At 32.4% G+C, this 57,671-nt stretch carries 55 protein-coding genes (2 of these 55 cut by a window edge); 39 read left to right on the forward strand and 16 right to left on the reverse strand.

Features of this window, described 5'->3' with window-relative positions:
• The 8 genes from LQ617_RS06545 to LQ617_RS06580 form a co-directional block, all read left to right on the forward strand.
• On the forward strand, positions 1-1,929 hold the 3' portion of the coding sequence (locus LQ617_RS06545; RefSeq protein WP_037589278.1) for a cation:proton antiporter. It extends 114 nt beyond the left edge of the window; 1,929 of the gene's 2,043 nt are visible here — the last part of the coding sequence; the start codon falls outside the window, past its left edge; its stop codon occupies positions 1,927-1,929.
• Positions 1,930-1,999: 70 nt separating this feature from the next.
• Positions 2,000-2,851 carry an SA0632 family lipoprotein gene (locus LQ617_RS06550; protein WP_239740029.1) on the forward strand — a complete coding sequence of 284 codons (852 nt, stop codon included), beginning with the start codon at positions 2,000-2,002 and terminating at the stop codon, positions 2,849-2,851.
• A gap of 68 nt (positions 2,852-2,919) precedes the next feature.
• Positions 2,920-3,213, forward strand: a complete 294-nt coding sequence (locus LQ617_RS06555) for a hypothetical protein (RefSeq protein WP_037589276.1) — start codon at positions 2,920-2,922, stop codon at positions 3,211-3,213.
• An 86-nt stretch (positions 3,214-3,299) separates the two neighbouring features.
• The gene (locus tag LQ617_RS06560; protein WP_239740030.1) at positions 3,300-4,871 is read left to right on the forward strand and encodes a GldG family protein; all 1,572 of its coding nucleotides are present in this window, start codon (positions 3,300-3,302) and stop codon (positions 4,869-4,871) included.
• Between the two features lie 669 nt (positions 4,872-5,540).
• On the forward strand, positions 5,541-7,061 hold the full coding sequence (gene exaC, locus LQ617_RS06565; RefSeq protein ID WP_037589274.1) for an acetaldehyde dehydrogenase ExaC: 1,521 nt from the start codon (positions 5,541-5,543) through the stop codon (positions 7,059-7,061).
• The gene (locus tag LQ617_RS06570; RefSeq protein ID WP_025904728.1) at positions 7,062-7,394 is read left to right on the forward strand and encodes a DUF779 domain-containing protein; all 333 of its coding nucleotides are present in this window, start codon (positions 7,062-7,064) and stop codon (positions 7,392-7,394) included.
• 68 nt (positions 7,395-7,462) lie between these two features.
• Complete coding sequence (locus tag LQ617_RS06575) at positions 7,463-8,002, forward strand: GNAT family N-acetyltransferase (RefSeq protein ID WP_037589273.1); 540 nt, start codon at positions 7,463-7,465, stop codon at positions 8,000-8,002.
• Positions 8,003-8,014: 12 nt separating this feature from the next.
• Positions 8,015-8,485, forward strand: a complete 471-nt coding sequence (locus LQ617_RS06580) for a 2-thiouracil desulfurase family protein (protein ID WP_126476690.1) — start codon at positions 8,015-8,017, stop codon at positions 8,483-8,485.
• On the opposite strand, the gene LQ617_RS06585 is transcribed toward LQ617_RS06580, so the two are convergent.
• Positions 8,460-9,029, reverse strand: a complete 570-nt coding sequence (locus LQ617_RS06585) for an LOG family protein (protein WP_037589271.1) — start codon at positions 9,027-9,029, stop codon at positions 8,460-8,462. The two genes, LQ617_RS06580 and LQ617_RS06585, sit on opposite strands and share 26 nt — an antisense overlap.
• Positions 9,030-9,103: 74 nt before the next feature.
• Between LQ617_RS06585 and LQ617_RS06590 the strand changes: the two genes are divergently transcribed.
• Positions 9,104-9,355, forward strand: coding sequence for a hypothetical protein (locus LQ617_RS06590; RefSeq protein ID WP_078099953.1), 252 nt, complete (start codon positions 9,104-9,106; stop codon positions 9,353-9,355).
• Between the two features lie 18 nt (positions 9,356-9,373).
• Here the strand turns inward: LQ617_RS06590 and LQ617_RS06595 are convergent, their stop codons facing one another.
• From LQ617_RS06595 to LQ617_RS06605, 3 genes are all read right to left on the reverse strand, one after another.
• On the reverse strand, positions 9,374-9,829 hold the full coding sequence (locus LQ617_RS06595; protein ID WP_239740100.1) for a YaiI/YqxD family protein: 456 nt from the start codon (positions 9,827-9,829) through the stop codon (positions 9,374-9,376).
• On the reverse strand, positions 9,829-10,665 hold the full coding sequence (locus LQ617_RS06600; protein WP_232173603.1) for a hypothetical protein: 837 nt from the start codon (positions 10,663-10,665) through the stop codon (positions 9,829-9,831). The genes LQ617_RS06595 and LQ617_RS06600 overlap by 1 nt, the downstream gene beginning before the upstream one ends.
• Before the next feature lie 84 nt (positions 10,666-10,749).
• On the reverse strand, positions 10,750-11,595 hold the full coding sequence (locus LQ617_RS06605; RefSeq protein WP_025904735.1) for an undecaprenyl-diphosphate phosphatase: 846 nt from the start codon (positions 11,593-11,595) through the stop codon (positions 10,750-10,752).
• Between the two features lie 160 nt (positions 11,596-11,755).
• Between LQ617_RS06605 and LQ617_RS06610 the strand changes: the two genes are divergently transcribed.
• Complete coding sequence (locus LQ617_RS06610; protein ID WP_239740031.1) at positions 11,756-13,369, forward strand: ABC transporter ATP-binding protein/permease; 1,614 nt, start codon at positions 11,756-11,758, stop codon at positions 13,367-13,369.
• Positions 13,366-15,033: a thiol reductant ABC exporter subunit CydC gene (gene cydC, locus LQ617_RS06615; RefSeq protein WP_191836363.1), complete on the forward strand. Its 1,668-nt coding sequence runs from the start codon at positions 13,366-13,368 to the stop codon at positions 15,031-15,033. Before LQ617_RS06610 ends, cydC begins: the two co-directional genes overlap by 4 nt.
• Positions 15,034-15,127: 94 nt before the next feature.
• Here cydC and LQ617_RS06620 read toward each other — a convergent pair whose 3' ends face one another.
• Positions 15,128-15,574 (reverse strand): MarR family winged helix-turn-helix transcriptional regulator, encoded by a 447-nt coding sequence (locus LQ617_RS06620; protein ID WP_025904738.1) that lies wholly within the window; start codon positions 15,572-15,574, stop codon positions 15,128-15,130.
• 201 nt (positions 15,575-15,775) lie between these two features.
• Between LQ617_RS06620 and LQ617_RS06625 the strand changes: the two genes are divergently transcribed.
• A complete protein-coding gene (locus tag LQ617_RS06625; RefSeq protein WP_239740032.1) occupies positions 15,776-16,705 on the forward strand; it encodes a CobW family GTP-binding protein in 930 nt (309 codons plus the stop codon).
• A gap of 11 nt (positions 16,706-16,716) precedes the next feature.
• Positions 16,717-17,625, forward strand: coding sequence for an aldo/keto reductase (locus LQ617_RS06630; RefSeq protein WP_025904740.1), 909 nt, complete (start codon positions 16,717-16,719; stop codon positions 17,623-17,625).
• Positions 17,626-17,695: 70 nt separating this feature from the next.
• Here LQ617_RS06630 and LQ617_RS06635 read toward each other — a convergent pair whose 3' ends face one another.
• The gene (locus tag LQ617_RS06635; protein WP_126476685.1) at positions 17,696-18,889 is read right to left on the reverse strand and encodes a M20 metallopeptidase family protein; all 1,194 of its coding nucleotides are present in this window, start codon (positions 18,887-18,889) and stop codon (positions 17,696-17,698) included.
• A gap of 173 nt (positions 18,890-19,062) precedes the next feature.
• Here LQ617_RS06635 and LQ617_RS06640 point away from each other — a divergent pair, with 173 nt between their 5' ends.
• The 9 genes from LQ617_RS06640 (at position 19,063) to LQ617_RS06680 (ending at position 28,153) form a co-directional block, all read left to right on the forward strand.
• A complete protein-coding gene (locus LQ617_RS06640; protein WP_126476684.1) occupies positions 19,063-19,824 on the forward strand; it encodes a DeoR/GlpR family DNA-binding transcription regulator in 762 nt (253 codons plus the stop codon).
• Positions 19,821-20,732: a 1-phosphofructokinase gene (gene pfkB / locus LQ617_RS06645; protein WP_239740033.1), complete on the forward strand. Its 912-nt coding sequence runs from the start codon at positions 19,821-19,823 to the stop codon at positions 20,730-20,732. Before LQ617_RS06640 ends, pfkB begins: the two co-directional genes overlap by 4 nt.
• Positions 20,733-20,750: 18 nt before the next feature.
• Positions 20,751-22,682 (forward strand): PTS fructose transporter subunit IIABC, encoded by a 1,932-nt coding sequence (locus LQ617_RS06650; RefSeq protein WP_037589266.1) that lies wholly within the window; start codon positions 20,751-20,753, stop codon positions 22,680-22,682.
• A gap of 203 nt (positions 22,683-22,885) precedes the next feature.
• Positions 22,886-23,674, forward strand: a complete 789-nt coding sequence (locus LQ617_RS06655; RefSeq protein ID WP_239740034.1) for an alpha/beta fold hydrolase — start codon at positions 22,886-22,888, stop codon at positions 23,672-23,674.
• A gap of 234 nt (positions 23,675-23,908) precedes the next feature.
• Complete coding sequence (locus tag LQ617_RS06660) at positions 23,909-25,255, forward strand: hemolysin family protein (RefSeq protein ID WP_025904746.1); 1,347 nt, start codon at positions 23,909-23,911, stop codon at positions 25,253-25,255.
• Between the two features lie 3 nt (positions 25,256-25,258).
• Positions 25,259-25,576 (forward strand): DUF3817 domain-containing protein, encoded by a 318-nt coding sequence (locus tag LQ617_RS06665; protein WP_025904747.1) that lies wholly within the window; start codon positions 25,259-25,261, stop codon positions 25,574-25,576.
• A gap of 205 nt (positions 25,577-25,781) precedes the next feature.
• Positions 25,782-26,504 (forward strand): pseudouridine synthase, encoded by a 723-nt coding sequence (locus tag LQ617_RS06670; RefSeq protein WP_107572598.1) that lies wholly within the window; start codon positions 25,782-25,784, stop codon positions 26,502-26,504.
• A 13-nt stretch (positions 26,505-26,517) separates the two neighbouring features.
• Positions 26,518-27,345: an aldo/keto reductase gene (locus tag LQ617_RS06675; protein WP_126476680.1), complete on the forward strand. Its 828-nt coding sequence runs from the start codon at positions 26,518-26,520 to the stop codon at positions 27,343-27,345.
• Between the two features lie 76 nt (positions 27,346-27,421).
• A complete protein-coding gene (locus tag LQ617_RS06680; RefSeq protein WP_239740035.1) occupies positions 27,422-28,153 on the forward strand; it encodes a YwiC-like family protein in 732 nt (243 codons plus the stop codon).
• Between the two features lie 55 nt (positions 28,154-28,208).
• Here the strand turns inward: LQ617_RS06680 and LQ617_RS06685 are convergent, their stop codons facing one another.
• Positions 28,209-28,457 carry a GlsB/YeaQ/YmgE family stress response membrane protein gene (locus LQ617_RS06685; RefSeq protein WP_025904751.1) on the reverse strand — a complete coding sequence of 83 codons (249 nt, stop codon included), beginning with the start codon at positions 28,455-28,457 and terminating at the stop codon, positions 28,209-28,211.
• A gap of 51 nt (positions 28,458-28,508) precedes the next feature.
• Positions 28,509-29,150, reverse strand: coding sequence for a hypothetical protein (locus tag LQ617_RS06690; protein WP_037589261.1), 642 nt, complete (start codon positions 29,148-29,150; stop codon positions 28,509-28,511).
• A 185-nt stretch (positions 29,151-29,335) separates the two neighbouring features.
• On the opposite strand from LQ617_RS06690, the gene LQ617_RS06695 reads away from it, so the two are divergent.
• Positions 29,336-29,674 carry a PadR family transcriptional regulator gene (locus LQ617_RS06695; RefSeq protein ID WP_025904753.1) on the forward strand — a complete coding sequence of 113 codons (339 nt, stop codon included), beginning with the start codon at positions 29,336-29,338 and terminating at the stop codon, positions 29,672-29,674.
• Entirely contained in the window at positions 29,667-30,335 is a 669-nt protein-coding gene (locus tag LQ617_RS06700; protein ID WP_239740036.1) for a DUF1129 family protein, read from the forward strand. The genes LQ617_RS06695 and LQ617_RS06700 overlap by 8 nt, the downstream gene beginning before the upstream one ends.
• Before the next feature lie 96 nt (positions 30,336-30,431).
• On the opposite strand, the gene queE is transcribed toward LQ617_RS06700, so the two are convergent.
• Genes queE through queC form a run of 3 tightly spaced genes read right to left on the reverse strand, consistent with a single transcriptional unit; the run spans position 30,432 to position 32,234 of the window.
• Positions 30,432-31,142, reverse strand: coding sequence for a 7-carboxy-7-deazaguanine synthase QueE (queE, locus tag LQ617_RS06705; RefSeq protein ID WP_037589260.1), 711 nt, complete (start codon positions 31,140-31,142; stop codon positions 30,432-30,434).
• Positions 31,135-31,566 carry a 6-carboxytetrahydropterin synthase QueD gene (gene queD, locus LQ617_RS06710; RefSeq protein WP_048539957.1) on the reverse strand — a complete coding sequence of 144 codons (432 nt, stop codon included), beginning with the start codon at positions 31,564-31,566 and terminating at the stop codon, positions 31,135-31,137. Before queD ends, queE begins: the two co-directional genes overlap by 8 nt.
• Complete coding sequence (queC, locus tag LQ617_RS06715; protein WP_126476678.1) at positions 31,566-32,234, reverse strand: 7-cyano-7-deazaguanine synthase QueC; 669 nt, start codon at positions 32,232-32,234, stop codon at positions 31,566-31,568. Before queC ends, queD begins: the two co-directional genes overlap by 1 nt.
• A 203-nt stretch (positions 32,235-32,437) precedes the next feature.
• Between queC and LQ617_RS06720 the strand changes: the two genes are divergently transcribed.
• The 6 genes from LQ617_RS06720 to ltaS all read left to right on the forward strand — a co-directional run bounded on the left by LQ617_RS06720 (position 32,438) and on the right by ltaS (position 38,918).
• Complete coding sequence (locus tag LQ617_RS06720) at positions 32,438-33,040, forward strand: anthranilate synthase component II (RefSeq protein ID WP_204173358.1); 603 nt, start codon at positions 32,438-32,440, stop codon at positions 33,038-33,040.
• Positions 33,018-34,766 carry a bifunctional chorismate-binding protein/class IV aminotransferase gene (locus tag LQ617_RS06725; RefSeq protein ID WP_239740037.1) on the forward strand — a complete coding sequence of 583 codons (1,749 nt, stop codon included), beginning with the start codon at positions 33,018-33,020 and terminating at the stop codon, positions 34,764-34,766. The genes LQ617_RS06720 and LQ617_RS06725 overlap by 23 nt, the downstream gene beginning before the upstream one ends.
• A 61-nt stretch (positions 34,767-34,827) precedes the next feature.
• Positions 34,828-35,040, forward strand: a complete 213-nt coding sequence (locus LQ617_RS06730; RefSeq protein WP_025904760.1) for a hypothetical protein — start codon at positions 34,828-34,830, stop codon at positions 35,038-35,040.
• Positions 35,041-35,080: 40 nt separating this feature from the next.
• Complete coding sequence (locus tag LQ617_RS06735; RefSeq protein WP_239740038.1) at positions 35,081-35,782, forward strand: carboxyltransferase domain-containing protein; 702 nt, start codon at positions 35,081-35,083, stop codon at positions 35,780-35,782.
• Positions 35,773-36,777, forward strand: a complete 1,005-nt coding sequence (locus LQ617_RS06740) for a 5-oxoprolinase subunit C family protein (RefSeq protein WP_239740039.1) — start codon at positions 35,773-35,775, stop codon at positions 36,775-36,777. The genes LQ617_RS06735 and LQ617_RS06740 overlap by 10 nt, the downstream gene beginning before the upstream one ends.
• Before the next feature lie 200 nt (positions 36,778-36,977).
• Positions 36,978-38,918 (forward strand): lipoteichoic acid synthase, encoded by a 1,941-nt coding sequence (gene ltaS, locus LQ617_RS06745; protein ID WP_204252673.1) that lies wholly within the window; start codon positions 36,978-36,980, stop codon positions 38,916-38,918.
• A 1,385-nt stretch (positions 38,919-40,303) separates the two neighbouring features.
• Here ltaS and LQ617_RS06750 read toward each other — a convergent pair.
• On the reverse strand, positions 40,304-41,119 hold the full coding sequence (locus tag LQ617_RS06750; protein ID WP_037588700.1) for a ZIP family metal transporter: 816 nt from the start codon (positions 41,117-41,119) through the stop codon (positions 40,304-40,306).
• An 85-nt stretch (positions 41,120-41,204) separates the two neighbouring features.
• On the opposite strand from LQ617_RS06750, the gene LQ617_RS06755 reads away from it, so the two are divergent.
• The 6 genes from LQ617_RS06755 (at position 41,205) to LQ617_RS06780 (ending at position 49,255) form a co-directional block, all read left to right on the forward strand.
• The gene (locus tag LQ617_RS06755; protein WP_239740040.1) at positions 41,205-43,076 is read left to right on the forward strand and encodes an ABC-F family ATP-binding cassette domain-containing protein; all 1,872 of its coding nucleotides are present in this window, start codon (positions 41,205-41,207) and stop codon (positions 43,074-43,076) included.
• Between the two features lie 22 nt (positions 43,077-43,098).
• Positions 43,099-44,877, forward strand: a complete 1,779-nt coding sequence (gene recQ / locus LQ617_RS06760; protein WP_025905404.1) for a DNA helicase RecQ — start codon at positions 43,099-43,101, stop codon at positions 44,875-44,877.
• Between the two features lie 88 nt (positions 44,878-44,965).
• Complete coding sequence (locus tag LQ617_RS06765) at positions 44,966-45,925, forward strand: ABC transporter ATP-binding protein (protein ID WP_037588704.1); 960 nt, start codon at positions 44,966-44,968, stop codon at positions 45,923-45,925.
• Positions 45,925-47,439: an ABC transporter permease/substrate-binding protein gene (locus LQ617_RS06770; protein ID WP_037588706.1), complete on the forward strand. Its 1,515-nt coding sequence runs from the start codon at positions 45,925-45,927 to the stop codon at positions 47,437-47,439. Before LQ617_RS06765 ends, LQ617_RS06770 begins: the two co-directional genes overlap by 1 nt.
• Positions 47,440-47,541: 102 nt before the next feature.
• Positions 47,542-48,609, forward strand: coding sequence for a histidinol-phosphate transaminase (hisC, locus tag LQ617_RS06775; RefSeq protein WP_239740041.1), 1,068 nt, complete (start codon positions 47,542-47,544; stop codon positions 48,607-48,609).
• Between the two features lie 64 nt (positions 48,610-48,673).
• Positions 48,674-49,255, forward strand: coding sequence for a 5' nucleotidase, NT5C type (locus LQ617_RS06780; RefSeq protein ID WP_239740042.1), 582 nt, complete (start codon positions 48,674-48,676; stop codon positions 49,253-49,255).
• 39 nt (positions 49,256-49,294) lie between these two features.
• On the opposite strand, the gene LQ617_RS06785 is transcribed toward LQ617_RS06780, so the two are convergent.
• The 4 genes from LQ617_RS06785 to LQ617_RS06800 form a co-directional block, all read right to left on the reverse strand.
• Positions 49,295-50,797, reverse strand: coding sequence for a peptide MFS transporter (locus LQ617_RS06785; RefSeq protein WP_239740043.1), 1,503 nt, complete (start codon positions 50,795-50,797; stop codon positions 49,295-49,297).
• 505 nt (positions 50,798-51,302) lie between these two features.
• The gene (locus LQ617_RS06790; protein WP_037588711.1) at positions 51,303-52,817 is read right to left on the reverse strand and encodes a peptide MFS transporter; all 1,515 of its coding nucleotides are present in this window, start codon (positions 52,815-52,817) and stop codon (positions 51,303-51,305) included.
• Positions 52,818-53,113: 296 nt separating this feature from the next.
• Positions 53,114-53,614, reverse strand: a complete 501-nt coding sequence (gene queF / locus LQ617_RS06795; RefSeq protein WP_037588713.1) for a preQ(1) synthase — start codon at positions 53,612-53,614, stop codon at positions 53,114-53,116.
• Positions 53,614-54,498 (reverse strand): DMT family transporter, encoded by an 885-nt coding sequence (locus tag LQ617_RS06800; protein ID WP_037588714.1) that lies wholly within the window; start codon positions 54,496-54,498, stop codon positions 53,614-53,616. Before LQ617_RS06800 ends, queF begins: the two co-directional genes overlap by 1 nt.
• A 375-nt stretch (positions 54,499-54,873) precedes the next feature.
• On the opposite strand from LQ617_RS06800, the gene nrdI reads away from it, so the two are divergent.
• The 3 genes in view from nrdI to nrdF are tightly spaced (at most 28 nt apart) and all read left to right on the forward strand, a layout consistent with a single transcriptional unit that may run on beyond the window.
• A complete protein-coding gene (gene nrdI, locus LQ617_RS06805) occupies positions 54,874-55,272 on the forward strand; it encodes a class Ib ribonucleoside-diphosphate reductase assembly flavoprotein NrdI (RefSeq protein WP_037588716.1) in 399 nt (132 codons plus the stop codon).
• Positions 55,235-57,340: a class 1b ribonucleoside-diphosphate reductase subunit alpha gene (gene nrdE, locus LQ617_RS06810; protein WP_107576950.1), complete on the forward strand. Its 2,106-nt coding sequence runs from the start codon at positions 55,235-55,237 to the stop codon at positions 57,338-57,340. The genes nrdI and nrdE overlap by 38 nt, the downstream gene beginning before the upstream one ends.
• Positions 57,341-57,368: 28 nt before the next feature.
• Positions 57,369-57,671, forward strand: partial view of a class 1b ribonucleoside-diphosphate reductase subunit beta gene (nrdF, locus tag LQ617_RS06815; RefSeq protein ID WP_025905415.1) — the 5' portion only. The gene runs 669 nt beyond the window's last position; only the first 303 of its 972 coding nucleotides appear in the window; its start codon is at positions 57,369-57,371; the stop codon falls past the right edge of the window.

Genomic DNA, 57,671 nt, shown 5'->3' on the forward strand with positions numbered 1-57,671 from the left:
GTTATATTCTTATCTCCAATTCCAGTTGAATTAAACTTTGAGTCAGAAGTATTTATGGTAGGAATTATCGCACCATTGCTATTTTTAGAAGGTATTTCGGTATCACGTTTCCATTTAGCGAGATATTTGAAACCTGTTATGTCAATGGCATTAGTGCTTGTATTCTCAACAGTTATTGGTCTCGGCTTCTTATTACATATTATCTGGCCAGAATTACCATTAGCTGCATGTTTTGCAATTGGTGCAATCGTGTCACCTACAGATGCGGTAGCCGTTCAAGCTATTGCGAAAGGTAAATTATTGCCTAAAGGGTCTATGACTATATTAGAAGGTGAATCTTTACTAAATGATGCTGCGGGTATCTTGTCATTTAAGATTGCTTTAGCCGCATTAGTAGGTGGTTCATTCTCATTAACTGGTGCAGTTGGCCAGTTCTTCATAACTGCAATCGGAGGCGCAATTGTTGGTCTTATCATTGGTTATGGTGTTGTACAGTTACGTGTTTATTTAACTCGAAATGGGATTAATAACGGTAATATGTTGACGTTCATCCAGGTTATTACGCCGTTTCTAGTTTATATTATTGCTGAAACATTCCATTCATCAGGTATTATTGCTGCAGTTGTTGCAGGTTTAATTCACGGTGTTGAAAAAGACAGAATTGCTCAAGCAACGACGAAAGAGCAAGTAACATATAATCATACATGGGATTTACTGAGTTATTTATTAAACGGTTTTGTATTTATTTTATTAGGTTTCTTAATACCTGAGGTCATGATTAATATATTAGAAGAACCACAACATGAAATTATGCATGTTATTGGTATTACACTATTTGTAGCTGCATTAGTGTATCTATTTAGATACATTTGGGTGCTTATTTCATATCCATATTTCTATTTACCAGAAAGTCGATTTTCTAAAATGTTAAATACGGGTAAAGATATTGCGCCAGAGTCAGAAATAGATAAACCAAATCGCTTTAAATATGCGTTTATTATGACGATTTGTGGTGTTCACGGTACCATTTCATTAGCAATCGCATTGATGTTGCCATTTAAATTGTCAGAACACACTGATTTTATTTATCGCGATCATCTATTGTTTATCGCAACTGGTGTTATTTTAATCAGTCTTGTGCTCGCGCAATTAATATTGCCGCTCGTTACACCAAAAGCTAAACCGAAAGATCAAAGTTTATTAACATTTAACGAAGCGAAAATTTTATTAATTGAAAGTGCATTAGAAAATCTACAAGAATTTTACAGTAAAGAAACAAGCTATATTTACGGTAAAATCACACGTAGTTATCATATGCAATTATCATTCTTAAGAGAAAATGAAGAAAAAGACGAAGATATTAAAGAGTTAGAACGTATGCAACGCATTGCGATTGATACAGAATTCAATACGTTGGATAAACTTATTAAAGAAAATAAAATATCTCAAAGTACATTTGATAACTACAGACAAATTACTGAACGTTCATCAACATTTAAAAATGCTTCATTATATACAAAAGTGAAATTAATGTTGAAATTATTTGTTAGACGTAGAAAAATTAAAACATTCATCAATGCTACAAGTTCACTTTCAATTGAAAGTAACATTAAAGAAATGAGATTTATCAGTAAAGAAGTGCATTTCAATGTTGTTAAAAGATTAACCGAAGAAATGAATGACAACAATGAATTTGAAATTAGTATTGTATGTGATTCTTACTTAAACAAAGTTGAAAGATTAACGCCTGATTACTTTAAAGGTAATCACACTGCTGTATATACAGAAATGGAAATTTACGCATTAAGAATTCAAAGAGAAATGATTAATCAGTTAACAGAAGAAGGTAAAGTCAGTCGTTCAATGGCAATCAAACTAAGAGAATCTGTTAATTATGATGAAATGATTGTTCTCGGTAACAGCATATAGTTTGTTTTCAATAGATAGCTTACATGTTGTGTGGTAAAATGTTTAAGACTATATATAGGAGGCGACACCTATGAAGAAGGCACTTTTACTTATGGTGAGCTCATCAATTATTCTAGCAGCGTGTGGCAATGATGATGAACAGAAAAATCTAGAACAAGAAATTAAATCTTTAGAGAAATCGACTAAAGATTATCAAAAAGATAAAAAGTCTTTAGAAAAAGAAAATGAAAAGTTAAAAGAAAGTATTAAAGATAAAGAAGAACAATTAAAAAAACTTGAAGATGAAGTGAAAAGTAATCAATCAGATACAGAAGAATCTAAAAGTAGCAAAGAAGATTCTTCAGACAAAAAAGAAACTTCAAGTGCTGAAAGTAAAGAGGACTCAGCAAAAAAGCCATTTCCTAATACAATTCGAACGTCAACAAATGGAGATGTTGAACTCATTCATGATCTTAAAGATAAACATTTTCAATTTGAAGATAGTGGCATGAAAGTCAATATTGATCATTTGCAAATTTTCCAAGTGCATAACATGCCTGAAGGACAGGTCTTACTGTTTAACGGTGCGAAAAATGGTTATGTCGTGATGTATGAAGTATTAACTGAAAATACTTCTAATCATAAGCTATACTATGATAATACGGCATCTATTCAAGATGGCAGTCATAAACAACGATCTGATTATGCATCATTTATACCAGATTCTCATAATGAAAAGTACATGAAAAAGTCTAAAGAAAATACAGATGAATATCAGCCTGGTGAAAAGACAAAAAGTTTAAAATCTATTCCAATTTCTCATGAAACTTATGATGCGCTTAAAAATAAACGTGCTACTTTTAATATACACGGTGGTGTAAGTAAATCAGCTACATTTGATGATGCAACTGATAAAGTAAAATCATTTAAATTAGATTTATAAGTCGCGTTTAGATTGAATTGTATTAGGGAATAAACAACAAAGGATTATTTGAAAAGAGGGATGTCATCGTGCACGAAAAAGAATTTGTTCTGATTGAAGGCGGAAAAATGACATTATTAGAATTAGGTCATGAAATCGAAACAATCACAGGTCGAACATTACAATCAACAACAGGTGAGGTTAGAAGTTGGCCATCAGAAGCAGTAAATTTTAATCGCAAATCTAATATTAATCAAGTCACATATCGTTTTAATGATGTTAACGATTTGATTGATGCAACGATTGAAGTTCCTAGAGGCTTTAAAAATTATGATACTGATCCTGTAACAATTAAACTGCTAACATATATTAGAAAAGCATAGAACACATAACGGAGCGGGATGATGAAATCTTTTAAGTTTAAAAGATTTCTCACTCGCTCCATATTTTATACATAAGGAGAAATATAATGAAGTCTAAACTGTCGATATTGAGTTTAATAACACTGATTGTCTTTGTTATTGCGGGTTGTTCAAATGACGCAACTGAGAAAGAAGGCAAAGATGGAAAAATTATATTATCACCTAAAAGTGATGACATTAAAGGGAAAGTCTTGTTTGATAGTGCACATGGTCAAACAGCGGGCAGTGCAGATTGGGTCATCAATGGTGGCTTTTCTGATTTTGCTGATGCATTAACTAAAGAAAACTATGAAGTAACAGATTTAGGGTATAACCAATTATTAGATTATGACAAGATGAAAAAATATGAAGTCGTTGTTATTCCAGAGGCTAATAATCCACTTAAAGCGAGTGAACAAGATGCTATAGAGCAATATGTGAAGTCTGGTGGAAGTATCTTAATGATTAGTGATCATTATAATGCCGATAGAAACTTTAATCGATATGATTCTTCAGAAGTGATGAACGGTTATAGAAGAGGTGCGTTTGATAATCCTACAAAAGGCATGAACGCTGAGGAAAGCTCGTCAGATAAGATGAAAAATGTTCAAAGTAGAGATTTTTTAAATGAAGTGTTTGGCTTAAGATTTAGATACAATGCATTAGGTAACATTAAAGTAGATGATTTAGCGGATGAAAAAGATAGCTTTGGAATTACTAAAGGTGTCAAAGCGGTATCAATGCATGCCGGTTCAACAATCGCCATTACAGATCCTAATAAAGCAAAAGGTGTCGCTTTTGTTCCTAAATTATCAAAAGATGATGCATGGAATCATGCTGTAGACCAAGGTATATACAATGGTGGTGGCCGCAATGAAGGTCCATATATTGCTGTGAGTAAAGTATCTAAAGGTAAAGGTGCATTTATAGGTGATTCTTCAATGGTAGAAGATAAGTCACCAAAGTATAAACGTGAAGACAACGGTGAAACTAAAAAGACTTATGATGGATTTAAAGAAGAAGATAACCAAAAAATGATTATGCAAATTGTAGAATGGTTAAATAAAAAAGATGACCAACAAGATTTATCATCTATGAATGTTCAACTTGATGAAAAAACGCAGTTGTTAAATTTTGAACAACCGGAGAACAGTAGAGAAAATGAAAAAGAACCTTGGGGAACACCTAAACAAGGATATAAATGGTATGATTCATCAACTTATGCATCTGGAAGTTATGGTGCCAATTCAGAAAGTAAGAATAATAAAGATAATCAATCAACTACACCTCGTTCAAAAGAACAAAATAATGATCAAACATCTAAGAGTGACCAAGGTACATTTGAAATGCCATCATCCGTTCAGAAACAAGAGAAATTTCAAATAACAGTCCATGTCGATGAATCGAAATTAGTAAATCATAAATTCCAGTTGTCGATCAAAAATAAAGACGGACAAGAAGTAGGTATGTTCGACGGACAAGCACCAGGTGTTTCAAGTTCAGTATCACCAAAAATTAAAAACGGTGTAACCGATTGGTATTTTAAATCCAAAATAGCAAACGAAGCGGATAACGAAGTAGAAGTTGAAGTCTTATCAGGCGGCAACGTGATAGCTAAAACGACATTGAACGTACAATAACGGGTGTCGTTAGGGACAGAATTCCGAGAAATATCCGTAAGAGGTGTCGTTAGGGACATAATTCTGAGAAATGTCCGTAAGAGTCGTTGTTAGGGACAGAATTCCGAGAAATGTCCGTAAAGGGGGGCTCTAATTACAACAATTCAGAGTAATGATAGTTACAGCATTCTAATTACCACAATTCGAAATAATGGAAGTTACAGCGTTCTAATTACCAGAATTCAGAATAATGGAAGTTACAGCGTTCTAATTACCAGAATTCAGAATAATGGAAGTTACAGCATTCTAATTACCAGAATTCGGAATAATGGAAGTTACAGCAGTCTAACTACCAGAATTCGAAATAATGGAAGTTAGCACGTTCTAACTACCAGAATTCGAAATAATGGAAGTTACAGCATTCTAACTACTAGAATTCGAAATAATGGAAGTTACAGCAGTCTAATTACCAGAATTCAGAATTCTGACATTTAGCGCTATCTCAATAAAATTCATATAACGACATTTAAGCGTCTGGGCATAAGTTTATGCTCCAGACGCTTTTTATATATAGATATTTGTAACTTTTTATTTAAATTTTTATTAATAATGTAAAATGCATTTTATTTGATGTAAGCGTTTTCCTAGATTAAAATTAAAGTGTAATTAATTTAAGGGAGGCGTTTTAATATGGCTTTTGAATATCCAACTGCAGCAAATGCAAAATACAAAGTTAAAGACAAGTATCAGAACTTTATCGGTGGTAAATGGGTGGATCCTAAAAATGGAGAATTCTTTGATAATGGATCACCAGTTACTGGTGAAGTATATGCAAAAATTCCTCGTTCTACAAAAGAAGACATAGATGAAGCAGTTAAAGCAGCACATAAAGCACAAGTTGAGTGGGCGAAAAAATCGCCAGCTGAACATTCGCAATTACTCTTAGATATAGCCGATCGTATTGAAGAAAATTTAGAAGAATTAGCAGTTATTGAAACATTTGATAATGGTAAACCTATTAGAGAATGTTTAGCAGCTGATTTACCATTAGTTGTGGATCATTTTAGATACTTTGCTGGTGTGGTCAGAGCAGAAGAAGGGGCAATCTCTCAAATTGACGACAATACAGTAGCGTATCACTTTAAGGAACCTATTGGGGTAGTTGGACAAATTATTCCATGGAACTTCCCGTTATTAATGGCTACTTGGAAGTTAGCGCCAGCAATCGTTACAGGTAATGCTGTTGTACTTAAACCAGCAGAACAAACACCTGTATCTATTTTACATCTTATTGAAATGATTCAAGACTTATTACCAGAAGGCTTGATTAATGTTGTAAATGGTTTTGGTGCAGAAGCAGGACAAGCTTTAGCAACACATGAAAATATTAATAAAGTTGCATTTACAGGTGAAACAACTACTGGTCGTATCATCATGCAAAATGCGAGTCAAAACTTAATTCCAGTAACGCTTGAATTAGGTGGTAAATCACCAAATATCTTCTTCAAAGATATTATGGATGAAGATGATGACTTCTTAGATAAAGCTGTTGAAGGATTAGTAATGTTCGCACTTAACCAAGGTGAAGTATGTACATGTCCATCAAGAGCATTGGTACATGAAGATATTTATGATAAATTCATCGAAAAATGTATCGAACGTGTAAAACAAATTAAGACAGGTAATCCTCTAGATCCAGAAACAATGCTTGGTGCACAAACTTCACAAGAACAAGCTGAAAAAATTAAGAGCTATTTAGACATTGGTAAACAAGAAGGTGCAGAAGTATTAGTTGGTGGTAATGTAAGAGAAGAAGCTGGAGAATTAGAAAATGGTTTCTATATTGAACCAACGATATTTAAAGGCACACAAAATATGAGAATATTCCAAGAAGAAATCTTTGGACCAGTATTATCATTAGCAACATTTAAAGATGATGAAGAAGCATTAGAAATGGCGAATGATACTTTATATGGTTTAGGTGCAGGTATTTGGACTAGAAACCAAAATAAAGCATATCGCTTTGGTAGAGGTATCCAAGCAGGTCGTGTATGGGTGAATAACTACCATACTTATCCAGCTCACGCTGCTTTCGGTGGTTACAAAATGAGTGGTATTGGCCGTGAGAACCATAAGATGATGTTAGAACATTATCAACAAACTAAAAACTTACTCGTGAGTTATGACGAGAAGCCTGCAGGACTGTTCTAAATGACTGAACAAGTCACTGCTACTGAAAAAGCCAAATCACTCATTAGAGAATTAAAGAAAACACATGGTGAAAACCTTATTTTTCATCAATCAGGTGGATGTTGTGATGGTAGCTCTCCAATGTTATTTGTTGAAGGAACATTAATTATTGGAGATGTAGATGTGAAATTAGGTGAAATTGAAGGTGTCCCATTCTATATGAATAATAAGCAATATGAATATTGGAAACATACGAATTTAGAAGTCGATGTTGTCGATGGAAGAGGCGGTATGTTTAGTATAGAAGGCCCAACTGGGAAGAGGTTTCACATTAGGAGTTCAGTAAGATCATAATTTTTTGAAGGATGTGCTAAAATATTAGTACATCCTTTTTTGAATATGATAAAGGTTGGGTGAATGAAATGAAACATTACATTGAAACAAAACGTTTAATACTTAGAAATTGGAAAGATGAGGATGTTGCATTATTTCAAAGTATGAATGCAAGTCCTGAAGTGAGAAGATACTTTCCAGATATATTGAGCTATCGTGCGACTGAAAATACGATTAACCAAATGAAATCAGTCATCGATCAACATGAAATTGGTTTATTTGCTGTGGAATTAAAAGAAACTAAAAGCTTTATCGGTATGGTAGGTTTGAATTATATTCCAGAAGGTAGCGAATTAAGTTTCCCAGAATTACCTTTTTATGAAATAGGTTGGCGAATGGATAAGGATGTATGGGGTAATGGGTTAGCAACAGAAGCGGCGGAAGCGGTATTAACATATGCTAAATCAAAAGGTATTGATGAAGTGTATAGTTTTACGTCGGAAATTAATAAACCTTCCAGAAGAGTTATGGAAAAATTAGAAATGAACCATATTAGGAATTTCTTGCATCCAAAAGTCATACATGATGATGATTTAGCAGCACATGTTTTATATCATAAAGTATTGTAAGGAGTAGATGATATGATCGTTATTAGTGCATGTTTAGTTGGAGAAAAAGTAAGGTATGATGGCAACCATAAGTTGGATTTATTCTATAAGAATTTAATAGATGAGAAGAAAGCGATTAGTATTTGTCCTGAAATATTAGGTGGCTTACAAGTTCCAAGAGAACCAGCAGAAATCATCGGAGGAGATGGTTATGATGTGTGGAATGACCAAGCAAAGGTCATGACTGTTACAGGTCGTGATGTCACAATACAATTTAAAGAAGGCGCTAAACGTGCACTCTCTATTATTAAAGATTTGAATGCCGATACAGTTATTCTGAAAAGTGACAGTCCTTCATGTGGTAGTACTGTTATATACGATGGTACATTTACGGGAAATAAAAAAGAAGGTGTCGGTGTTACGACAGCCCTCTTTACATTAAATGATATTAACGTCTATGATGAAAAAACATTTTTAACTATTTTTGATAATCACGAAGTTTAACGGGTTGTGCCATTTTCATAGCACTAAATAAATCATCGATATTTTCTTTAATAATCGCTAAATTTTTATAATCTGAACTGATAAATTCAGTTGATATTAAATGATCAATCATTAAACTTAATGGATTGAAAAATTGTTTAGTATTTAATGCACCAATTGGTTTGTGATGTAGTCCTATTTGAGACCATGTATAAATTTCAAAGAATTCCTCTAAAGAACCAGCACCACCAGGCAACATAATGAATGCATCAGCCATATCAGACATCATTTGTTTTCTTTCATGCATTGTTTCGACAACATGATATTCTGTTAAATTTTCATGAGCGATTTCACGTTCTCCTAAAAATCTTGGCATTACGCCAATAGCAATACCATCATGGTCAATGACACCATTGGCTACTGCTCCCATCATGCCAGTTGATCCGGCACCATATACTAATTCATATTTATTTTCGGCTAAATATTTACCTAACGCATAAGCTTGTTCTGTATAAATTGGGTCATTTCCCTTACTTGCACCACAGAAAACAGCAATTTTCTTCATATATATTACTCCTCTCACATATGTAGTATAATAACTTAAAAGATACTTCTATTATTTAAGAAGGGGGTATAACTGTGAATATATTTTTAATGGTCGTGCTTATTGTGCTTATTTCATCAGTAGCGGGTCTTATAAAAAACCATCAAAGTAAAACGGTTAGAATAGAAAAAATTAAATCCCAACGTGTTAAAGATGAATTAGAACTTGAAAAATTAAAGCATGAGAACTACTTATTAGAAACAGATAAGATGCGTTTAGAATTAGAACAAATGAAAGAAACAGATAAAGTTAATTTAGAAAAAGCTAAAAAACAAATGATAGAATAATAACATTCTGGACGATTATCATTGTCCAGAATGTTTTTTTATTAATTTTGATAGAAATTCTGAAAAAACTTTATGGTCTTCTTGTGTGAGTTTTTTAGGACCTTTCGTTCTACCACCTTGTTGACGTACTTGAGCAGAAATATGTCTTTGCGTTAACAGTTGTTCAATATTTTGAGATGTATACTCGTAACCTTTATGGTGGATAACGTGAAGGGCTTTATTTAATAGAAGACTCGCTAGTCCGTAATCTTGCGTTACAACGATATCATCTAGTTGCGTCAATTTGACAATTCTAAAGTCTGCACTATCAGCACCATGATCAACATATATTGTTGAAACATAATCGGGATATTCTGTTAGTGAAAAATGGTTAACACTTCTAATAATAAGAACAGAGATGCCTGTATGTTGAGTTAAGCGAATGATATCATCCGTAACTGGACAAGCATCTCCATCTATAATAATTCTGTTAATCATTTATTGCGACGAAATCTTTTTTTAGATTTTTTATGTTCAGATGTATGTTCATCATATGGAAATTGACTGATATGTTGAGACATAGACGATTTATGTTGATTAAATAGAAGATGACTAGATTTTTCTTCTTTCTCATTTCTAACTCTTTCATTGACTAATTCTTGAATGTTTGGTTTTGCTTGTTTAGAGCTTACGTCGTTGATTGATTTTGCATTACTGCTTTGTGTAGTTGCTGTGTTCATTTGATGTCCCTCATATTTCTTTATTTCTTTAATGCGTTCTTCTTTGTTTTGTTGCTCTAATTTTTGTTCTTCTTGTTCACGTGCTTCGATATTACTTTGTAACTTTTTATCTAACTTAGATACATCTTTTTCGTTTTCTTTTTGAAGTTTTTTACCTTTTTTAGCTTGTTGTTCTTCAAGCTTTTGGTAGTGTGTGAGTTCTTTAATACGCGCTTTTTTATTTTCTTTTTGTGCTTTTTCTTCTTCTTTATTACGAGCATCGATATTTTTTTGAAGTTTTTTATCTAAATGATCAATTTCTTTTTGTTGTTGTTTTGCTTCTTTTTGTTCTTCTTTAAAAGGTTGTTTCATTTGTTTGTTGTACTCATATAAGCGTTTCTTTTGAACGACATATGATTTTACAGGTTGTGTTTTTTCTGCAACTTTATCTTTCGTTTCGATTGTTTTATCTTTTACTTTATGTGAAAAATCAACAGTCGTCTCAGTTACATGTTTAACATCTGGATGTTCTTTTATTTTTTTGCGTTCTCTAATTAATGGTACTAATACAAGTGGTAATGTGTTAACAATTAATTTAACTTTATCATTCATGAGTCATTCCTCCGTAGTTATTTCTTATAATATATCTTACTCCAATACCCTATATCATAATCTTCAAACGATTGGTACGATGTGTTAGCCGATATTCTGACCAATTCCAAAACCGAAATATGCAATAGCGATAATAATAACTAAAATAATACGATAAATCGCAAAAGGTATTAATTTTACTCTATTAATCAGTTTTAAGAATAATTTGATTGAAATCAGTCCAAATATAAATGATGCGATAAACCCTACAATATAGAAAGGTATTTGATCTAATGTTATAAATTGTAGATTTCCGAGTAATGCTTTTGCACTTGCTGCAAACATAATAGGTACGGCCATAATAAATGTAAAGTCAGAAGCTGCCTTGTGATCTAACTTTAAGAAGACACCTGTTGAAATAGTTGAACCTGAACGGCTAAATCCTGGCCATAATGCAATTGCTTGAGATAGGCCAATTACAAATGCTTTTGGATAGTTCATATCATCTACTTTGTGTGGATTTGTGACGCGTTTAGAATACATATCCGCACCAATCATATATATAGCTCCAAGTAATAAACCGATTAATACAGTTGGGACACTAAATAAATGTTCTTCAATAAAGTCATCAAATAATAGTCCGAGAATACCAGCTGGTACAAGCCCGACAATAATATGTGACAATTTTAATTTTCTTTTTTGCTGTTCATTTTGTTTAATATGTAACATTTCAAAATATCGATTTCTAAATATCCATGCTGCTGCAAGGATCGAACCTAATTGGATCACAACTTTAAATGTGAATGCTGATTCGCTTCCAAGAAAGGCTTTAGATTTTAACCACATATCATCTACTAAAATTTGATGACCTGTAGATGAAACAGGTGCGAATTCTGTTAAACCTTCAACAATACCTAATATAATGGCTTTTATTAATTCTAATATAAACATAGCTTTGCTCCTCTGTTTTTATGAAAGTCTGTGGTTATCTAGAGACAATCACCGTATCATCATTGTACCAAATATTACATTGTAATATGCTAATATTTAATAATACATTTTAGTTTATTTTTTTCGTAAAGGCGTTATAATGGAACAAGGTGGTGAGATTGTGAAAGATTTAACAAAGTATAGTATGCATTATATAACGTTGCAAATATTTATGTTTCTCGCTTCGTTTTTATTAAGTTTAACAGTCGTATTTCAAAATATATATTTAGGAAAAATTATTAACCAAATGCTCGTCGTAAAATCAAATGGACAACAACTTTATTTATGGCTAGCAATCTTGCTCATTGTATTGCTTTTAAGAGCATGCTTTAACTACCTTAATCAATTATCAGGACAAAAACTTTCTTATAAAGTTAAAAGAGATGTTAGACATCAATTGATAAATAATGAAACAGATAGAACTAAAATAACAATGATTACTGAAGTGGTTGAGGGTATACATCCTTTTTATGAATCATATTTGCCACAAGTCTTCAAATCAACCATTATCCCAGTATCGATTATCGTTACATTACTCTTTATTCATTGGCCAGCTGCGTTAATTATGATGATTACAGCGCCGTTTATTCCACTGTTCTATATTGTATTTGGGCTGAGAACTCGTGATAAAGCGAAAGACCAAATGCAATCGTTAGATCAATTTGCAGCAGAATTTATAGATTTAACAAAAGGTCTCGTATCGTTAAAACTTTTCAATCGAACACATGAAACGACTGAAAAAATCTATAAATCAAGTACGTCATTTAGAGATTTAACGATGGAAATTTTGAAAAGTGCCTTCTTATCAGGCTTAATGTTGGAATTTATCTCGATGCTTGGAATAGGTATAGTTGCGCTAGAAGTAGGGTTAAGATTAATCGTATTTCACGATGTATCTTTTGTAGTTGCCATTATTACTTTATTATTAGCACCAGAATTTTATAATGCGATTAAAGACCTAGGACAAGCTTTCCATACGGGTAAACAAAGTGAAGGTTATATAGAATTGATTGAAGATATGAATAATGAAGAATCTATACAAGCTTCAAACATTCAAATTGATTCAAATATGAATGATGAAGATATCATTCAATTTGATCATGTGTCATTCACTTACCCAGAGCGTAAAGATTTTGCATTTGATCAAATCAATATAAGTATAAAAGAAAATCATCATACAGCAATTATTGGACCGAGTGGTGCAGGTAAATCGACATTAATCAAACTTATGTTAAATGAATTGAATCCCAATGAAGGTAAGATTATTTATAAAAAACCACTCAAAATGGGGTATCTATCCCAAAGACCTTATATTTTCAGCGCATCTTTGTATGAAAATGTCACAATGTTCCAAAATTATGATGAAAATCGTGTTAGTGAAGTGTTAACTGAAGTGGGTTTACTTGAAAAAGTAAAACAATTATCTAAAGGTATGCATACGATGATTGGTGATGGTTATGAAATGTTGTCTGGTGGAGAAATGAGAAGAATAGAACTAGCCAGATTACTATTACTTGATCCAGATGTGGTTATTTTTGATGAACCGACAACTGGATTAGATATTGAAACCGAACAACTTATCGTGCAAACTGTTAACCAATTTGCGCATCAAAAGACTATTCTCACAATCGCACATCGAAAAGAAGTGTTGAGATATGCCACTGATTATATAGAAATTCATAATGGAACAGTTCAATCATATGACGCATCTCAAAAAGGTGGTGCTACGTCATGAAAAAATTAAAAATTAAATTTGATAAAGACTTCTATCTTTCTATTGTAATAGGCGTATTTGGCATGCTAACTGCACTTGGAATGTTTGCTTTAAGTGGATATATGATATCTAAAAGTGCGCTTGGAACACCTTTATATGCATTAATGATTTTAATTGTATCTATTAAGTTATTCGGTTTTGTTCGTGCAATAACTAGATATTTCGAAAGATTATATTCGCATCGTTCTACATTTACAATGTTGAGAGATATACGTGTTAACTTGTTTAATCAACTCATTCCAATCGTTCCAAACGTATTTAGAAGATACCGTTCGAGCGATTTATTAACGCAAATGGTAAACCACGTTGAACGATTACAAAATATTTTACTCAGAGTTTATTATCCACCAATTGTTATTATTATAACGACAGTTATAACAATACTCGTGATGATTAATTTCAATATATATGCAGGTGTGATTATAGGACTTTCAATGTTGATGTCAGTCATCATCATCCCTTATTTATCAGCTAAAAGAGCTGAAAGTTTGGCTGAATCTGTTCAACAAAGTGAAGAAACATATGTTGCTGAATACTTTGATTTTGAAAAAGGACGTTCAGAATTAAAAAGATTCCAACAATATCGTGCATTTAAAGAGAAAGTGTTAAATAAACAATATCAATATGAAGATAAAAAATATAAAGAACAGAAATTTTTAAGTTCTTATGACTTTATGCTGAATTTATCATCGATGGTGAGTATTTGGTGTATGACGATCTTATGTATTTGGCAAATTCAAGAAGGTGTATTAAACGCTGTATTCTTTGCGAGTATATTAATGATTACAATTACGTTATTTGAACAAGCTATCCCGATGACTAATGTTGCTTTTTACAAAGCGGATACAGAGCGAAGTCTTAAAAATATTGAAGAAGTCATCAATCAATCATTTGAATTACCTCAAGAACGTTCAGTTCAAAATCATGCATTGTATAAAGCAGAGAATGTAATGTTTAAATATGATTTTCAAGAAAGAGAAACGTTATCTCAAATTAACTTTGAAATAAATAAAGGAGATCATGTAGCTATTATAGGTCCTTCAGGTTCAGGTAAGACAACGATGCTTAATATATTAATGGGATTATATAGTGTGAACGATGGTACTTTATCCTATAAAAATGAACAGTTGTCTCATGTGATTCAAGAAGATTATGTGAATGAAATCAATACAATGTTGCAACATAATCATTATTTCGAAGGCACAGTAAGAGAGAATTTATTAATTGAAGTAGAAGATGAGCTGATGACAAACGTTCTTGCTGCCGTAAATTTAAATCATTTAAACTTAGATCAGCAGCTAACTAAAAACGCTGAGAATATTTCAGGTGGGGAACGTCAACGTTTATCATTAGCAAGATTATTGTTAAGAAAAGCACAAATATGGTTGCTTGATGAACCAACAGCTTCATTAGATGAAGAAAACGAAGAAAATGTTATGAATCTCTTATTAAATAAAGATGATACAATTGTGATTGTGACGCATAACTTGAAATATTTACAAAGCTTCGATCATATAATCGTCATGAATGAAGGACATATCATAGAGCAAGGTAGTTATTCTCAACTCATTAAAGAACAAGGTTATTTATATAAAGTCATTCAATATAATGAACAATTAGAATAAATACTAGAAAAAAATAAGCATATCACTTTAAACTGAGCATTCAGTTGCGTGATATGCTTATTTATTTTGAGCAAGATGATAGATGCTTGCTGTATTATTTTTCTTGATTGATTTTATCTACATTATTGATCAATTTTTGTAATAAGTTGTTTAATTGATTAGTTTCTTCATCATTTAACTCTGATACATCTTGAATTAAATGTGAAGCTTGGTGTAAATGTGGTTTCATTTGTTCACTTTTTTCTGTTAGATGAACAAACACTTCTCTTTGATCTAATTCAGAACGTACACGTTTGATTAAATCTAAATTTTCCATTCTTTTTAATAAAGGGGATACAGTACCTGTATCTAGGGCTAAGTCTGTTACAAGCTTTTTGACATTGACCGGTGCGGTTTCCCATAAAATCGTTAATACTAAATATTGTGGATATGTAATATTGTACGTCTTGAAAATTTTGTTTGAATAATAGCGGTTAACTTGTCGTTGCGCATTATACAAATTAAAACACAATTGGTTTTGGATATCTAATTTATCCGGCATAATCTTTCCCCCAAACTACAAATGCAATGGTTCATTATTTTTTTGAAATCTCCTAATTCATTATATAATGAATAATTTTATTTTGTAAATATTTTAGTGGTGTGTAATTTATAAATATTTAAAGTATAAGTTATAGGATAAACTTTAAGTCTTTGTAGTTTCTGAACTTATATCATATAATTACAGAAAGGTGGTTTGAATATGAGTCAAAGTATGAAGAATAAAAATAAAATGGCAGTAACAATTTTGACAGGTTTTTTAGGTAGTGGTAAAACAACATTACTTCAAAGACTCATCATGAAAGCAAAGGAATCTGGTCAAAAGGTCGCAATCATTATGAATGAATTTGGTTCTTTTGATGTTGATAGCAATTTGTTAGGTGATGATGTCTCTACTCAAAGTTTATTAAATGGTTGTATATGCTGCTCATTGAAAGATGATATTGAAGTTGTATTACATAATTTATATCATAAAGACCAGCCTGATCTTGTATTAATTGAAGCAACTGGTATTGCGCATCCTGTAGAAGTAGTGGATGCATGTCAAAACCCTTCATTAGTGGATAAAGTTGAAATGCCAACAATTATTGGTGTAATGGACGGGAAAAGATATTTAGAAAGATCGAGATATACCGTTCAGACGAAGCAATTAATGGAAGAACAAATGTTATATTCACATTTGATTATTATTAATAAGTCTGATGAATTATCTACTGAAGAAAAAGCGTCATTAGAAACGTCATTACAAACGATTAAGCATCAACCAATCCTACACTTTACGCAGTTTTCAAATATTGATGGTGTTGAAATACCTGTAAATGAGGCTTTGTCACTTCAAGCTAAACATAGTCATCATCACGGTATTCAATCCATAAATTATACATTTAGTGGTCCGATAGAAATGGAATTATTAATGAATTTCTTAAGACAATTACCTGATTCGATTCTTAGAATTAAAGGATTTGTTAAATTTAGAGAAGAACCAGAACAAACTTATTTATTTCAATATGCATTTGGGGTACCTCAATATGAACCAGAAATAATGAATATGCCTTTAACAATTGTCATAATAGGTGAATCTATAGATAAGGCAAGTATTCGTAACAAGTTAGATATGTTGAATTTTTCTTAGGAGATGATGGGATGGAAAGAATTCGTATAAATAAACATGTTAGTTATTCTAGAATTGTACATGGTTTTTGGAGATTGAATGAATGGGGTTATAACAATCAACAATTAAATGATTTCATACATGAAATAGTTGATAGAGGCATTACAACAATGGATCATGCGGATATATATGGTAATTATACATGTGAATCATTATTTGGTGATGCATTAGCTTTAACACCTAATTTAAGAGAGAAAATTGAAATCGTCACAAAATGCGGTATTATTTTACCGAATGATCAAATCGCTAAAAATACTGGTCATCGATATGATCAAAGTTATGATCATATTATTGAATCAGTTGATAAATCGCTATTAAATCTTAAGACGGATTACATCGATACGCTACTGATTCATCGACCATCTCCATTAATGGATCCAGATGAAGTAACGCGTGCAGTGATGCATTTAGTTGAACAAGGAAAAATAAAAGCGTTCGGTGTTTCAAACTTTAAATGTAATCAATATGAATTATTAAATGAAAGTTTGAAGAAAGAAATGTCTCATATCTCAGTTAATCAAGTTGAAGTATCACCATATCAACTTGAAAATATTGAAGATTGTACATTAAATAGAATGTTGCAACATGATGTTAAAGTAATGGCATGGAGTCCATTAGCTGGTGGTAAGTTATTTGATCAAAATGATGAAAAAGCAAGACGCATTATGGCAGTTATACAACCGTTAGCAGAAAAATATAACGTATCAGTGAGCACAGTGATTTACAGTTGGTTACTCAGATTGCCATCAAAAGTAATGCCAATTGTAGGTTCAAGTAAGATAGAAAGAGTTGACGAAGCTGTAAATGCTACGAAATTACAATTAACAGATCAAGAGTGGTTCGATATTTATGTCGCATCACGTGGTGAAGATATATTATAGTATGATAATGATATAAAAATGAGGCTAGAACCAATATACAGGTTCCAGCCTCATTTTTTTAGATTAATATTTATTTTTCTAGTCTGTTTAATGTAATTTCTCCTAAAGATTTTGCTGCAACTTGCAAGCAATCTTCATTCACATCAAATTTAGGGTGATGATTCATATATGGTTCTGTTACGCCTTCAGGTTTACTGCCTACAATGTAGAATGAACCAGGAATTTTTTGTAGATAGTATGCGAAGTCTTCTGAACCTGTAACTTGAGGTATTTCAACTAATTGTTGGAAATAGTCGCCTTTACTATTTGATAATATTTCTGCTACTTTATCAGTTTGTTCTGGGTGGTTATAAAGTACAGGATAACCAAATTGATAATCTAAGTCATATTCAATATCGAAGCCCACTGCAACACTATCTGCAATTTTTTTGATTTCTTGATACATTGTTTCTTCTAATTCAGGGTTTAAATATCTAGCAGTACCTTTGATTGTAACGCTATCTTGAATAACGTTGTATCCACCTGGTGCTTCGAATGCGCCAATCGTAACGACACCCATATCTAATGGATCGATACGTCTTGATACAATCGTTTGAATAGCATTTACAAAGTTTGTCCCAGCAACTAATGCGTCATGTGTTTTGTGTGGACTTGCTGCATGTCCGCCTAAACCATTAATCGTCAACTTGAATGTTGAACTTCCTGAGAATGAAGGTCCTTTATTGTAACCAATAAATTCTGGTCCAGCTACTGGAACGATGTGGATACCATAAACTTCATCTAAGTCATCAAGTGCACCAGATTCTACAAGTGCTTTAGCACCACCAGGAGGTTTCTCCTCAGCATGTTGATGAATGATTTTAACTGTGCCAGGTAATTCTTCTTTAATTTCAATAAGTGCATCTGCAAGCCCCATTAAATAAGCAGTATGAGCATCATGACCACAAGCATGCATAACACCTTCATTTTGTGATTTGAAAGGAACATCTGTTTCTTCTGTTATAGGTAAAGCATCAAAGTCAGCTCTTAAACCAATCGTTCTACCTTCTTGACCACCTTTAATTTCTACAATAATAGCATGTTCTTTTTCTAAAGGTTGTGTTACTTTAACATCTTTGCCTTCGTAAAATGATTTAATATATTCAGCAGTTTGCGTTTCTTCAAATGATAGTTCTGGGTGTTGATGCAAATGCCTTCTAATATCAATCATGGCACTTTCTTTCTTTTCAATTAGGTTAAAAAGCTTTTCTTTTAAATTATTCATGATTTACCTCCTAAAATTATACTAGAAAAGTATAACAGTAATCTTTTACTGTATAAAATGATTGCACTTATAAAACAACTAAAAAAATTTGGTTGATTTTGGTTGATTGTGAACGAAAGTGATTGACAATGAAATGAAAACGTTTTATTATGTAGAGGAATAGGGGAGATTGTATGTTAACGACTGAAAGACATCAATTAATATTAGAAGAGATTAATCTACGGGAAACAGTATCTCTACAAGAACTTATTAATTTGACGAATTCAAGTACATCAACAATTAGGAGAGATTTATCTCAACTTGAAGAAAGAGGTATGCTCAAAAGAGTTCATGGTGGTGCAACTCAAATAACAAAGCGCCATGAAGAGCGTAATATGACAGATAAAGAATCGCGACATCAAGATGAAAAACGAGAGATTGCACGATTAGCTGTCAGTCAAATTTCAGATGGAGATACGATATATTTAGATGCTGGGACAACTACTTTAGAAATGATTCCGTTCATTACACAACAAGATATTATCGTTGTGACAAATGGTTTAACACATGTAAGACCGTTATTAGAGAAAGGCATTTCTGTTTATATGACAGGTGGAGAAGTAAAGGCAACGACATTTGCGAATATAGGCGTAAATGCAGTTAAATCCCTTGAAAGATATCGTTTTGACAAAGCTTTTATTGGTATGAATGGCATTGATTTGAACTATGGGTTAACGACACCAGACCCTTACGAATCAGAAATGAAAGAAACGGCCATTCATTTAGCATCTCAAGTATATGTCTTGTTAGATCATTCTAAATTTAATGAAGTATCGTTTGCGGAAGTAACATATGATAAATCAATAGAGATACTAACTTCACAAAAAGCGATTCAAACATTAAATAATTTAAATCAATTTAAAGAAAAATATAACATTAACGGAGGACAAAAATGATATATACAGTTACGTTTAATCCATCAATTGATTATGTAATGTTTACCAATCAATTTGAAGTAGGTGAATTAAACAGAGCACATGAAACAAACAAGTTTGCTGGTGGAAAAGGTATCAATGTTTCTCGAGTACTTCAAACATTAGATATCAAAAGTACAGCAACAGGTTTTATAGGTGGATTTCCTGGAGATTTTATTAAAGATGCACTTAATCAAGCAAACATCTTAACTGACTTCGTAGAGGTTAAAGATGATACAAGAATCAATGTGAAATTAAAATCTGGTTTAGAAACTGAAATCAATGGTCCGGGACCAAATATTGAACCACATAACTATGAAGAATTTTTAACGAAAATGAAAAATACGCAATCAGAAGATACGGTTATAATTGCGGGCAGTGTGCCAAGTTCATTACAAAATCCAGTCTATCAAGAAGTAGCAGAAATACTTAAACAAACTGGTGCAAATTTAATCGTTGATGCTGAGAAAGATTTGATGAAATCAGTACTAGCGTATAATCCGAAATTTGTTAAACCAAATAAACATGAATTAGAAGAAATATTTGATAAACAAATTGAAACGGATAAAGAAGTTATTGAATGTGCTGAGCAATTATTGAATGAAGGTGCTCAAGCAGTCATCGTTTCACTCGGTGGAGAAGGTGCTATTTATGTGGATCAACAAACACGATTAAAAGCTATCGTACCAAGTGGTCAAGTTGTGAATACAGTTGGTTCAGGTGACAGTACTGTTGCTGGTATGGTAGCAGGATTAGAAGCTGGCAAAGACATAGAATCAGCATTTAAATTGGCAGTAAGCTGTGGTACAGCAACAGCATTTAATGCGGATTTAGCTAATAAAGAAGATATAGAAAAAATAATTTCTAAAGTAATCATTAAACATGTTTAAAATAGGGAGGTTATTAAAATGAGAATTACAGAACTATTAACGAAGGAAACCATTGCAATGGATCTTTCTGCAACAAGTAAAGATCAAGTCATTGATGAGTTAGTTGCGCAATTAAACAGCGCTGGAAAATTAAGCGACGAGGCAACTTTTAAAGAAGCGATTCATGCAAGAGAATCACAAAGTACAACAGGAATTGGTGAAGGGATTGCGATTCCTCATGCTAAAACAGATGCTGTACAGTCTGCAGCGATTGCTTTTGGTAAATCTGTTGAAGGTGTAGATTATCAATCATTAGATATGCAACCAGCTCATTTATTCTTTATGATTGCTGCGCCAGCTGGTGGTGCACAAACACATTTAGATGCCCTTGCTAAACTTTCAGGTATTTTGATGGATGAAGATGTAAGAGCAGAGTTATTACAAGCGAAAAGTAAAGAAGAAGTATTAAATATCATTAATAAGCATGATGATGAAGCTTCAGATGAAACTTCAGAAGAAGCAGCTGTAACGAATGCAGAAGCGGATTCAGAAAAAGGACTTGTATTAGCTGTAACAGCATGTCCTACAGGTATTGCACATACTTATATGGCTGCGGATGCGTTGAAAAATCAAGCTAAAAAAATGGGTGTACCTATTAAAGTTGAAACAAATGGTTCAGGCGGTATTAAAAATCACTTAACAGATGAAGAAATTGAAAAAGCATCAGGTATCATTGTAGCTGCGGATGTGCATGTTGAAACAGATCGTTTCGATGGTAAAAATGTAATTCAAGTTCCGGTTGCTGATGGTATTAAACGCCCAGAAGAATTAATCAATATGGCGCAAGACACATCACGTAAACCATTCGTAGCTAAAGGTACGAAACAAAGTAGTGCTGCTAGCAATGAAAAACAAAGTGTATCTAAGACGATATATAAACACTTAATGAATGGTGTTTCTAATATGTTACCACTCGTTATATCTGGTGGTATCTTGATGGCAATCGTATTCTTATTTGGTGAAAACTCATTTGATCCAAAGAGTGGACAATATAACGAATTTGCAGCTAATTTATGGTCGATTGGTAGCGAAAGTGCATTTAAATTAATCGTGCCTATTTTAGCAGGTTTCATCGCTAGAAGTATTGCAGATAAACCTGGTTTCGCATCTGGTTTAGTCGGTGGTATGTTAGCAGTAGCGGGTGGTTCAGGATTCTTAGGTGGTATTATCGCTGGTTTCCTTGCAGGTTATTTAACAGAAGGTATCAAATATGTATTTAAGAACTTACCTCAAATGTTTGAAGGTTTAAAACCTACATTAATTTATCCAATTTTATCAGTATCACTTACTGGATTACTTATGGTGTACGTGGTGAATCCACCAACAGCATGGTTAAACAATTTATTATTAGATGGATTAAATAACTTATCTGGTTCTAATATTATGTTATTAGGTTTAGTAATTGGTGCAATGATGGCAATAGATATGGGTGGTCCATTTAATAAAGCTGCATATGTATTTGCGACAGCAGCGTTAACAGAAGGAAATGCAGCAGCAATTACAGCAGCTATGGTTGGTGGTATGATTCCACCAATAGCAATTGCAACAGCGATGTTAATCTTTAGAAAGAAATTTACGAAAGCACAAAAAGGTTCTATTATTCCAAACTATGTGATGGGATTATCATTTATTACAGAAGGTGCTATTCCATTTGCAGCAGCAGATCCATTACGTGTCATTCCATCAATGATGGTTGGTTCAGGTATTGGCGGAGCGTTAGCTTTAGGATTAGGTTCAAGAATTCAAGCACCACATGGCGGTATCTTTGTTATATTTGCAACTGACTTCGGTCATGTATTACAAACATTACTAGCAGTAGTTATCGGTGCATTAGTTGCAGCAATTATTTATGGTGTTATTAAACCTAAATTAACGAAAGAGCAACTTGAAATCGCAGAAGAAGTAGAATAATCAATATAACGTATTAAATTAAAAGCTGTCTACAGAGTTGTGACTTTGTAGACAGCTTTTTTAGTCATTGCTTTAAATCCTCGGCCAAAAGTATGATGCTGATTTAACATGTTTAAAATTGAAAAGTTGGGGAAATTTTTATATGATTAAATTAAATTATTATAATATGTAGAAAATGGTAAACATAGGGAAAGATGTGAACAATGTTATATTACAAGACAATTATCAAATCAAATGACGCAGAATGGGTTACGTTGATACACGGAGCTGGTGGTAGTTCTTCGATTTGGTTTAAACAAATGAGATATTATAGGAAACATTTTAATATATTACTCGTAGATTTAAGAGGACATGGGAAGTCTGCGAATAAAGAATGGAAGAAAAATGATTCATTTGAACATTTAGCAAAAGAAGTTGTAGATGTATTGGATCATTTAAATATAGACAAGACACATATTATCGGCATGAGCCTTGGCACAATTGTTGGTCAAACAATGGCGCAATCATATCCGGAGAGAATTACGACATTGGTTTTAGGTGGGGCCATCATTAATGTAAATTTAAGGACTAAATTCTTGTTAGCAATCGGCCGTACGATTATGAATTTTGTACCGTATATGTTGCTTTATAAACTGTTTGCATACATTATTATGCCTAAGAAAGCTCATGAAGAATCTCGCTTGAGATTTGTGAATGAAGCTAAGAAAGTGTCTCAAAAACAATTTATTAAATGGGTTAAATTAACGAAGCTTGTGAATCCTTATTTAGCACATTTACAAGTTGCAACAAGAGATATTCCAACGCTCTTTATCATGGGAGAAGAAGACTATTTATTTATGCCACCAGTAGAAAGACTCGTTAAAGAAAATGAAAACTTTTCAATAGAAATAATAGAGCAAGCTGGTCACGTATGTAATATTGATCAACCAGAAGCTTTTAATAAAATTAGTTCTAAATTTATCATGCAACACGTTGGAACGACGACTATATAAAGAATGTATGTGTAGACTTCTACATTTACATTCTTTCTTATATCATTTAAATTGAGATAAAAATATGGTACACTAAAAATAATATGCTAATATCGGGGGAGGTGACGCTAAATGGGAAGGATTTAGTTTTGAAAACGTATATCATAAATAAACTTATTGAACAAAATCATACAAAGGTGACCATGGCGTCACCGCAAAATATTTGGAGGTGAATCCCTAGAAATAGGGAACTAATTGGAAATTTCGACCATAATAAACTTTATTGTATTCTTTATATTAATTGCATTTACAATGGTATTTGTAGGATCTGAATTCGCGCTTGTAAAGGTGCGTATAACTAGAATTGAACAATTAATTTCTGAAGGAAGTAAATCAGCTAAAATTGTACATAAAATGATCAAAGAACTAGATTATTATTTATCTGCATGTCAGCTTGGTATTACTGTAACATCACTTGGATTAGGTTGGATTGGTGAACCGACATTTGAAGTTTTAATACATCCTGTATTAGACTTCTTTAACTTGCCAGACGCATTAACTACAACTTTCTCCATAGCGATCAGTTTCTTAATTGTAACGTTTATCCATGTAGTAGTTGGTGAATTAGCACCAAAAACGGTAGCAATTCAACAGGCAGAAAGACTTACACTTGTCTTCGGCCGACCATTATATTATTTCGGTATCGTTATGAAACCGTTAATTTGGTCAATGAATGGCGCAGCACGTATTCTAGTTAGAGCAATAGGTATTCAACCTACTAACGAAGAACAAGCAATGTCAGAAGAAGAATTAAAGCTTATCATGACTCAAAGCTATCAAAGTGGTGAAATCAACCACACTGAATTAGCTTATATGCAAAATATTTTCTCATTCGATGAAAGATTAGCAAAAGATATCATGGTACCTAGAACACAAATGGTTACATTAACAGAACCATTTAATATTGAAGAATTATTAGAAATTATAAATGAACATCATTACACACGTTACCCAATTACTGAAGATGGCGATAAAGACCATATTAAAGGCTTTATCAATGTTAAAGAATTTTTAACAGAATACGCTTCAGGTGAACAAATTAAAATTAATAACTACGTACATGACTTACCACTTATTCACGAAGTTACAAGAATTAGTGATGCATTAGTAAAAATGCAAAAAGATCATGTTCATATGGCGTTAGTTATTGATGAATATGGTGGTACAGCTGGTGTCATCACGATGGAAGATATATTAGAAGAAATCGTTGGTGAAATTCGTGATGAATTTGATGATGATGAAGTAAATGATATCATTCAAACTGGTGAAGATACTTACCAAATTAATGGACGAGTAACTTTATCAGAATTAGAAGAAAAATTCGGAATTGAATTTGTAGATTCAGACGATATTGATACAATCGGTGGTTGGTTACAAGCACATAACCCAGAAATTGAAAAAGACGACTATGTCGATACAGAATATGATAAATGGGTTGTTATTGATGTTGAAAATCACCAAATTAAGACAGTTGCTTTACACAAAGATTTTATAAAAGAAAGAAAAAGTATCTTTGACGAAGACGAAGAAGACGAGGATTAAAACGTGAGCAAAACTACATTAACATCATTATTTAGGTTTACAGGATATTTAGAAGGTGGATCATTACTGTTATTAGTATTTATAGCAATGCCTATCAAGTATATGTTGAGTAATCCAAATGTAGTTTCAGTATTAGGCATGATACATGGTGGATTATTTTCAATGTATGTCATTATGATATTGGTAATGGCACTGATTGTTAGAATTCATATAAAGTGGCCAGTCATTGCTTTTATAACAGCTTTTATTCCTTTTGGAACATTTATATTTGATCATTTCTTTATAAATGGCAAATCTTATGAAAAGATAACGCAATCATAAATTGATACGAAGAGCATGGGACAAACATTTGGATCCTGTGCTCTTTTTTTATTGTATTAATTACAAAAGTCGGTGGAAGTGTAACTAAGGCAGCCCATACAAAAGTCGTCAGAAGTCCAAAATAGACACATACTGTTTTGTTTTAATGAAGATCATCATGTAAAATAGGGAATATAGTAGATAGATTGAGAGAGGAACCATTTTTATGAGAATTAATAAATTTCTAAGTGAAGCTGGTGTATGTTCGAGGAGAGGTGCTGATAAATGGATAAGTGCTAATCGCGTTCAAATTAATGACGAATATGCGACACTAGGGTCTCAAGTTGAAAGTACGGATGTTGTGAAGGTTGATGGTGAAGTCATTACAATTGATAAAGGTTATGTTTATATAGCACTCAATAAACCGCGTGGTATTACATCTACTACTGAGAGACATGTTAAAGGTAATGTTGTAGACTACGTCAATCACCATGAAAGAATTTTTCATATTGGTAGATTAGATAAAGATTCAGAAGGATTATTACTCCTTACTAGTGATGGAGATATCGTTAATGAAATCTTGCGTGCTGAAAATCATCATGAAAAAGAATATGTCGTTTCAGTAGATAAGCCTTTAACGAAAGACTTCTTAAAGCAAATGTCTGAAGGTGTTGAAATTTTAAATCAAAAGACACTTCCAGCGAAAGTATCGCAAATTAATGATAGAACATTTAAAATTGTTTTAACACAAGGTTTGAATCGTCAAATTAGACGTATGTGTGAAACGTTAGGATATAATGTAAAAAAATTAAAAAGAATACGCATTATGAATATTAAGCTTGATGGTATTAAATATGGTGAATGGCGTGATTTAACGAAAGAAGAATTTGAAGAACTGACACGTTCGCTCGCTTATACACCTAAAAGAGACCGTATGACATCTAAATAAAGGGGATAATAAAATGGTTAAATTAAATAACAATGTAGAGATACCAGAATTAGGTTTAGGCGTATACAAAATTGGAGATGCAGATGTTGAGAGAGTCGTCCACACTGCAATTGATGCAGGATATCGTGCGATAGATACAGCTTGGTTTTATAAAAATGAAAAAGCATTAGGCGAAGCTTTAAAAACAGTCAATATTAATCGAGAAGATTTATTTATTACAACTAAATTATGGAATGACTTCCAAGGGTATGATGCAACTATTAAAGCGTTTAATGACTCATTAGAATCATTGCAACTTACGTATATCGATATGTATTTAATTCATTGGCCATGTCCTGCAGACGGATTATTTATTGAAACGTATAAAGCATTAGAAACGTTATATAAAGAAGGCAAAATTAAAGCAATTGGTGTATGTAATTTTAAAGAACATCATTTAGATCAATTATTAGCTGAAACTGAAGTTGTCCCTGCAGTTAACCAAGTTGAGTTTCATCCGTTATTTAATCAAAAAGCATTACAAGCATATTGCGAAAGTAAAGGAATTAAATTAATGGCATGGAGTCCTCTAATGAGAGGTGGGGAATGGTTAAATAACGCAGATTTACAAAGTATAGCAGATCAGTATAACAAGACTGTTGCCCAAGTTATTATTAAATGGCATTTACAACAAGGTAGACTCGTTATTCCAAAATCTCAAAATGATAATAGAATCAGAGAGAATTTTGATGTATTTGATTTTGAATTGAGTGATGAAGATTTAGCCAAAATCGACCAATTAAATACAGATGAACGACAATTTAGAGATCCAGATGAAGTTAAAATTGGAGATATGAAGTAAAATATAGAACCTTCACAGATTTGTTTGAATTAAGATGTATTTCATATGCATCTTTTAGTAAAATAAAACTGTGGAGGTGTTTTATTTGTTTAAATTTAAAAAACCAAATCAACATGGCGTATGGTCAATGATTGTACTACCAATCGCATTCGGAATTGCAGCAACTGGTTTTACATACTTTCATTTATTATTGTATTTAGGTGTACTGGCATCTTATTTCATGAGTGACCAAATTTTCTTCTACTTAAAGAAAAGGAAGAAAATAATAGGTTATATTTATACGGCAGGCATATTTGCTTTGATTGTCGTCATATCATTTGTACCAATCGTATTACATAAACCCGTTACGATATGGATTTTTCTACTGATGGTACCTTTATCACTATTAAATGCCTATTTTGCTAAAAAGAAAAATGAAAGAGCATTTACTAATGATTTAATAGCTGTCTTGATATTCTGTTTATTTGGTGTGATCAGCGCTTTATTAAATGTATCTATAACAGATGTACAATCTTGGTTACCAGTCTTTATTTTAAGTTTCTTATATTTCTTTGGTACAATTTTATACGTTAAGACGATGATTAGAGAGAAAAAATCTGTAAAATATAAATGGTCATCTTGGATTTATCATTTATGTATAGTTGTTGTAGGATTCTTTATACATCCATTAGTTATGTTGATGTATATACCGAGTTTAATACGATCAGTCGTTCTATATGGTAAGAAAATAAAAATTATGCATGTAGGTTTAATTGAAATAGCTAATTCAGTATTTGTATTAGTAGTTGGATCGATATTTTTACATTAAAAAAGCAACCATCCGCGGATGGTTGCTTTAACTTTATCTATTAATTGAAGATTAATTATTTTTTGATTAATTTCAAAATAAATGATAATACAAGAATTAAAATAATTGAACCGATTAGTGCTGGTATGATTGCGACGCCACCCCATACTGGACCTAAATCTCCTAGTAAAGAACCACCAATCGCTGAACCAATTAAACCGGCAATAATATTACCGACTATGCCGCCAGGTATATCTTTACCTAATATAACACCTGCTAGCCAACCTATTAGGCCACCTACGATTAACATTAATATAAAGCCCATTTGAGTGTACCTCCTTATTTATATTTCTTATTTCTATATTTAAGTACCCTGTTATTCACTATGTGAAACATAATAAGAAGTTTTGAATAACTTTTGCCATAAAATAAACATAATATAAAAAAGGAACACTGGTATTAATAGAAACCAATGGGGCGTAAGGACAATCATACATATTAACGCCACAATCGATAATATCTCACCAACTAAACGTGGATGAATAAAGTATCGATATATACCATTTTGGTAAATTTTTGCGAGCCTTTTACCGTCTGATTCAATAGGTTCTGTGAATAACGATAAATAAGCAATGATTTGGCCAAATATAAATAAACTGACACCTAAATAAGGTACAGATTGATAAATTGAAAGTGTACTATCTAAATAAACAATGTTTAAAGACATACTAAATACAATCGTAATGATATAAAGTACGAAATATTGATTTTCAATGTAGTTTGGAACGTATTTAATTTGAATCCATGTATGTAAAAATGCCCATATAAGTAACATAGTCGTTACTGCAATCGTGATGAAGTTGATTTCTTTGATGATTATAAAGGATATTAAACCATTCAAAGCAATTGTGATTGAAATAGCGTAATGATTGATACGCGATTTCTTATTCATTACTACAAAGTTATATGACATCAAGACGATACACAGAATGATATTAATTGAAACGAGGAATGCCATATCTGTCTCCTGCCTTAAAATAGTCTCATCTAAGAATTATAACAATTTCTAAACATATAATCACTAAATATATGTTTTGTGAAAAAAATTAAAGACCCTTTGACAAATGAATGAAACTTTTATAGTATAAAAGTAAGCTATCTTGTAATACAAAATAGCTGTAAAAATTGGAAGAGGTTATTAAGATGTCGACAATTAAGACACAGATGAGAAAAGGGTTATTAGATGCTTGTATTTTATCTATCATACAATCTCAACCAGTATATGGTTATGAATTATCTCGCAAATTAAATGAACATCAATTTACCGATGTAAGTGAAGGAACGATATATCCTATTTTACTTAGATTATTGAAGAAGGATTTTATTTATAGTGAGTTTAAGCATAGTGAACAAGGACCTAAAAGAAAATATTATTATATTACAGATAAAGGTCGCGAAGAATTAGAAATCGTACGAAAAGAATGGCTTGAAATTAAGGATCCTATTACTAAATTGTTAAAAGGGAGCAATGAAGATGTCTAGAACTACTAAACAACTCATCAAAGAAAACAACGAGAAGAGAAAGCAGCTAAATGAAACGGATTTAGAAGTTTATGAAGATTTCTTGTTATATGTTAGAACAGACTTGCGTGTAAATGAACATGAATCAGAAGTCATATTAATGGATGTTCTTGATCATTTATTAGAAGCTGTTTCAAATGGCACAACTGCAATTGAATTTTTCGGTCATGATGTTAAAGGTCATGCCGATGATATATTAAACGAACTACCGAATGAATCTAATAAAGCAATTTTAAAAATGGTAGGAATGGGTGTAGCTTACTTCTATAGTATATATTTTGTTATTACAGGTATCGTAGGTATATTTGTTGATTATAAGACACCACTTATATCTACACTTTTCCTATTACTTATTGTACCAATAGGTGGATTCTTTATTGTTAAAGCATTATTCAATATTATCCAAAGATATATCTTTGATAAATCTAAATATAAGAAAATAAAAGAATCAGCATATGCTGGACTATTAGTTGGTGTTATACCAGCAATTCTAATATTAGTACCTAATCTTGTATTTAAAGATATGATGAAAGTTTATATTCCTTGGTGGATCTTCCTTATATTAGGGATTGCGATTTATGTTATATATAAATTTATGAAAAGACAGCCAAAAGCTGTATAAATAATAGACTAAAATAAATAAGCACATCACTTAATGAGCATTTTCAAGTAAGTGATGTGCTTATTTTATATTGTGTATGCTATTTCCTAGGAAATATTAAACACCTTTTTTATTGCTCCATAACAGTGTATGTAGCTGAGGTAGAACAAAAATATCATTTAAAGTATCATTCATTACTTTATCGATCAGTTGTTCATATTTTTCGAGTAATTTTTCAGTATGGTTTGAAACGCTATCGTCTAGATATGGATTACCTACTTGTAAATAGAATGGGATAGAAGGATATCGTTTGTGTATATCTTTAGCAAATTGGTAGTCTGCTTCGTCGAAAATCACAACTTTGAGTGAAAGACTTTCTTCTACACATTGTGCGATAACTTCATCTAGTATTGTTAAATTAGGTTTCATACCAGAACTTGGTGGCTTAGGACTAATCGTTAAGTCATCGATTTGTGTCATCCATTCTTGGAATTTAGAGCCTTGAGTTTCAAGTGCGGTCTTTATATTGCGTGCTTTAAGAGCTTCTACGAACGGACCTATATTTTTAATCAGAGCAGGGTTACCACCTGATATCGTAACGTGTTGATATTTATTTGGAGCGAGTTGATCTAATTCTGAAATAATATCTTCTGGTTCAAGTAATCGAATATCATCTTTAGCAGAGCCATCCCATGTAAAACTTGAATCGCACCAACTACATCTATAATCACAACCACTTGTTCTAACAAACATCGTTTTTTGACCAATGACTGCACCTTCACCTTGAATCGTTGGACCGAAGATTTCTAACACTGGTATTTTAGGCATTGTTGTCACCTTTCTTAGTTGGACGATAAACGACGTAACTTGTAGGTGTTTCTCTCACAAATACTTGTACACATTTAGGTTGATTATCACGTTTATCTAGAGATGCTTGAACGATATTATAAATAGTTTGAGCAACTTGTTCAGTTGAAGGACTATGATCTTTAAATTCTTCAAAGTCATTTAAAAGTTGATGATCATAACGTTTATGAATTAATGATTTTAATTCGCTAAAGTTCACTAAAAATCCCATTTTATCTAATTCGTCTCCAGCAATTGTTAAATTAACAAAATATGTGTGTCCATGTACATTCATACATTTACCGGCTTCTTCGTGTGGAATATAATGTGCACTTGAAAAATTAAAGTCTTTATTTAGTTCGAAAGCATAAGGGTGTTGAACGCTCGGATAGATTTGTTGTAACATTATAAACTTCCTTTCGTTTCTAGGTATTGGTCTAATCCTTGTTTTCTTAATTTACAAGCAGGACATTCACCGCAACCATCACTCATCACACCGTTATAACATGTTAATGTTTTTTCTCTAACATAGTCTAATGCACCTAATTGATCACTTAGTGCCCAAGTTTCTTTTTTATTCAACCACATGAGCGGTGTATGAATGACGAAATCTTTGTCCATTGATAAGTTAAGGGATAAGTTCATAGATTTAATAAAACTATCTCTACAATCTGGATACCCGCTAAAGTCTGTTTCGCAAACACCTGTAATAATATGTTTAGCACCAATTTGGTATGCTAATGCACCTGCAAATGATAAGAATAGTAAATTACGTGCTGGCACAAATGTATTAGGTATGCCGTTTTCATCATTTTCTATTTGCATTGAATGGTCTGTTAATGCATTAGGGGATAGTTGTGAAAGTAATGACATATCTAGAATATGATGCTTTAATCCTTGTTCTTTAGCGATATCTTCAGCAACTTTAATTTCTAAATCATGGCGTTGGCCATATTGAAACGTCACTAATTCTACTTCTTTAAAATGTTCTTTCGCGTAGAATAAGCATGTTGTACTATCTTGTCCGCCACTGAACACAACAACTGCTTTTTCATTTTTTAATGTTTCTGACATAGTGTTTCTCCTTTATAAAGGCATAAAAAAAGCCTGCCTTCTATAAAAAGGTAGACGTAGGTGTCTAGTTTTTTATAGAGGGTGTAAGCTAGTAACCTCTTAGTTTATTGAATATACAAATGATAATATAATCAAATTGTAAAAGCAAGTTTAGTATATGGTATGATTGACATGAAATTAACGAAAGAAGAGCGAATAAACATATGATTATAATGATAGATAACCACGATTCTTTTACATATAACATTATCGAGTATATTAATATACTGACAAAAAATGAACAAATAAAAATATTGAAATCTGAAGAGGCAAATTGTGATGTTGTACGTGCAATCAATCCAGATGCTATGATCATTTCACCTGGCCCTGGTCATCCAGATGATTATGTACAGTTAAAGGCGTTTCTTCAATCTATTTATACAGATATACCCATATTAGGTGTATGTCTTGGCTTTCAATTATTGATATCTACTTTTGGTGGCAAAGTCGTAAAAGGTCCACGTCCTGTTCATGGGCATACAGCAACGATTAAACATGATGGGAAAGGTATTTTTGAAGGATTGCCTGAATCATTTGAAGTTGCGAGATATCATTCTTTAATAGCAGATAAACACCATATACCTGAAGGGTTTACGGTTTCAGCATGGTTAGAAGAAGGTATTCCAATGGCTATACGACATCAACATTTACCTATTGAAGCGGTTCAGTATCATCCGGAAGCAATATTAAGTGAATATGGATTAGAACAAATTGCGAATTTCTTAGTAAAGGCAGGTGTAGAGATTGAAGACACATATACAATTTAAGTATATTTCAGACAGTCAAAAAGAAGAGAAATTAGATTATAAATTTGAGAATCCAATTGTCATTAAATATGCAAGAACGATTGAAGAAGTATCAGAGCTTGTGCATGAAGCGGAGCGCTATCAAAAAGAAGGATACTATGTTGTCATGACTTTACCATATGAAAGTGCAGCAGCTTTTGATTCAGCGTTAAATGTTTATAAAGCGTCACATCATTATGGAAGTATTCAAGTATTCGAACAACCTGTCTCACACTTTAATGATAAAACGCAACATACATATATAAATGAACATATTGAATGGCGAAGAACAGATTCAGATGAACGTTTAGCAAACAATATACAAGCTATTCAAGATGAAATTAGACTTGGAAATACGTATCAAGTTAATTATACGACACAACTTGAATCAGAACCGATTCGTCATGGTTATGACTATTATCAATCACTCACAGAGGATGCTAATGGAGATTATCAAGCGTATATTGAGCTTGAAGATGAAACGATTATATCCATTTCACCAGAACTTTTCTTTCAATATGGTCCTTATCAACAGATGACAAATACAGTATTAACGAAACCTATGAAAGGGACAATTTCAAGAGGGAATCATAAAGTAGAAGATCAAGCAAATTATGAACAACTGAAGCATTCTCAAAAAGATAGAGCAGAAAATGTCATGATTGTAGATTTGCTTAGAAATGATTTAAGTAAAATTTCTGAAGTTGGTACTGTTAATGCCATTGATTTATTTAAAATCGAACCTTATCAAACGGTATATCAAATGACCAGTACGATTCGAAGTCAATTGAAAGCACAGCATTCATTATTTAATCTACTTCAAGCGCTATTCCCATGTGGCTCGATAACAGGTGCCCCAAAAGAATCAACGATGGCCATTATCAAACGACTAGAGAATAGACCAAGAGGCATATATTGTGGAACGATAGGTTTGTTGTTACCTGATAACAGAATGATTTTTAATGTTCCAATCAGAACGATACATTCAAATTCAGAAAGAGCAGTTTATGGTGTTGGAGCTGGTATCACAATAGATTCAAATGCTGAAGCTGAAATTGAGGAATTCAAAATGAAATCTAAAATATTAGAAAGCAGACATGTAAATCTTATTGAAACGATGAGATTAGAAAATGGAAAAGTCCAAAGACGTCACGAACATACGCACAGAATTTCTACGAGTGCTAAAGCGTTAAATATTCGATTTAATAAAGACGAATGGGAAACTATGCTTAACGACATGGTTAATACTTATGTAGATGGCACATATAAATTAAGAGTTGAATTAAATTCGGATGGTACATTTAATGCTGAAACTTCACCAATAGTCGATTCAACTCAATCTTTAACAGCTCAGTTGTTACCGAGTACACCAGTTTCTTCTATTTATACGATACACAAAACAACTGAACGTCATCATTTTCAACATAATCATGATACAGATGTCATATTGTATTATAATGGAGAGAATGAAATAACAGAATTTGATATTGGTAATGTCGTTATTAAAATAGGTGATGCATATATCACACCTCCATATCATGGACAATTTTTAAATGGTTGTATGAGGCAAGCGTTATTAGAAGATAACCTTATCGAAGAAAAAAATATTACTGTGGAAAAGTTAATCAAAGATATCGAAAGTTCAAATTGTGAAATATACATGATTAATAGTTTGCGAGAATGGACAAAAATAGATTTAAAATTATGATGGTAATATAAAGATACAAATAGTAAAATAGTAAACATCATATAAGGACGGGTGAAAATAGATGTTCTTAACATTATTATATTTAGTAATAGTGATTGTTATTGCATTCTACTTAAAGCGCATCGTTTTAAGTGAATTGAGAAAAGAAAAAAATAAGCAAAGTTTTGCGTATTTATATATTGGATTTGCCGTTGCAATTGTTTTTGTAGGCTTATTTGTAAATCAATTAACACATGTATTTATTGATTTAACAGATGTATTTTATCGTAAATAATGATGCTTTATATATAGCAGAATAGAATGAGGTGTCTTAAATGCGCATATATCCTAAGGGCGATTCTGCATTAACTGTAATGAGCGATCGTGAACCTTCGAGACAGTTAACGCATGAAATTAATGAATTTAGATTAGAAATATTAAGTCAAGATATGCCTTTTATAGATGAGGTTATACCTAGTGAAAATAGTTTAATGGTTGTGTATCATCCTTATAGCATGATGATGAACCATGATATCAATGAGCCATTTAAATATATGACTGAATTTGTAGAACGTATTATTTATCAGAAAAAGCAAGACATTAATGATAGAGAAGTTACAAAGGAATCGATTATGATAGATGTCATTGTAGGTGGCGAATATGGTCCGGATTTTGATACGTTAACGGACTTGTCTGAAGAAGAACAAAGACAAGTGTTAGAATCTAGAACGTATTTTGTTTCAATGATAGGTCATACTCCAGGATGTCCTTATTTATCTGGTTTAAGTCATCGATTGCATTCAGGTAATGCACAGTTCAAACAATTTATCCCTAAAGGATCATTGTGTATTGAAAGAGATAAATTATTTATTACGACAACTGATACAAGTGGTGAGTGGCCAGTCATTGGTTGGACGAATGTTGAAATATACGATAGACAAAATAATATTTGTAAGCTTAATTTTGGTGATGATGTCATCTTAAAAATTGTAGATCAACTACAAAGCAAGGATGGAGGGTATAAGCCATGTCATTAATTATTCGAGAAGCTGGACTATACTCTTCGATTCAAGATTTAGGAAGGCAAAAACAACAACATATTGGCATTGTTAAAAATGGTTCAATCGATCAATTAAACCATAGACTCGCTAATATGCTTGTAGGTAATGAAGAAGGCGAAGCTTTAATCGAAATGACGATTAAGTTGCCGTCTATCCAATTTACAGAACCAACTTTAATCGCATTTACGGGAGCCAACTTCCCAGCATTTGTAGATGGTAAGAAAATAGCACCATATAAAATTCATTTGCTGGATAAAGGTGAAGTATTAAAGTTTGGTGAAGCTTCAAAAGGTACGAGAGGTTATTTAGCAATTGCAGGTGGTATTGTTGCTGAAGAATGGTTAGGTTCAAAATCTACAAGTATCCGTTTAGAAATGGGTGGCTACCACGGTCGTACTTTACAAGCAGGCGATGAAATTGAAATGTGCCGTAATTACACACCTTTACAAAAGAAGCTATTTGAAAATCTAGAACATAGCAAAACAGCTTCATGGGGTGTTGACCAATATACATTAGCGTTAAATTATTTAACAGATATATTCCATGTTATATCGGGAGAAGGTATGACACACTTTAATGAAGCAGAAATTAAGCATCTTGAGAGTCAAGTTTATAAAGTATCTAATCGCTTTAATCGAACGGGATTAACATTAGAAGGGAACTCCGTTATTAATCGTAGAATCGTCGATCAATCATTTTTAAGTGTTAAAAAAGGTACTGTTCTATTAAATGAAGGGAATCAACCGGTCGTAATGTTGAATGATCATCAATCATTATCAAGCTATCCTCAAATTGGAACAATTGCTTCTTATCATATCGATAAATTAGCACAAAAAAAGCAAGGTTCAAAACTCATCTTTAAGAAATTAACGATACAAGAAGCGGAACGCAATATGAGAAAACATGCTCAATTCGTTAAACAAATAAAAACCGGCATTAAATATAAATTAAATGAAGAATTAAACAAATAAATTACATGTGTGAATTGTGTCTATTGTGTGCACTTTTTACACATTTCTTATTTCTATTTTAGGTTTTTAGTTGAAATTTATTGTAAAATAGTATAAATTATAATACTGTACATTAAATATTACAAGAATATTACAACCTTCAATAATATGTAATGAAATAATAATGAAAATTGATATGAGTTGAGATACGGAGGAACAGTATGAAAACTAAAAATAGGAAGATAGGCGTCTTTACATTCTTCTTGCTAACGATTTTAGCAATTTCACTAAAGACTTATTTTGCCTATTATGTAGATTTGTCACTCGGGGTTAAGGGACTCGTACAGAATTTAATTTTATTAATGAACCCATACAGCTTGATTGCGCTAATATTGAGCGTATTCTTATTCTTTAAGGGAAGAAAGTCGTTCTGGTTTATTTTTATCGCTGGATTTGTACTATCGTTCTTACTATATGCGAACGTCGTGTACTTTAGATTCTTTTCAGATTTCTTAACATTTAGTACTTTGAATCAAGTAAGTAACGTAGAATCAATGTCTGGTGCAGTATATAGTTCATTCTCTTGGTACGATTTTATATATTTCACAGATACGATTATTTTCTTATTTGTGTTGATCTTTAAGAGAAATCATTTATCAGTAAAAGCATTTCCTAAGAAATTTGTCCCAGTTGTTATGGGTGTAGCTGTCGCACTATTTTTCTTAAACTTAGCATTTGCTGAATCAGATAGACCAGAATTATTAACACGTACATTTGACCATAAATATTTAGTTAAATATTTAGGACCATATAACTTTACAGTTTATGACGGGGTTAAAACGATTCAAAATAATTCACAAAAAGCATTAGCAAGTGAAGATGATTTAACACAAGTTAAAAATTATACAAAACAGAAGTATCAAGAACCTAACAAAGAAACATTTGGTATCGCTAAAGACAAGAACGTTATTAAAATTCACTTAGAAAGTTTCCAATCTTTCTTAATTGACTTTAAAGTTAATGGTGAAGAAGTAACGCCTTATTTAAACTCTTTAGCTAAAGGTGATAAAGGTTACAAATACTATCCAAACTTCTTCCATCAAACGGGACAAGGTAAAACAGCCGATTCAGAATTAACGATGGATAATAGTATTTTCGGTTTACCACAAGGTTCAGCATTCTCATTAAAAGGTGACAACACTTATCAATCACTACCAGCAATTTTAAATCAACAAGGCGGCTATGAAACATCAGTTATGCATGGTGATTACAAAACATTCTGGAACAGAGATCAAGTGTACAAGCATTTTGGTGTAGATAAGTTCTATGATGCAACTTATTATGATATGCAACAAAAAAATCTTGAGAACTTAGGCTTAAAAGATGAAGTATTCTTTGATGAATCCATTGCACATCTAAAAGAACAAAAAGAACCATTCTATTCTCATTTAATTACGTTGACTAACCATTACCCATTCACATTGAGTAAAGAAGATGCAACGATAGAGAAACCAGATACAGGTAGTGCAACATTAGATGGATACATTCAAACAGCTCGTTATTTAGATGAATCATTAGAAAAATTCATGACAGAACTTAAAAAAGAAGGTTTATATGATGATTCAGTAATCATCATTTACGGAGACCACTATGGTATTTCTGAGAACCATAATAAAGCAATGGCTAATTTACTTGGTGAAGATGAAATCACACCAGCTAAATTCATGGACTTAAACAGAACACCATTCTTTATGAAAGTACCTGGTCTTAAAGGTGGCGTCGATGAAACATACGGTGGCCAAACAGATGTAATGCCTACATTATTAGACGTATTAGGTATTAAATCAAATAACTACATTATGTTTGGTACAGACTTATTAGCTAAAGGACACGATCAAACAGTTGCATTTAGAAATGGTGATTTTATAACGCCAGAATATAAATCAATCGGTAGCACTGTGTACGACAATAAGACTAATAAACCTATGAAGACGAAACCTAAAGATTTAGAAGAAAATAAAAATAACGTCGAAAAAGAACTCGAATTATCAGACCAGTTATTACACGGAGACTTATTCAGATTCTATGATAACCCTGACTTCAAGAAAGTTAAGCCATCAAACTATGAATACAAATCCGGTAACGGCTATCAAGAAAAATAATTATGAGTATATGAGTACCACAAAATCATGAGATTTTGTGGTACTTTTTTGTGTTGGAAATGGGGGTTGTGGGGTGGTGACTGGGAAAAGTACTTTTTAATAGGAATTATGAGTTAGAAGATGATGTGGGCGATACAGGATATAGGGTGGAGAAGTATGATTTAGTAGGAGATGTGAGTTAAAGAGGTAGTAAACTCACGAGATCGGTCAAGATGTGAGTTAAAGAAGTGGTAAACCCACGAGATTGAAGAAGATGTGAGTTAAAGTGGTGGTAAACTCACAAGATTGGAGAAGATGTGAGTTAAATATGTAGCAAACTCACGAGATTAGAAAAGATGTGAGTTAAAGAGGAAATAAACTCACGAGATTGGAAAAGATGTGAGTTAAAGACGGAGTAAACCCACGAGATTGAAGAAGATGTGAGTTAAAGAGATAGTAAACTCACGAGATTGAAGAAGATGTGAGTTAAAGTTGGAATAAACTCACAAGATTAGAAAAGATGTGAGTTAAAGAGGCAGTAAACCCACGAGATTGAAGAAGATGTGAGTTAAAGTTGTAGTAAACTCACGAGATTAAGAAACATGTGAGTTAAAGAGGTAATAAACTCACGAGATTGAAAAACATGTGAGTTAAAGAGGTAATAAACTCACGAGATTGAAAAAGATGTGAGTTAAAGAGATAGTAAACTCACGAGATTGAAAAAGATGTGAGTTAAAGACGGAGAAAACCCACGAGATAGCAAAAGACGTGAGTTAAAGAGGAAATAAACTCACGAGATTGAAGAAGATGTGAGTTAAAATAGGAGTAAACCCACGAGATTAAGAAACATGTGAGTTAAAGAGGTGGTAAACTCATGAGATTGAAAAAGATGTGAGTTAAAGAGGCAGTAAACCCACGAGATTGCTAAAGATGTGAGTTAAAGTTGTAGTAAACTCACGAGATTAAGAAACATGTGAATTAAAGAGGTAATAAACTCACGAGATTGAAAAAGATGTGAGTTAAAGATGGTGTAAACTCACGAGATTGAAGAAGATGTGAGTTAAAGTTGGAATAAACCCACGAGATTGAAAAAGATGTGAGTTAAAGTTGTAATAAACTCACATCTTTTCAAAAATTATATGATTATTTAAGAATGAACACTTTTGATCAATTAAAAAACATCCAAGTCATAGCTTAACTTCTTAATTAAGCCAAGAGATAGCCCAAGTCGTAGCTTAACTTCCTAATAAAGCCAAGAGATTCCCAACATCGACATCTCCAAAATCATCAACAGCTCCAATTCATCCAATATCCACACCCCCCACATCTCCCCCAACCCCCACACACCAACACATTAATCAATGAAAAAATCCCAATCGTCTGCACGATTGGGATTTCTATTCTATCTAACCTAAAGCGACGTCTAGTATCATCATTATTGTGAAGCCACCCATTAATCCTAATGTTGCTAAGTCAGTGTTGTTACCTGACTGTGATTCGGGGATGAGTTCTTCTACAACAACAAATATCATTGCGCCGGCTGCGAATGCTAATGCATATGGTAATACTGGTGTCGCAATGACAACTAGTAATGCACCTAGCATTGCGAATACAGGTTCAACTAAAGCTGAAGCTTGACCATAGTTAAATGACTTCCATCTTGATAAACCTGATGCACGGATTGGCATCGAGAGTGCTGCGCCTTCTGGAATGTTTTGTATACCGATACCGATTGCTAATCCAAGTGCGCCTAATAATGTTGCGCCTTCATTTCCGGTTGCAACACCACCGAAAGCAACACCGATAGCCATACCTTCAGGAATGTTATGCAATGTGATTGCTAAAAATAGTAAAGTGTTTTTGCCTAATTTAGTGTCAGGTCCTTCTACTCGCTGACTTTTATCAACTGCATTTTGGTGTGCGTGAGGTATGACAAAGTCTAATAGTCTAATAAACAATCCGCCTAAAAGAAAGCCGATTGCTGCTGGTAACCAAGGCATTGCTGAATGTGAACTTTGTTCTATAGAAGGTTGTAATAAAGACCAAAAACTAGCTGCAATCATGACACCTGCAGCAAATCCTTGCATTGTATTGATAACTTTTGTGTCTATATTTTTGAACAAGTAAACGAACGATGCACCGAATGCTGTTAACAGCCATGTGATGATACCTGCGAATAATGCTTGCAAGTATGGTGGTAGCTCTGTAAAAATCTGTTGCATAGTTTTTGCTCCTTCATATCTTTTGTGTGAAAAAAAGTGTATAATATATTAATTGAAAACTGAGAATACTAAAGGATGTTAATTCATGGAAGCATATAAAATTGAAAAACTTAATAAGCAATATGGTGACAAAATTATATTTGATGATTTAGATTTATCCATTTCTTACAAAGAACGCATTGGTTTAGTTGGAATCAATGGAACAGGGAAAAGTACTTTGCTTAAAGTTATTGCAAATATTGATGATGATTATGATGCGAAGACATCTTATCCTAACCAATATCAAATTGCATATGCAAGCCAAAAGCCTGAACTTGATGAATCTTTAACTGTAATCGATGAAGTATTAAATAACGAAACTGAAATGACGAAAGTGATTTCTAAATATGAAAATGCTTTAAATCAATATCAACAGACTGGTGAATCTAAAGATTTAGATCTTATGATGAAATATCAATCTGATATGGATCGATTAAATGCATGGGATTACAGTGCAGACGTTAAAACTATTCTATCAAAACTAGGTATAAATGACTATCTAAAAAAAATAGCTACATTAAGTGGTGGACAGAAAAAAAGAGTTGTACTAGCAAAAGAATTAATACGTAAACCAGATTTATTATTATTAGATGAACCAACAAACCATTTAGACATTGAAGGAATTGAATGGCTCGTTAACTATATTAAACAATATCCCCACACAATCATGTTTGTTACACATGATCGTCATTTCTTAAATCAAGTTTCTACAAGAATTGTTGAACTTTCAAATGGTAAATTCACAAGTTATCCAGGTAATTATGAAGCGTATATTGAAGCAAGAGCTGAAAAAGAAGAAATTGAAGCACAACAACATGTTAAAAAGAAAGCGCTGTATAAACAAGAATTGCATTGGATGAGACAAGGTGCTAAAGCTAGATCAACGAAACAACAAGCGAGAATTCAAAGGTTTAATACGTTAGAAGAAGATATATCAAATAGAAAAACACAAGGTGAAGCAAGTTTGAATTTAGCGCATTCACGCCTCGGTAAACAAGTATTTGAGTTAGACGATATTTCTAAATCTGTTGGAGATAGAAAGTTATTTGAACACTTTACAACAATTATTCAAAAAGGCGATAGAATTGGTATTGTTGGAGAAAACGGTGCAGGTAAAACAACATTACTCAATATTATTAGTGGGTTAGATCAAACTTTTGAAGGTAATCTCATTACAGGTCAAACTGTAAAAATTGCTTATTTTAAACAGCAAGATGAAAGTTTAACTTCAGATAAGAGAATGATTGATTATCTAAGAGAAGAAAGTGAAGTTGCTAAAGAAAAAGATGGCACAGTTGTATCTGTTACGCAGTTGTTAGAAAGATTTCTATTCCCAAGTCAAACGCATGGCACTCAAATTAATAAATTATCAGGTGGAGAACAAAAACGTTTATATTTATTAAAACTATTAGTTCACGAACCAAATGTATTAATTCTTGATGAGCCAACAAACGATTTAGATACTGAAACTTTAACAATATTAGAAGCTTATATTAATGAGTTCGGTGGAACAGTTATAACGGTAAGTCACGATAGATACTTCTTAAATAAAGTGGCCAATAAATATTGGTATATCCATGATCAACAAATCGAACCTATGCTAGGTACATTTGAAGACTATTTAGAATATAAAAGAGAGCTTGAGAAAAAAGCAACACAACAACATAAAGAAGTTCAAAAAACAGAAACGAAACCTAAGACTTCTGCTAGATTATCGTTCAAAGAAAAGCGTGAACTAGAACAACTCGAGAAAAATATCGAATATATAGAAACAAGATTAGAAGAAATCGACCAAGAAATGGTTGAACATGCTACAAATTATGAAAAATTAAATGAACTCGCAAATGAAAAGACATCAATTGAAACGCAATATGAAGAAGATTATATGCGTTGGTCATCCTTATCAGACAGATTATAAGCGTATAGAGGTGTATATATAGATGCAAAATATTTTAAAAGAGTATTTCGGATATCAACAATTTAGAGATGGACAGAAAGAAATTATTGATAAAGTTATTGATCATCGTCCCACTTTAGGTGTTATGCCAACAGGTGGCGGTAAATCGATTTGTTATCAAGTACCAGGTCTATATTTAGATGGATTAACGATTGTGATTAGTCCGTTGATTTCATTAATGAAAGACCAAGTTGATAGCTTGAGGTCGATGGGAATCAAAGCTGAATTTTTAAACAGTACTTTAACAGCTAAAGAGAAAAAAAGAGTAGAGAATGAACTTGTCTCAGGACAGTTGAAATTTCTATATATTGCACCTGAAAGATTTAATCAACCACAGTTTATACAAATGTTGAACAAATGTAATGTACAGCTTATCGCATTTGATGAAGCGCATTGTATTTCGAAGTGGGGACATGATTTTAGACCAAGTTATCAAGAAGTGATTACACATGTTATGAGCTTACCTCATCATTTTAGATTGGTGGCATTAACAGCAACAGCTACTAAAGAAGTACAAGAAGATATTTCTCAAAAATTAGGAATTGCTGAAAGTGATATTGTTGAAACGTCTATTAAACGTGAGAATTTAACTTTTAAAGTAAACAATACATATCAGAGACTTAATTTTGTTAAAGATTATGTGAAGAAAAATATTCATCAATCAGGAATTATTTATTGTTCTACTAGAAAACAAGTTGAACAATTAAGTGAAACATTTGATGATTTAGAAATTAAAAATGTGATGTATCATGCAGGATTACCTAAAGATGAAAGAGAACGTGCGCAACGTAAATTTATTGAAGATGATATCAAATTAGCAATCGCAACAAATGCTTTTGGTATGGGGATTGATAAATCAAACGTTAGATTCGTGATTCATTATAATATGCCTCAAGATATCGAATCATATTATCAAGAGGCTGGTCGTGCTGGTCGTGATCAGTTAGACAGTGAATGTATCTTATTATTCTCAGACCGTGATATAGACCTTCAAAAATTCTTCATTTCTTCAAGTTCGGCAGACGATGAATACAAAGAAAAGCAAGGCGAAAAGCTTCGACAAATGATTCAATATACGAAGACGACTAAATGCTTAGAAGCGATGATGATTCATTACTTTAATCCTGATGAAAAATTAGAAGAGTGTGGCAGATGCTCTAGTTGTTTACAATCAGAAAAATCCTATAACATGACAACTGAAGCACAAAAAATATTAAGTTGTATCGCAAGATTAAAACAAAAAGAAAAACGAAATATGATTATTCAAGTATTAAGAGGTGAACAAACACCTCAAATAACATCTTTAGGATATGATGAACTCAGTACTTATGGCATTTTAAAAGATTATACGACGAATGAATGTCATCATTTACTAGATGAATTGCGTTATAAAGGCTATTTAAATGAACATAAAGAAATATTAAGTGTTGACCAAGATGCAATGGATGTATTGCGTGGAAAAGTTGAAATTATGACAACACCATTTAAATCTAAGCCGAAAGAAATCGTTGATATCCAAACAATAACAGATGTTGATAGATCTTTATTTGATCGATTAATAGAAGTTAGAAAAGATTTAAGTAAAGAATTAGAAGTTTCACCACTTTCTATATTCTCTGACCAAATTTTAGAGCAATTTGCTAAACGATTACCTGAATCTAAAAAAGAAATGATTTTAATAGACGGTATTGGTAGTTATAAATTGAAACATTATTGTCCGATATTTATTGAAACCATTAAAAATTATAAACAACCCATTTAAGAAGAATAGGCATTTTATTGTGAAATTAGGGTAAATAATATAGAAGAAATTCTAGCACTGATAAAAAAGAGGAATGTGGTGTCTATTAATGATTAAGTTTGAAGCTGTTTCAAAGATATACGGGGATAAGAAAGCTGTAGATAATGTAAGTTTTAATATTAATGAAGGTGAATTTTTTGTACTTATAGGACCTTCTGGGTGCGGAAAGACTACAACACTTAAAATGATTAACAGGTTAATACCTTTATCAGAAGGATTTATATATTTTAACGATAAACCAATAAGTGATTATGATGTTGCGGAGATGCGATGGGATATTGGGTATGTTCTTCAACAAATCGCACTTTTCCCGCATATGACGATTAAAGAAAACATCGCGCAAGTACCAGAAATGAAGAAATGGAAAAAGAAAGATATTGCAAATAGAGTAGATGAATTGCTCACTATGGTTGGTTTAGATCCTGAAACATATCGAGATAGATATCCAAGTGAGCTATCTGGAGGACAACAACAACGTATTGGCGTTATTCGAGCACTTGCTTCCGATCCGCCAGTTGTCTTAATGGATGAACCATTTAGTGCACTAGATCCAATTAGTAGAAAGAATCTACAAGATGATTTACTTGAACTTCAATCGCAAATTAAAAAAACAATCGTCTTTGTAACGCATGATATTGAAGAAGCCATGAAAATGGGAGACCGTATTTGTTTATTGAACCAAGGACATGTGGAGCAAATTGGAACGACAGAAGACTTTATTCATCGACCTAAGAATGATTTCGTAAAATCATTTATTGGTAATGTGGATGCGCATGTATTGAAGCAAGTGAAGCTCGGTGATATTGCGCAACCAATTTCAGACGTAAATACGCAATCTATTGATCAATATCCTAAAGTATCACCAGATCAAACGATTGACGATATATATGGATTATTAGCAGAACACGAAGCGATTGTGATGGATTCAGAAAATGCAGCACCAAGCCATATTGTGACAAGACAATATGTGTTTAGTTATTTAGCTGAAAAGAATAGAGGTGTTTCTTAGTGAATGCCTTAATCGAAACACTTTCAAGCCGTAAAGGGCAACTTTTAGAAACGTTAATTGAACATATTCAATTATCATTTATTGCACTTTTAATCGCAGTCGTAATCGCAGTTCCGTTAGGTATATTGCTGACAAAGACTAAAAAGCTAGCCGAAGTTATTATTAACATCGCCGCTGTATTACAAACAATACCATCTCTTGCTTTACTAGGTTTAATGATTCCGTTATTTGGTATAGGGCGTATACCGGCAATTATTGCACTTGTTATATATGCGTTATTACCGATATTAAGGAATACATATACCGGTATTAAAGAAGTAGACCCTTCATTGATTGAAGCGGCACGTGGTATAGGTATGAAGACTGGTAGAAGATTGTCTAAAGTTGAGTTACCACTTGCAATGCCAGTTATGATGGCTGGTATTCGAACAGCTATGGTATTAATTATTGGTACAGCAACATTAGCGGCTTTAATAGGTGCTGGTGGTCTAGGGGATTTAATATTATTAGGTATTGATCGAAATAATACATCTCTTATATTACTAGGCGCAATTCCTGCAGCTATTTTAGCAATTTTCTTTGATGTATTTTTAAGAATTTTAGAAAGAATTTCATACAAAAAATCTTTAATTATACTTGGAACAATATTAGTCATATTCTTATTATCTGTGACGATACCTTTATTTGCTCAAAAAGGTGATAAAATTACTTTAGCAGGTAAGTTAGGATCTGAACCAGAAGTTATCACTAATATGTATAAGATTTTAATTGAAGAAGAAACTGACAACACTGTTGAAGTTAAAGCAGGTATGGGTAAGACTTCCTTCCTATTTAATGCATTAAAGTCTGACGAAATAGATGGATATTTAGAATTCACAGGTACAGTTCTAGGTGAGTTAACGAAAGAAACACCTAAATCAACAACTGAGAAAGAAGTATATAATCAAGCTAATAATAGCCTTGATAAAAAGTTTGATATGCAATTACTTGAACCGATGAAATATAATAATACGTATGCTTTAGCAGTTAAAAAAGAATATGCTGAAAAGCATAATATTAAAACTATTTCAGATTTAAGTAAGGTTGAAGATGAAATTCGACCTGGTTTCACTTTAGAGTTTAATGACCGTGAAGATGGTTACAAAGGTATTCAAAAGAAATATGATTTAAACTTTAAAGATGTTAAAACAATGGAACCTAAATTAAGATATCAAGCGCTTGAAAGTAATGATATTGATTTAATCGATGCATATTCAACAGATGCTGAGCTTAAAGAATATGGCATGGTTGTCTTAGAAGATGACAAAAAATTATTCCCACCATACCAAGGTGCACCACTTATGAAAAAAGAAACAATTAAAGAGCATCCAGATGTGGTGAAAGCTATGAATAAATTAAAAGGCAAAATATCTGATGAAGAAATGCAAGAAATGAATTATAGAGTTACAATCAAGGATGAAGATGCTTATCAAGTCGCGAAAGAATATTTACAGAAGAATGACTTGATTGATTAAATACCATTGATTTATGAAAATGATTAGGTCTATAATACTAATAAATTAACAAACGGTAAATTTCGATTTACCGTTTTTATATTTCAACTTGGAGGTCTAAAAATGAAGCAACAATTAAGTGAATTACAAGCATACCAACCGGGGTTATCTCCGAGACAATTAAAAGAAAAGTACGGCATAGATGGAGACATGGTCAAACTTGCTTCAAATGAGAATTTGTATGGTCCTTCACCAAATGTTAAAGAAGCAATCAAAGCTAATTTAGACGAATTATTCTACTATCCAGAAGTGAAACAATTTGAAGTGAAAGAAACATTAAGTACATTTCTCAATGTGAAGAAAGAACAAATATTCTTTGGTTCAGGATTAGATGAAGTAATCATGATTATTTCAAGAGCAGTTCTTGAAAAAGACGATGAAATTTTAACGAGTGACATGACATTTGGACAGTATAGACATCATGCTATTATTGAAAGTGCCCAAGTTAAAACAACACCAATTAAAGATGGACATTTTGATTTAGATGCAATGTATGAACAAATTACAGATAAAACGAAACTGATTTGGATTTGTAATCCGAATAACCCAACAGGTACATATTTGCCTCATGATGCTATAGAAGCATTTATTCAAAAAGTACCAGATGATATTATCGTTTTAATAGATGAAGCATATATAGAATTTGCTGTTGCTGAAGACATGCCAAATAGCTTAGAATTGCTTTCAAAATATAATCAAGTCGTTGTCTTACGTACACTTTCTAAAGCGTATGGATTAGCAGCACAACGTATAGGTTATGCAATCGCGAATGAATCATTATTAGACCAATTAGATATTGTCAGATTACCATTCAATGTAACGTCACTTTCAGCTGTTGCAGCAGATGCCGCAATTAAAGATCAAGCTTACTTAAAAGACATTACAACAAAGAATCGTCATGAAATTGAAAAATTCTTAAATGCATCTTTTAAAGAACATATTTATGATAGCCAAACGAACTTTATATACGTTAATACAAACGAACCTCAAGTATTATATGATTATTTAATAAAAGAAGGCTTTATTACGAGACCATTCCTAAATGGTGTACGTATTACGATGGGCTTTAGTGAACATAACGATAAGATGATACAAGTATTAGAAGAATTCTTTAAAACACACAGTTCGTAATAAAGGAAAGGCAATACGTTCTTTGGTATACTAGTAGACATTGATATATAAAGGAGAAGGTATAATGACGAAGCAAACAATTGGTATCGATATGGATGAAGTGCTAGCTGACACAATAAAAAAACTTTTAAGACGTTACAATGAAGAAACTTCTTCTAATGTTACTATGGAAGAACTTAAAGGTACTAAAATCCGTAATATGATGCCTGAACATCAAGGTATTTTGACAAGTATTTTAAGAGAAGATGGATTTTTTAGAGACTTAGAAGTATTTCCAGACGCTGTAGAAGTTGTACAGAAGTTAAATGAATACTATGACGTTTATATTGTTACAGCAGCGATGGACGTACCAACATCATTTGCAGATAAATACGCTTGGCTAAGAGAACATATGCCATTCTTAGACCCTCAACACTTTGTATTTTGTGGAGATAAAGGTATCGTCAATACAGATTATTTAATTGATGATAATCCTAAACAACTTGAAAGCTTCAATAATCATTCAATTATGTATGCAGCAGATCATAATATTGATATTGATAAATGGCCAAAAGTTCAAAACTGGACAGAAGTAGAAGCATATTTCTTAGGTGAAAACGGGGAATATAATAAACAACAAGAATCTTTATCAGAATCATATAAATAAAGTAAAAGACATCAGCTTGGGAAGCTGATGTCTTTTACTTTAATGTATGCCTTGCATAAGTTTTTTAATTTTTGGTGTCATTGATAATACAATAAGTGAAACAACAATAGCGATTGCGCCGATTAAACCAAAGTAGTTCTGTTGACCTAATGGCTCAATCAATTTAACTAATTGTCCGTTAATACCTTGTGCTGTTGCATTTGTTAAGAACCAAAGACTAAGCATTTGTGCTGAAAAGGCTTTTGGTGCAAGTTTAACTGAAACACTTGATCCAGTAGGTGATAAACATAATTCCCCAATAACACATAGGAAGAAGCTGAGTACTAACCAAATTGGATTCATCAGTTCTGCTTGTTGCATCATCATTGCAATCATCATAGCAATAAATGAAACACCAGCAAATGCTAAACCAATTACAAATTTAAGTGGTGTAGAAGGATTGTATTTACCTAATTTTTGCCACAAGAATGAAATAACTGGTGCAAATAAAACAATGAAGATTGGGTTAATAGATTGGAACCAACCTGCTGGTATCACGAAATTAATACCATATGCATTTAAATCTAATTGTGTATGTTCTTGCGCGAACACACCAAGTACGTTTGATCCTTGTTCTTGAATGCTCCAGAATAAAACAGAAGCTAAGAACAATGGTACATACGCAAGTAATCTTGATTTTTCTGTTTGATCTATATCAGGGCTTCTATACATAATTGTCCAGTAAACAAATGGTATAACGATACCGATAATTAAAACAATTAAACTGATTGAATTAAATGTAAGATGACCTGTTAAATATAAAATAGCTAAAAGAATAACAATACCGATTGCACTATATGTAAACATTTTAGCGTATTTAACTTTTTCTTTATGATTGAGTGGGTTAGAAGGATGATTTTCAACTTCCCCAAGACTTCTTTTTTGGAATAGAATGTATGCTACTAAAGCTAAAAGCATACCGAAAGCTGCGATTGAGAATCCTTGGTGGAAACCAACGCTTACACGTACTTTGTCGATAATAAGTGGTGATAATAAAGCACCCATATTAACTGACATATAAAAGATAACAAAACCTGCATCTAATCTATTATCATTCTTATGATATAAACCACCCACAACATTTGAAATGTTAGGTTTCATAAGTCCCGAACCTACAATGATTAATATCATAGAAATAAGAAATGCACCTAAACCAAATGGTAAAGATAACACTAAGTGACCTAGCATAATAAGTACTGCACCGTACATTAATGATCTACGAGAGCCGAGTAATCTATCCGCTACCCAACCACCTAATATACCTGTCATAAATATTAATGAACCATACATGGCCATAATTTGTTGAGCTGTAACTTTATCTAAACCTAGTCCGCCTTGGCTGACAGTAAAGTATAAATAATACAGTAAAATTGCACGCATTCCATAATAACTAAAACGTTCCCAAAATTCTACAAAGAACAATATACCTAAGCCGCGAGGATGTCCAAAAAATCCATATTGAGGGACAGTTTCAACCATTTCCTCTCGCGTCATTTTGCCCATAAAAAATCGCTTCCTTTCTAAACTTCCCCCGATTGTTAGGTAAGTTTAAAGAACATTTTAACCCTATATGTTAGTAAATTCAATAAAATTTTAATAAGTTCTAATATTATGAATATTCTAAAATAATTAATATATCAATAATAAGTATTTTTACACATATTAGTTGATTGTGTAACAGATATAGGGAGGGGAGGATTTATGTGTGGGATCTTAGTTGTGTCGTTAGGGACAGAATTCCGAGAAATGTCCGTAAGATTGGGCATATCTAATTACCAGAATTCAGAAAAATGGAAGTTAGAGCATTCTAACTACCAGAATTCGAAATAATGGAAGTTACAGCGTTCTAATTACCAGAATTCGAAATAATGGAAGTTAGAGGATTCTAACTACCACAATTCAGAATAATGGAAGTTACAGCGTTATAACTCCCACCAATCAAAACTTTCTTAATACTAAAAAAGGCAAGGACAACTTTTGTTGTCCTTACCTCGTAATTGGCTAGATCTTATTTTACGCCGGCCATTAATGTTTTAATTTTTGGACTTGCTACAAGTAAGATGATTGAAATGATGATAGCGAATATACCTGAGTATAAGAAATAATCATTTGAACTAATACTTGTATAAATTTTTACCATTTGAGCATTCAAACCTTGAGCCATAGCGTTTGATAAGAACCAAACACTCATCATTTGAGCTGTGAATGCTTTTGGTGCTAATTTAGTCGTTGTTGATAATGCGATTGGTGAAATACAAAGTTCACCTAATGTTACTAATAAGAAACTTGCAAATAACCAAACTGGGTTAATTAATGTTGATGTATCTGATAATGGAACGACCATAATAATATATGAAAGTCCTGCTAAGAATACACCTATTGCAAATTTATAAACAGTAGGTGGGTTGAATTTACCTAATTTAACCCATAATACTGAGAACACTGGTGCTAAAATAATGATGAAGAATGGGTTAAGTGATTGGAACCAAGCTGCTGGTATATTAAAATCAATTGCGCCACCTGTTAATTTAGCCATGCTTAATTGTGTCTTAGTATCTGCAAATTGTGCTAATACTGTAGAACCTTGCTCTTGAATCATCCAGAATGCTACTGCTGCAATGAATAATGGTATATATGCATATACACGTGTACGTTCATAATCTTCCGTCTTTTTACTTAATGAAATTTTTACGAAATAGTAAATTGGTAGAGCAACACCAAGTATTGAAATAAAGTTTGCGAAATTAGGCAATGTTAATTGTCCGAATAGACTTAGGATGAAACAAACAATTGCGATAATTACGACAGTGATACCAACAATTTTGACCATTTTTTTCTTTTCAGAAGATGATAATGGATCGGGTACTTCGATACCAGCTAAACCTAAATATTTCTTGTTTGTGATGAAATAAATGATTAAACCGATGAACATACCAACTGCTGCTACTGCAAAACCAGCATGGAAGCCTACGTTTACTTGTAACCAACCGATTAATAATGGTGAAATTAAAGCACCTAAGTTGATTGACATGTAGAAAATAGTAAATGCTGAATCCATTCTTGGGTCATTCTTTTCATATAATAAACCTACTGTAGAAGAAATGTTTGGTTTCAATAATCCTGTACCAATAATTAAGAATAATAGCGCTATTAATAGCAATGTAAAATTATTTGGTAGTGATAATAAGATGTGACCAATCATGATGAGTATTCCACCGTAGAATAATGCATGACGTGTACCAGTAATTCTATCAGCAATCCATCCACCGATAACACCACTCATATAAACAAGTGCACCGTAGATTGAGACGATTTGAAGTGCTAAACCTTGATCAATACCAAAGCCGCCTTTTGCTACTGAATAGTAAATGTAGTAGGCAAGAATAGCTTTCATTCCATAATAACTAAATCTTTCCCAGAATTCGGTAAGAAATAATGTAGCCAAGCCTTTAGGATGACCAAAGAAACCTGTACGTGGTGTACTTTGGATAATTTCCTCTTTAGTATAATGTTTGTTACCCATTTTTTACTTCCCCTCATAATAAACTGTATTCAATTTTATAGATGTACTTAAAATTAGCACATGTTAAATTGTAATGCTTTCGCAAAATAAACACAAGGTAAAGATTAACAATATTCTTACAATAATGACTATTAAAAATAATAGCGTCAATAGTGGCAAGGCTTAAAATAAATGTGAACAAATTTTTAAAGTTGTAAGCGTTTTCTTAATTGGTGAGTAATATGTTTTGAAATGTGAAATTTATGTATATTAAAAGCCGAGTCATGTTGAATATGACTCGGCTATATATTGAATTATTATCTGTTGTCTATATTTTCAGGATATAAATCGTGGTTCATCATACGATACTCTGCCATTTTTTCGTATTTAGAACCTGGTCTTCCATAGTTTGTATAAGGGTCTATAGAAATGCCTCCGCGTGGCGTGAATTTACCTAAAACTTCTATATAATGGGGATCCATTAATTCTATTAAATCATTCATAATAACGTTCATACAATCTTCGTGAAAATCACCATGGTTTCTAAAGCTGAATAAGTATAATTTTAATGATTTAGATTCTACCATTTTAACGTTTGGTATATAAGAAATATAAATTGTCGCAAAATCAGGTTGTCCAGTGATAGGACATAAAGAAGTGAATTCTGGACAATTGAATTTTACAAAGTAATCTCTACCTTGATGTTTATTGTCGAACACTTCTAATACTTCAGGTTTGTATTGATCATGATATTGATTGTTTTGATTCCCTAATAACGTAATATCTTTTAATTCGTCTTTGTTTCTTCCCTCTGACATTATGATTCTCCTTTATTAATTGCTTCTTTAGGTTTAGGATTTCTTTGGGCTTTCTTGAACATGTAATAGCCTGCTAAGAATATAATAATGTATCCTAGATAACTGAGTAAATCTGGTATTTCTTTAAATAAGATGAAACCAAGTATGGCACTGAATATGACAGATGCGTATACAAATATTGAAATATCTTTTGCTGCTGCGAAACTATAGGCAATTGTTATACCAAATTGACCAACTGTTGCAAAGACACCTGATAACAATAATATGATGACTTGTGAAAGTGTCATTGGTTCAAATGTAAAGATGACAAATGGAATTAATGCGACCGTAGAAAAGAATGAAAAGTAAAATACTGTTGTATATGATTTTTCACGTTGTCCTAAAGGTCGTAGGGCAGTATATGCACCTGCAGCAAAAATTCCAGATAATAAACCGATAATTGCTGGCATCATATCTGAATCAAATGTAGGCTTAATTATAAACAATGCACCAAGAATCGCTACAATCATTGCAATTACTTGATATTTGCGTGCTTTTTCATTTAAAAATATCGCGCAAAGTAGTATAGTCCAGAATGGGTTTAATTTCATTAACATATCCGCATCACTTAAAACCATGTGATCAATCGCATAAATATTGAGTAATACACCAATAAGTCCAAGTGTAGAGCGTAAAATGAGTAACGGTTGATTTTCTAATTTACCGAAAAATGGTGCTCTATACTTCATGACAAAGTAAATCGGTACAATCATTGCGATGAGATTTCTGAAAAGTGATTTTTGAAAAACTGGTAAGTCACCAGATAATCTGAAGAATACTGCCATTAAACTAAAACCAATCGAAGAAATGAGTATTGCAATTATTCCTTTTACTGTGGAATTCATGTAAACACCTTCTATTTTTTATCAATGAACATATATTATCATAATTCACTTTAAAAAGTATATGAATTGTTCGGTGATTGTTTTCGACAAATAAATTTTTATGAAAGCAATTTTCAAATGTTGATATAGCAACGCTTAGTCGAAACAAGAAGAAAGTCAACCCTATTTTTTTTAAAAAAATAAGGTATTATAAGTGTTATGAATCATTTAAAGTGCTATAATGAATCACATAATATAGTATGTGCTTATAAAACGTAACACTATATCTTGTGTTTTGTGCATTTGAAATAAAAATGAATAAAGTGTTCATTTTTTTGTATTTTTTATTTCATTTATACAGTTGAATAAGCATTTACATGTGGTAGGTGAAAGTTTATGAAGATAATTTATTACTCTTTAACTGGTAATGTACGACGGTTCATACAGAGAGCAGGATTGTCTGACACAATGGCTCTCACTGAGGCAAACAAGACAAATGAAATAAATGAACCATTTATAATGGTTACAGGTACAATTGGATTTGGCCAAGTACCTGATACTGTACAAGATTTTTTGAAAGTGAATCATCATAATCTTAAAGCAGTAGCAGGTAGTGGAAATAGAAATTGGGGACAGAATTTCGCGAAAGCTAGTGAAGAAATCGCGAATCAATATCATGTCCCTTTATTGATGAAATTTGAGTTACATGGTAACCAAGCTATAGCAGATGAATTTAAGGAAAAGGTGGTTAATCTCTATGAAAATGATAAACAAGCAAAAGAAAAATCATATTGAATTAAACAATAAAGTAACAAAGAGAAGAGAAGACGGCTTTTTCGATATTGAAAAAGATCAAGAAGCATTAGAAGTATATTTAGAAGAAATTGCAGAAAAAACAATTCAATTCAATGATCCTATTGAACGCTTACACTTTTTAGTTGAACAAGACTTTTATTATGACTTATTTAAAGAATATAGTGAGGCATCATTAAAAGAGATTAACCAGTTTGCAGATTCAATTCCTTTTCAATTTGCAAGTTACATGTCAGCTAGTAAGTTCTTCAAAGATTACGCTTTGAAGACTAATGATAAATCAGAATACCTTGAAACATATAAAGAACACGTTATTATTGTTTCTTTATATTTAGCTAAAGGTAATGTTGAACAAGCTAAACAATTTGTTGAAGGTATGATTGAACAACGTATTCAACCTGCAACACCAACTTTCTTAAATGCTGGTAGAGCTAGACGTGGGGAGTTAGTAAGTTGTTTCCTATTAGAAGTAGATGATAGCTTAAATTCAATTAACTTTATTGATTCAACAGCTAAACAATTGAGTAAAATTGGTGGCGGTGTAGCAATCAACTTATCTAAATTACGTGCACGTGGTGAAGCTATTAAAGGCATTAAAGGTGTCGCTAAAGGGGTATTACCAGTTGCTAAATCACTTGAAGGTGGCTTTAGTTATGCTGATCAACTTGGCCAAAGACCTGGTGCGGGTGCAGTATACTTAAACATCTTCCATTATGATGTATTAGAATTCTTAGATACTAAAAAAGTGAACGCAGATGAAGATATTAGATTATCTACTATTTCTACTGGTTTAATCGTTCCATCTAAATTCTTTGATTTAGCTAAAGAAGGTAAAGATTTCTATATGTTTGCACCACATACTGTTGAACGTGAATATGGTGTGACACTAGATGATATTAATCTTGATGAATATTATGATGAGCTAGTTGCAAATCCTAATATCATTAAAAAAGCTAAAGATGCACGTGATATGTTAAATACAATTGCTCAAACGCAATTACAATCAGGTTATCCTTATTTGATGTTTAAAGATAATGCGAATAAAGTACATCCTAACTCTAATATCGGACAAATCAAAATGAGTAACTTATGTACAGAAATATTCCAATTACAAGAAACGTCAATTATTAACGATTATGGAACTGAAGATGAAATCAAACGTGATATTTCTTGTAACTTAGGTTCATTAAATATTGTAAACGTGATGGAATCTAAGAAATTCCGTGATTCTGTACATATTGGTATGGATGCTTTAACAGTTGTATCTGATGATACAGATATTAAAAATGCACCAGGTGTAAGAAAAGCAAACAATGAGTTACATTCTGTAGGTTTAGGTGTTATGAACTTACACGGTTTCTTAGCTAAAAACAAAATTGGTTATGAATCAGAGCAAGCTAAAGACTTCGCAAATGTCTTCTTCATGATGATGAACTACTATTCTATTGAACGTTCAATGGAAATTGCGAAAGAAAGACAAGAAACATATGTAGATTTCGACAAATCTGATTACGCTTCAGGTAAATACTTTGAAAAATATATCCAACAAGATATTAAACCTGAATACGATAATGTTGCGGCATTATTTGAAGGTTTCGATATTCCAACTGCAGAAGATTGGAAAGCATTAGCAGAAGCTGTTAAAGAACATGGTTTATACCATGCATATAGACTTGCTATTGCACCAACACAAAGTATTTCATATGTACAAAATGCGACAAGTTCTGTTATGCCAATTGTTGACCAAATTGAAAGAAGAACATATGGTAATGCAGAAACATTTTACCCAATGCCATTCTTATCACCTGAAACAATGTGGTATTACAAATCAGCATTTAATACAGATCAAATGAAATTAATTGATTTAATTGCAACGATTCAAGAGCATGTAGACCAAGGTATTTCTACAATTTTATATGTAAATTCAGAGATTTCAACACGTGAACTTTCAAGATTATACGTATATGCTCACCATAAAGGCTTAAAATCACTTTACTATACACGAAATAAATTATTAAGCGTTGAAGAATGTACAAGTTGCGCAATCTAATCAATTTAATTAAGATAGGAGATCTAATATGAAGGCAGTAAATTGGAATACACAAGAAGATATGACGAATATGTTTTGGCGTCAAAACATCTCACAAATGTGGGTTGAGTCAGAATTTAAAGTATCTAAAGATATAGCAAGTTGGGAAACATTAACAGAACCTGAAAAAAATGCTTTTAAAAAGGCATTAGCTGGTCTTACTGGATTAGATACACATCAAGCTGATGATGGCATGCCTCTAATCATGATGCATACGAAAGACTTACGTAAAAAAGCAGTGTATTCATTTATGGGTATGATGGAACAAATACATGCGAAAAGTTATTCACAT

Origin of the sequence: Mammaliicoccus sp. P-M59 (assembly GCF_022386135.1) — a bacterium.
Taxonomy (GTDB): Bacteria; Bacillota; Bacilli; order Staphylococcales; family Staphylococcaceae; genus Mammaliicoccus; species Mammaliicoccus sciuri_A.

Excerpts from the sequence above, each read along its gene's own strand:
- LQ617_RS06640 (WP_126476684.1), top strand. The coding sequence starts at position 19,063 with ATGTTAACGACTGAAAGACATCAATTAATATTAGAAGAGATTAATCTA.
- queF (WP_037588713.1), bottom strand. The coding sequence starts at position 53,614 with ATGTCAGAGGGAAGAAACAAAGACGAATTAAAAGATATTACGTTATTA.
- LQ617_RS06635 (WP_126476685.1), bottom strand. The coding sequence starts at position 18,889 with ATGAATAATTTAAAAGAAAAGCTTTTTAACCTAATTGAAAAGAAAGAA.
- recQ (WP_025905404.1), top strand. The coding sequence starts at position 43,099 with ATGCAAAATATTTTAAAAGAGTATTTCGGATATCAACAATTTAGAGAT.
- hisC (WP_239740041.1), top strand. The coding sequence starts at position 47,542 with ATGAAGCAACAATTAAGTGAATTACAAGCATACCAACCGGGGTTATCT.
- pfkB (WP_239740033.1), top strand. The coding sequence starts at position 19,821 with ATGATATATACAGTTACGTTTAATCCATCAATTGATTATGTAATGTTT.
- LQ617_RS06695 (WP_025904753.1), top strand. The coding sequence starts at position 29,336 with ATGTCGACAATTAAGACACAGATGAGAAAAGGGTTATTAGATGCTTGT.
- LQ617_RS06740 (WP_239740039.1), top strand. The coding sequence starts at position 35,773 with ATGTCATTAATTATTCGAGAAGCTGGACTATACTCTTCGATTCAAGAT.
- LQ617_RS06650 (WP_037589266.1), top strand. The coding sequence starts at position 20,751 with ATGAGAATTACAGAACTATTAACGAAGGAAACCATTGCAATGGATCTT.
- LQ617_RS06570 (WP_025904728.1), top strand. The coding sequence starts at position 7,062 with ATGACTGAACAAGTCACTGCTACTGAAAAAGCCAAATCACTCATTAGA.
- cydC (WP_191836363.1), top strand. The coding sequence starts at position 13,366 with ATGAAAAAATTAAAAATTAAATTTGATAAAGACTTCTATCTTTCTATT.
- LQ617_RS06780 (WP_239740042.1), top strand. The coding sequence starts at position 48,674 with ATGACGAAGCAAACAATTGGTATCGATATGGATGAAGTGCTAGCTGAC.
- exaC (WP_037589274.1), top strand. The coding sequence starts at position 5,541 with ATGGCTTTTGAATATCCAACTGCAGCAAATGCAAAATACAAAGTTAAA.
- LQ617_RS06605 (WP_025904735.1), bottom strand. The coding sequence starts at position 11,595 with ATGTTTATATTAGAATTAATAAAAGCCATTATATTAGGTATTGTTGAA.
- LQ617_RS06675 (WP_126476680.1), top strand. The coding sequence starts at position 26,518 with ATGGTTAAATTAAATAACAATGTAGAGATACCAGAATTAGGTTTAGGC.
- LQ617_RS06785 (WP_239740043.1), bottom strand. The coding sequence starts at position 50,797 with ATGGGCAAAATGACGCGAGAGGAAATGGTTGAAACTGTCCCTCAATAT.
- LQ617_RS06690 (WP_037589261.1), bottom strand. The coding sequence starts at position 29,150 with ATGGCATTCCTCGTTTCAATTAATATCATTCTGTGTATCGTCTTGATG.
- LQ617_RS06685 (WP_025904751.1), bottom strand. The coding sequence starts at position 28,457 with ATGGGCTTTATATTAATGTTAATCGTAGGTGGCCTAATAGGTTGGCTA.
- nrdI (WP_037588716.1), top strand. The coding sequence starts at position 54,874 with ATGAAGATAATTTATTACTCTTTAACTGGTAATGTACGACGGTTCATA.
- LQ617_RS06580 (WP_126476690.1), top strand. The coding sequence starts at position 8,015 with ATGATCGTTATTAGTGCATGTTTAGTTGGAGAAAAAGTAAGGTATGAT.
- LQ617_RS06550 (WP_239740029.1), top strand. The coding sequence starts at position 2,000 with ATGAAGAAGGCACTTTTACTTATGGTGAGCTCATCAATTATTCTAGCA.
- nrdE (WP_107576950.1), top strand. The coding sequence starts at position 55,235 with ATGAAAATGATAAACAAGCAAAAGAAAAATCATATTGAATTAAACAAT.
- LQ617_RS06750 (WP_037588700.1), bottom strand. The coding sequence starts at position 41,119 with ATGCAACAGATTTTTACAGAGCTACCACCATACTTGCAAGCATTATTC.
- LQ617_RS06730 (WP_025904760.1), top strand. The coding sequence starts at position 34,828 with ATGTTCTTAACATTATTATATTTAGTAATAGTGATTGTTATTGCATTC.
- LQ617_RS06655 (WP_239740034.1), top strand. The coding sequence starts at position 22,886 with ATGTTATATTACAAGACAATTATCAAATCAAATGACGCAGAATGGGTT.
- queE (WP_037589260.1), bottom strand. The coding sequence starts at position 31,142 with ATGCCTAAAATACCAGTGTTAGAAATCTTCGGTCCAACGATTCAAGGT.
- LQ617_RS06765 (WP_037588704.1), top strand. The coding sequence starts at position 44,966 with ATGATTAAGTTTGAAGCTGTTTCAAAGATATACGGGGATAAGAAAGCT.
- LQ617_RS06790 (WP_037588711.1), bottom strand. The coding sequence starts at position 52,817 with ATGGGTAACAAACATTATACTAAAGAGGAAATTATCCAAAGTACACCA.
- LQ617_RS06620 (WP_025904738.1), bottom strand. The coding sequence starts at position 15,574 with ATGCCGGATAAATTAGATATCCAAAACCAATTGTGTTTTAATTTGTAT.
- LQ617_RS06755 (WP_239740040.1), top strand. The coding sequence starts at position 41,205 with ATGGAAGCATATAAAATTGAAAAACTTAATAAGCAATATGGTGACAAA.
- LQ617_RS06625 (WP_239740032.1), top strand. The coding sequence starts at position 15,776 with ATGAGTCAAAGTATGAAGAATAAAAATAAAATGGCAGTAACAATTTTG.
- queD (WP_048539957.1), bottom strand. The coding sequence starts at position 31,566 with ATGTTACAACAAATCTATCCGAGCGTTCAACACCCTTATGCTTTCGAA.
- LQ617_RS06560 (WP_239740030.1), top strand. The coding sequence starts at position 3,300 with ATGAAGTCTAAACTGTCGATATTGAGTTTAATAACACTGATTGTCTTT.
- LQ617_RS06735 (WP_239740038.1), top strand. The coding sequence starts at position 35,081 with ATGCGCATATATCCTAAGGGCGATTCTGCATTAACTGTAATGAGCGAT.
- LQ617_RS06700 (WP_239740036.1), top strand. The coding sequence starts at position 29,667 with ATGTCTAGAACTACTAAACAACTCATCAAAGAAAACAACGAGAAGAGA.
- LQ617_RS06720 (WP_204173358.1), top strand. The coding sequence starts at position 32,438 with ATGATTATAATGATAGATAACCACGATTCTTTTACATATAACATTATC.
- LQ617_RS06600 (WP_232173603.1), bottom strand. The coding sequence starts at position 10,665 with ATGAATGATAAAGTTAAATTAATTGTTAACACATTACCACTTGTATTA.
- LQ617_RS06575 (WP_037589273.1), top strand. The coding sequence starts at position 7,463 with ATGAAACATTACATTGAAACAAAACGTTTAATACTTAGAAATTGGAAA.
- LQ617_RS06630 (WP_025904740.1), top strand. The coding sequence starts at position 16,717 with ATGGAAAGAATTCGTATAAATAAACATGTTAGTTATTCTAGAATTGTA.
- LQ617_RS06670 (WP_107572598.1), top strand. The coding sequence starts at position 25,782 with ATGAGAATTAATAAATTTCTAAGTGAAGCTGGTGTATGTTCGAGGAGA.
- queC (WP_126476678.1), bottom strand. The coding sequence starts at position 32,234 with ATGTCAGAAACATTAAAAAATGAAAAAGCAGTTGTTGTGTTCAGTGGC.
- LQ617_RS06585 (WP_037589271.1), bottom strand. The coding sequence starts at position 9,029 with ATGAAGAAAATTGCTGTTTTCTGTGGTGCAAGTAAGGGAAATGACCCA.
- ltaS (WP_204252673.1), top strand. The coding sequence starts at position 36,978 with ATGAAAACTAAAAATAGGAAGATAGGCGTCTTTACATTCTTCTTGCTA.
- LQ617_RS06800 (WP_037588714.1), bottom strand. The coding sequence starts at position 54,498 with ATGAATTCCACAGTAAAAGGAATAATTGCAATACTCATTTCTTCGATT.